Origin of the sequence: Brucella thiophenivorans, assembly GCF_002252445.1 — a bacterium.
GTDB lineage: Bacteria > Pseudomonadota > Alphaproteobacteria > Rhizobiales > Rhizobiaceae > Brucella > Brucella thiophenivorans.
Map to the genome: position 1 here is coordinate 401972 of NZ_NNRJ01000015.1, position 57171 is coordinate 459142.

A 57171-nucleotide genomic window follows, 5' to 3' on the forward strand; every position below is an offset into this window, starting at 1 on the left:
GATGGCGAGCAGCGAAAGAACTTCTTCCGTCTTCTGCCGGTCGATGCCGCTGCCTTTGACTGCGGTGACGCGATTGAAATGCAAAGTGGTGCGGCGACGCTGATATTGCGGCTTGCGGAACAGTTTGGGCTTCGACTCTTCCCACGCGAAGCGATTGGCTGTGAGAACGAAGCGCTTATCTGCTGCCAGATATTGCAAGTCTGATACTTTCAAAACTGCATCTTGAAGATGGGCGGATAAGACCTGCAAATCTTCTTCATCCAGTGCCACAAGCTTCAACATTTCCATATCTGTTATTGTTCCCTGCTATTTTCAGATGACGCGTCAGCAACTTTACATGCCAGAACAAAAAAATCGACAGGCTTTTCAGCCTGTTGATTAATAAGTACGAAATGAAAGAAAAGCCGGAATGCGTTTGGCAAATCCGGCTTTTAGATTTTAACCGCTGATGCGCTCGACATTGGCTCCGCAACGCGAGAGCTTTTCTTCCAGACGCTCAAAACCGCGATCAAGGTGATAAACGCGATTAACGATGGTTTCGCCTTCGGCAGCAAGGCCCGCGATGACCAACGAAACGGATGCACGCAGATCGGTTGCCATGACCTGCGCACCTTTGAGGCGCTCTACGCCTTCAACGGTTGCAGTCTGGCCGGACAGCGAAATCTTCGCACCAAGACGTGCCAGTTCCTGCACATGCATGAAGCGATTTTCGAAAATCGTTTCAGTGATATGCGATGTGCCTTTGGCCATCGTCATCAGGCCCATGAACTGTGCCTGAAGATCGGTTGGGAAACCGGGGAATGGATCGGTGGTAACATCAACCGGGTGAATGCCGTGTCCATTACGAACAACACGCAGGCCGCTATTGGTTTCGGTGATTTCTGCACCGGCCTGACGCAGCGTGTCGAGTGCTGCGGTCAACTGGCTTGCTTCCGCACCTTCGAGCAGAACATCGCCGCCGGTCATCGCAACAACCATCGCATAAGTGCCGGTTTCGATACGGTCAGGGATAACGCGAACGCGTGCGCCTGAGAGACTTGTCACACCCTGAATATGGATTGTATCGGTGCCCGCACCGGTGATTTTTGCACCCATGGCGTTCAGGCAGTCGGCAAGATTGACCACTTCCGGTTCGCGCGCTGGGTTCTCGATAATGGTTTCGCCATTGGCAAGCACCGCTGCCATCAGCATCACATGCGTGGCGCCAACCGAAACTTTCGGGAAGCGATAGCGCGTGCCGACGAGACCGCCTTTAGGTGCGCGTGCTTTGGCATAGCCGTTTTCAATGTCGATCTGGGCGCCAAGTGCCTGAAGGCACTCAAGCAGCAAATCAACCGGACGCGTGCCGATTGCGCAGCCGCCTGGCAGCGATACGGTGGCTTCACCCATACGCGCCAGAAGCGGTCCTATCACCCAGAAGCTCGCGCGCATCTTGGAAACCAGCTCATACGGAGCAACGGTATCGACAATCGTACGGGCCGTGAAATGAATGGTGCGCGAATAAGCACCATTCTGATGTTCCCGGCGGCCATTCACTGAATAATCAACGCCGTGATTACCCAAAATACGGATCAACTGCTCAACATCGGCGAGATGCGGCACGTTTTCCAGCGTCAGCGTATCGTCGGTGAGAAGCGAGGCAATCATCAAAGGCAGCGCTGCATTTTTCGCGCCTGAGATAGGAATAACGCCGTTTAGCTTGTTGCCGCCGACGATTTTGATGCGATCCATACTTGTTTCACCTTCTGGGCCGAAGCCATTGCCCGGTATTCGAGTTTTGCAAATTCCGCGGCCTTGATGCCTGCGACGTTGCATTATGAAATGACTGTCCTTGCGGCGAAATTACGTCGATCACGAATCATAGTCGTTCAACAACGCCATCAAGAATTGAACTGTGCTTTTAACGCAGCCGCTCCTTATCTTCAAGGAAGGCTTTGCAACATGCTTATCTGCTTAAAAAGCCTTATGAAACACGTAGGACGCGCTCCCAAAATCCCTTACTTTTAATCATTTTTCTCTTTGCCGGCTGTGATCCCGTCATCGCGTTCATCGGCATCGCCTGCACGTCGTGAGCGCGACTGCACTTTGCGCCGCATGAGATTCGCACGCAATTGTTCTGCACGCCGCTTTTCACGAGGATCGGGCTGGTTCTGTTTGTCGTTTTCGATCGTTTTTTCGCTCATGACTTCTTTGTACTACGGTAAAAAGCCCACGAAAAGCGGGTTTCGTCTTGTATGTCCAATGATTTCCACATTAAGTGAAAAGAAATGCAATTGCTTGCTTGCGGTTTGCGTAATGATGTGGCAGAAGTCCGCCGCGTTCAAGAGAATGCTGCGGTAGCTCAGTGGTAGAGCACTCCATTGGTAATGGAGAGGTCGAGAGTTCAATCCTCTCTCGCAGCACCATTCTATCTTCTTGAATTGGTGGAAATTCCTGAAAAATAAAGACTTTTGACGGCCTGCTGGTAAACAGAGGTGGTCCACATGAATTTTTATGCTTTTTCTTTAAAAGTACCTAAAGACTGGAACCTATTATTTCCAGGCAACTCGCTCTCGTTGATTTTGAAAGAGAAGGCTAGGGGCAAGATTGTCGTTTGGTCGGTCAACGAGAAACCCAAATCCAAAACGATAGGGGGGGCGTGGTTAGCCTCTCCGGCTACGAAAAATCTGCACAAACTAAGGTCTGTAATAGGGGAGCCGACGCTGCTTTATCAAATTTCTGGTAAGCTGGAGTTGTTGCCACCGGCTATTAATGGCCGGTGGCCGTGATTTATCAGCGGCGTCTGAGAATGAGAAAGTAAATCAGGATAACTGCGACAAGTGGGACGCCAAAAAGCCACATAACACCAGCTGTAAGCATAATGATCTCCTTGTTAATCAATAACAAAACGGGCTCTATGCTGTTTTGTTCCGCAGGTTGAGATCATTTTGAATGCCAGGCAGAGTTTTCAATCGTTATGACAACTGATGAAAATCCAAAATTCAATGAAGCTGGCGGGCCGAAGCCGAAAAAACTCAGAACTACACCTACGCTATAGCCCTCTATTAAGGCGTGATGCAAAGGATAAGCGGGGGGCGAGATGCGACCTTGCATTTTCGCGAGGGTCAAAGCCCCCAGCTTGTCTTTACGAAGGACGTTGCAGCAAAAATTCCTCCAGTTTCGCGAGCGTTGAACTCAACCCGACGAGATGATCCTCTTGTGCGATGCCTTCCGGCACATCCCGCGCAATGATCGAGACTTCAGTCGCATCGCCGACGGGACGTAGATGCGTCGTCATCATCATCGTCCCGGAATACGCGGGATCGTCGGATTGAAAAGCAATAGCCTCGGTCACTTCGCGATGCGGATCGAGGCGGACGAAGCGACTTTCGAATATATCCGAGCCGTCACCGGACTTACCCGGCTGGTCGAGATTGTCATAGCGAAGCGCCATGCGAAACCGCCCGCCTTCGCGGCGATCTAGTTCCAGCACCTCCGCCGCCATGCCGTCCGGCGCCCGCCACAATACCATAGCTTCGGGATGGACGAGGGCGGCATAGACCACATCGGCCGGAGCCTCGACAAGGCGAAGAGCGCTGTCCACTCTGTCGGGACGTGCATCGTAGCGGGCAAAGATGCCGCCCGTCTTCAACGTGCGGGCTTCCAGCAGTTTCAGATTCTGGCCTCTGCCCGACTTGAACAGCGGCGAGCCACGGCCAAGGGTCAACGGGGCCAGACAGATTCGGCATTCGTCCACCAGACCGTGCATCAGCAGCGTGTCCAGCAGGTCGGCGCTGCCAAACACATAGATGTTCTTGCCGGCCGTCGCCTTCTCTCGCCGCACGAAACTTACGACATCGGTATCCATGACCGCTGCATTGCGCCATGTCGTCTCTTCCACGCGGCGCGATGCGACCCGCTTGGGCATGCCGTTCATGGCTTCGGCTATGGCGCCGCTGGCCCTTTCCCAGTGGTCCTTCATGCCGTCATAGGTCTTTCGACCGAAAAGAAGCATGTCCATGTCTGCGAGCTGATCGAGCGAGATGGCTTCGAGCTCGTCCCCCCACACCGACTGATGGAAATCGAGATCCCAAGGTCGCGAACCTTGGAAGTGACCGTCGAGGCTCATCAGGTTCCAGGCAATCAGCTTGCGCATTCCATCCTCCGACTGGCTGCATATTGCAACTGGGAGCCTGACTTAACTGATTGCATAATGCAAGCAAACGATAAAGGCATGCGAATGCGCGAACAGAAGTCAGGCTGTCCCATCAACCAGGCGATGGAGGTCGTCGGCGACCGGTGGAGCCTCATCATCCTGCGCGACATGATGTTCGGCGGACATCGGCACTACCGGGCCCTGCTGGAAAACTCGCTCGAAGGGATCGCCTCCAACATTCTTGCCGCCCGCCTCAGGCGGCTGGTCGAACTGAGGCTGGTGACGCGCAACGACGATGGTCACCACAAGCAGAAGGTTCGTTACAGCATGACGGAGAAGGCCATTGAACTCCTTCCCGTCGTGGTGGCGGTCGGCGCTTGGGGCCGGAAATTCTGCCAGACGACGCCTGAACTGGCCATTCGTGCCCGGCTTTTGGAAGAAGGTGGCCCGGAGATGTGGGCAGCCTTCATGGATGAACTCCGGGATGTCCATTTGGGTCAGGAAAGACAGGGAGAGACGACGGCCGTCATTGCCGCATTGACCGATGCCTATAAGGCGACTGTCGAGAAAAGCAGCCACCCCGGCTGAAGCCCTCTGAACGTCACCCTCAGCGCTCATCCGCATCGGGGTATAGCGTAGAATCGGCGGCTTATTATCTCATCCGGTGGGATGCGGTGATCGGCGGCAGTATCGCGGTATAGAGGGCAACCGGCGGTGTTTGGCGGAGAGAGCGGGATTCGAACCCGCGATACGGTTCCCCGTATACACACTTTCCAGGCGTGCGCCTTCAACCACTCGGCCACCTCTCCGTCTGTTTTGCTGTCTTGAAATCCGTAAATACGGTAAGAACTCCTGCAAAGACGACACCGCTTAAATTCAGGCTTTGGTTAATTGCCAAAAGCAGATGCTGCGGCGGGCAATATAGCCAGAATACGCATATGTTCAACTGCTATTTGCCAGTTTTTGCGTTAAATTCCATTCGGCTGTGTGCAAACCGTTAGAAATACATTAAGTCATTGTTTTTTAATGATATGTTTTTTCACGAAATTATATTCCAGCCGACATTATGTCCAAAATTGGGGCTATGATACCATCCAGTGGGTAATCATGCAGAGATTGACTGACATAGAGCGTACAATTTTGCATGATGTTTTTGGATGAAATCGAAGGCAGAGAATCGTGTTCAGTTTTGTTTTTCGTTGTTTCTCGGTTGTGTTTTTGGCGCTGGCCGTCATTTTCGCTATTCTGGATGGTGCACGCTCAGTTGGAGCTTCAGAATTTGTCACGAAGCCACTTCTGGATATTTGGGCGCGTGGCGCACCGGAGTCCTTGGGGGATGTAGAAACGTTCGCGACGCACTATATAGGGACGACAGCTTGGGACAGGGCCTTTGTTCCTATGCTTGAGCAACCGGGTTGGCTCGTGTTCGGCGTTCTCGCACTTCTGTTTTATCTGGCTGGTTATCGTCGCAAAAAGCCTTATGGCAGTTTTAGTGCGCGTTAGTTCCCTTGCTCAGTTGTGTGTGGCTCGCATATTTGTGCTCTTCAGGAGGTGTTCAATGAGTTTCCTAGACAGCTATCGAAAGAAGGTTGAAATGCCGTCGCAGCAAGCGGCTTTGCCGGGTCGCAGCGATCCGCTGCCAACTGCATCTAAGCATTTCGTTTCAGGCTATTCGCTGAAAGGTCCATGGCCGGAAGGTTTTAAACAGATCATGTTCGGCATGGGCTGCTTCTGGGGCGCTGAGCGGCTTTTCTGGCAGGTGCCGGGTGTTTATGTGACTGCTGTGGGGTATGCGGGCGGGATCACGCCCAATCCGACCTATGAAGAAACCTGCACGGGTCTCACAGGGCATGCCGAGGTGGTGTTGGTCGTTTATGATCCGAAGGTTGTTAGTCTTGATGAATTGCTGACGCTCTTCTGGGAAGAGCATGATCCGACACAGGGTATGCGACAGGGCAATGATATAGGCACAACCTATCGTTCGGTGATTTATACATTTGATGCTGCGGATCGTGAAGCGGTTGAAAAGAGCAGGGATGCTTATCAGGCGGCACTGGCGTCGCGTGGTCTGGGTCCGGTCACGACGGAAATTGCTGATGCTCCGGCGTTTTATTACGCGGAAGATTATCACCAGCAGTATCTGGCCAAGAATCCGCATGGCTATTGCGGTTTGCGCGGAACAGGTGTGAGCTGCCCAATACCGGTGGCATCATAAGAAGCAAAAAATCGCGCGGTTAGCCCCGCGCGATTTTCTTATTTAAGATCAGCATGCCTTCATTCTCGCCGGTCAGTTCTTCAAAATCACCCCATGCCATTTTGCGGTAAAGATCAGGCTTGTAGGTGTAGAGATAAGCCTCGCTATAACCGAGATCATGAGCAGCCGTTTCAATCGCTGTCATGAGCGCTGTCGCAATGCCCCGCCCACGAAACTCTGGAGCAACCAACACACTCGCAACCCATGGTTTGAGATGTGGGTGGCTGTCGAGGTCGCTGTGAATCAGAAGAACAAAGCCTGCCAACTCACCATTCCAAAGCGCGGCACGCGCTGCCTGACCATCACTTGAATGGATAATATCCTGTAAGGCTGAGGCGACTTCTTCTTCAGTTGCGCCCGCTGCCTGTCCCCATTCGGCGTGGTTCCATTTTGCGCAAATTACTGCGAGATCTTTTCGATGTTCGAGAGTGATAATTTCAATCATTGTATTACCAGTGCGGTGGCTTCGTGATGGGAATTTCGGGTGCGGTTTGCCCTTCCAGCGTCAGAAAACGATCTGTCAGGGCCGAATGTTTTTTGTCGAGACGGTCTATCGTTTTCCATTGCTCCGCAATGACGGCAGAAAGCTCTTCAATCGTCTGTTCCTGTTGAGCAACCCGGATTTCAAGTTCTGTTAGGCGGGCTTCGGTAGACATGGGCGATGTTCCATACCAGTTGATATTGAAAAGACAAAAAATCCGCGTTGGCTGCTCAATACCGATTATCGAGTGGCCAATACGCGGATTACTATATTGCTTATCGTAAGGTTTGAAACTTACTTCGTGCCGTACATGCGGTCGCCAGCATCGCCGAGGCCCGGAATGATGTAGCCTTTATCATCAATGCGCTCATCGATCGAAGCTGTGAAAACATCTACATCCGGGTGGGCGCTCGTGAAGCGCTCAATACCTTCAGGTGCTGCGAGCAGGCAGAGGAATTTGATATTGGTTGCGCCGCGTTCCTTGAGCTTGTCGATTGCAGCAATAGCGGAATGGCCGGTGGCAAGCATCGGATCGACCACAATGATGAGGCGATTGACGATGTCTTCCGGCGCCTTGAAGTAATATTCGATGGGCTGCAGCGTATCGTGATCGCGATAAAGGCCGATATGCGCCACGCGTGCTGCGGGAACCAGATCCAGCATGCCTTCAAGAAGACCGTTACCTGCGCGCAGGATAGAAGCGAAAACCAGCTTCTTTCCTTCCAGCGTTGGCGCTTCCATCGGCATCATCGGCGTTTCGATATGCATGGTGGTCAGTTCAAGATCACGTGTCACTTCATAGCAAAGCAGCAGCGATATTTCTTTCAGCAAACGCCGGAAGCTGGCGGTTGATGTTTCGCGCTTGCGCATGATGGTAAGCTTGTGCTGGACAAGCGGATGGCTGACGACAATAACGCCCATGTTCTTTCCACTTTTCTTGTTATCTTTTTTGACTTTAACGGCGGATGGTGCCGGAGAAAACAAATGATGCGCGAGGCGCACAGTTTTCTATGTCTTTGACCATTTTAGACAGTTTCGCAAGTCTGGTGGATTGAATTTGCCACGTGAATCTCATCTGAGATCACAAAAGGGGTATCGGCCTGCGGTCTGTGCTTGTATCGTCCAGCACAAGCTTTATATGCATCAGGCAAACGGAAAACGGAGATCGGCTTCGTTTCGCACATGAACCGGCAGGATAGTTATGAGCCAGCAAAACGGCAATGCGCACCGCGTGGGCGCACAAGGTGGCATGGAACATTCATTCGGCTTCAAATCGGTCGATGAAGATGTCAAGCAAGGGCTGGTCAACGACGTTTTCCATAAGGTTGCGAAGCGCTACGATGTGATGAACGATGTCATGTCTGCTGGTATGCACCGCGTCTGGAAAGATGCGATGATCGCCTGGCTGGCACCTTCCAAACGTCCCGGCTACACATCGCTCGATGTTGCTGGCGGAACGGGAGACATTGCTTTCCGTATCGTTGAAGCGTCAGGCCGTCAGGCACATGTAACAATTCTCGACATTAACGGCTCAATGCTGGGCGTTGGTCGCGAGCGGGCGATCAAGAAGGGCCTTGCCGATAATCTCGAATTCGTCGAAGCCAGTGCGGAAGAGCTGCCCTTCGAAGATGCAAGCTTCGATGCCTACACGATTTCATTTGGCATCCGTAACGTGCCGCATATCGATATGGCGCTTTCAGAAGCCTATCGCGTGTTAAAGCCCGGCGGCCGTTTTATGTGCCTCGAATTTTCCGAAGTCGAAATGCCATTGCTGGATAAGATTTACGACCAGTGGTCATTTCAGGCAATCCCGCGCATCGGCAAGATGATTACGGGTGATGCCGATTCCTACAGCTATCTGGTAGAATCCATTCGCAAATTTCCAAAGCAGGAAGACTTTGCTCGTATGATCCGCAACGCTGGTTTTGAGCGGGTCAGTTATCGCAATTTCACCGGCGGAATTGCCGCACTTCATTCCGGCTGGAAGCTTTGAGACTGACATGAGCAATATTTCTGCGGCGCTGAGGTTGATGCGTGCTGGCTGGATCATGGCGCGCGAAGGCGTGTTGAGTTCACTGCCGGTTGATGATGATGCCGGTTTGCCCGCATTGGGACACAAGGTTGCCAAGCTGCTCGCGCGTAAGCGTGTGAAAGATGCACCTCGTTCGGAGCGTATTTCGCGCGCGATGAATAAGCTTGGTCCATCCTATGTGAAGCTTGGCCAGTTTCTGGCAACCCGCCCCGATATTGTCGGCAATGATGTCGCTGCTGATCTTGAATTGTTGCAGGATCGGCTTGATTTTTTCCCACAGGCGGAAGCGGTTTCTGCCATTGAAGGTTCTCTGGGTCGCAAGATCGATGATCTTTATGTGAGCTTTGATGCGCCGATTGCGGCAGCATCGATGGCGCAGGTGCATCCGGCCCATGTGATGAAGGATGGAGCGCCGCACAAGGTCGCGGTCAAGGTTATCCGCCCGGGCGTGCGCCAGCGCTTTGCGCGCGATCTGGAAAGCTTTTTCATGGTTGCCCGTATGCAGGAGCGCCATGTTCCTTTCACGCGCCGTCTGCGTCCTGTCGAAATGGTGAAAACGCTGCATCAGACCACGCGCATCGAGATGGATTTGCGCCTTGAAGCGGCAGCGCTTTCCGAGATCGCAGAAAATATCAAGGATGATGCTGGTTTCCGCGTTCCAAATGTGGATTGGGAGCGCACAGGCCGCGATGTACTCACATTGGAGTGGATCGACGGCATCAAGATGTCTGACATCGATGGATTGCGTGCGGCCGGTCTTGATCTTAAAAAGCTTTCAGAAACGCTGATCCAGTCGTTTCTGCGCCATACGCTGCGCGATGGTTTTTTCCATGCTGATATGCATCCGGGTAATTTGTTTGTCGATCCGCAAGGCATGATAGTAGCTGTGGATTTCGGCATTACCGGGCGGCTCAACAAGCAGCAGCGGCGGTTTCTGGCTGAAATTCTTTACGGCTTCATTACCCGCGATTATATGCGGGTTGCGGAAGTGCACTTTGAAGCAGGTTATGTGCCGCACACGCATGATGTGGCGAGCTTTGCGCAGGCTATCCGCGCCATTGGCGAGCCTATCCATGGTCAGCCTGCCGAAACCATTTCTATGGCCAAGCTTCTGACACTTCTGTTTGAAGTGACCGAGCTTTTCGACATGGAAACACGGCCGGAGCTTCTGATGCTTCAGAAGACTATGGTTGTGGTGGAAGGCGTTTCGCGCACGCTCGATCCGCATTTCAATATGTGGAAAGCGGCAGAACCTGTCGTTGGTGATTGGATCAGAAAGAATCTTGGACCGCAGGGCATGTTGATCGATGCAAAAGATGGTGTCTATTCGCTGCTGCATTTGACCCGCAAAACGCCGGAACTTGTAGCACGCGTGGAGCGCCTATCTGTGGCGCTTGATGAGATGGCGGTCAATGGATTGCGCTTTGATGAAGCGACTGCTGAAGCCATTGGCCGTGCGGAAGCGCGGCATTCGCGCTGGGGTCGCATTGCGCAGATCGTGATTGCAATTTCATCGGCTGCGATTGCAATCAAGCTCTATATCGAGCTTTAATTCAACTGTTTGTTGATTAATCAATAAAAGAGTGATTTCATTGATTGCACCGATAATGATCTGGTGCAATCAAATGGCTAGTATTACAATTCGCAATCTTGATGATGCCGCAAAAGAGCGGCTGCGTGTGAGGGCCGCTCGCAACGGGCGCTCTATGGAAGAAGAAGCGCGGCTTCTGCTTGGCGGTTTGGACGAGGTAAAGCCTGTAAGTCAGGCTGCGCCGGTTGCTGGTTCACTGCGCGATATGCGCATTCTTCTGATTATCAGTGGCGGGATTGCGGCTTACAAAGCGCCTGATCTCATTCGTCGTCTCCGTGAACGTGGCGCGCATGTGCGTCCCTTGATGACGGCAGCAGCGCAGCAGTTTGTCACAGCCCTGACCATCGGTGCGGTGTCAGCCGATCATGTTTACACTGATCTTTTCTCACGCCAGGACGAGCAGGATGTCGGGCATATCCGCCTTGCGCGTGATGCTGATCTGATTGTCGTGGCACCAGCCACCGCAGGCCTGATGGCAAAAATTGCAAACGGCATTGCAGATGATCTGGCAAGTGCTGTGTTGCTTGCGCGCAAAGTTCCGGTGCTACTTGCGCCCGCTATGAACCCCGCCATGTGGGACAATCCAGCAACGAAGCGCAATCGACTGACTTTGCAAAATGACGGTGTTCACTTTATAGGCCCCGAAAAAGGCGAGATGGCAGAAAGTGGCGAGGCGGGTTTGGGCCGCATGAGCGAGCCATTGGCAATTGTTGCTGCCGTTGAAAATCTGCTGGTCTCGCACGCAAGACCACTTTCAGGCAAGGTCATCGTCATGACGTCCGGGCCGACCCATGAGCCGATTGATCCGGTGCGCTATATCGCCAATCGCTCGTCGGGCAAGCAGGGGCATGCAATCGCTGCCGCACTGGCAAAGCTCGGCGCTAAAGTGCATCTGGTTTCAGGGCCTGTTACGATCCCAGACCCGCAAGGCGTAAACGTTATCCATGTTGAAACGGCGCGCGAGATGCAGGCCGCAGTCGAGCGTTATTTACCTGCCGATGCAGCAGTGATGGTCGCAGCCGTTGCCGATTGGCGCACGGCCAATGCTGCCGAGCAGAAAATCAAAAAGCAGCCGGGTGAGGGAGCACCAACGCTCAGTATGGTGGAAAATCCCGATATTTTGGCCGGCGTTGGCCACAGCGACAAGCGCCCACACCTTGTGGTGGGCTTTGCTGCCGAAACGCAGGACGTACTTGCCAATGCCGGGCGCAAGCTTGAAAAAAAGGGTGCGGACTGGATCGTCGCCAACGATGTTTCGGGTGATGTGATGGGCGGAGATCGCAACCGCGTGCGCATCTTAAGCCACGCCGGTATTGAAGAATGGCCGGAGATGAGCAAGGAACAGGTGGCGGAAAAGCTCGCGGAAAAGTTAGCGGTGACATTGCTGGATCTCAACAAAGCATAGGTAGTCTTCATTAAACATACGAACACTGAGTTGGAGTTTTAAAGGGCTGTAATCTGTATCACACTCTTTCATCTTTATATTTGGCCCTTTTTTTGAAGAAGCCGGATAGCATTGGGGGTGATCAGATGAAGTATGCTGCTGTTCCGGCCTTCTGGCTCTTCTTACAAGTTGGCGCAATGGCCTCAACCCAGACACCTGATCAACTATATGGCCCGCTGTTTGAAGCGGTTCAAATGCAGCGGGTGTTTAAGGACTCGAAAAGCTTTGCCGATGCGATTCCACTGGATGACCCTGCAAAGATTGTCGCGCTTTATAATGTACAGTCCAAATTGCTGAACTTTGACCTGAAAGATTTTGTTTCAAAGTATTTCGCGCTCATGCCAGATGCACATATGACGTATGTGAGTGTTGCTGGCGAAAATGTTTGCACTCATATCGACAAGTTATGGGATGTGCTGCGACGTGAACCCAGTGCGGATAAAAAGTCTAGTTCCTTGCTCCCTTTGCGCTATCCTTATGTTGTGCCGGGTGGACGTTTCAGTGAGATCTACTATTGGGATAGCTATTTCACGATGCAGGGCCTGATTGCCAGCGGCAGAGTCGATCTGGCTCAATCACTGGTGCGTAATCTGGCTGATCTTGCCACACGTTACGGCCATGTCCCCAATGGCAATCGCAGCTATTATCTGAGCCGTTCGCAGCCACCATTTTTAGCCGCCATGGTTGAGCTGCTGGTATCGGTAAAGGGCAAAGCGCAATATAAAGATTATCTTGCCGCTCTTGAAGCGGAATATGCCTATTGGATGGAAGGTGCGGAAAATCTGCGTCCGGGAGAGACCGCCCGCAATGTCGTTAAGATGCCGGATGGTGCGGTGCTGAACAGGTATTGGGATGACAGGGATATGCCGCGTCAAGAATCCTATTTTGAAGATGTCATAACGGCGCAACGGTCAAAGCGTGCAGCGCAAGAAGTCTATCGCAACTTGCGTGCCGGTGCTGAAAGCGGTTGGGATTTTTCATCGCGTTGGCTTAAGGATCCTCAGGACTTATCCTCTATAAGAACTATGGACATTGTGCCTGTCGATCTCAATACCTTAATTTATCAGTTAGAAAAAACGCTTGAGACCACTTACGGGCTTGATGGAGCCAGCGTTAAGTCTGCTCGCATGCATGAACGAGCGAAAGCCCGACAAAAAGCCATAAACGATTATCTCTGGAATGACTTAGATGGTTTTTATGTCGATTACTGGCTTGATGAAGCACAGCAGTCCCGACAGTTGACCGCTGCAACCGTATACCCACTTTATTTCCGTCTTTCCACAACGCAGCAGGCTGATAAAATTGATGCGGCCGTCAGGGAAAAACTATTAAAAGAGCATGGCCTGTCGACGACGATGCTGCAAACCGGACAACAGTGGGATGCGCCTAATGCCTGGGCGCCTCTACAATGGCTCGCCGCGCAGGGCTTTGCTAAATATGGCCATGAGCAGCTTGCCAAGGATATTACGAAGCGTTGGTCTTCGGCAGTTATCGCCACCTATCAGGCGACGGGCAAACTCACTGAAAAATACAATGTAAATGCTGCAGGCAAGGAAAGTCAGGCGGGCGAATACCCGACACAGGACGGCTTCGGCTGGACCAACGGGGTCTTGCGCGCTTTTTTGGCGCAAGACCCGTCTCTAGCTGGTGATGAGCCTGCCTGTCTTAGCAAATTTAAGCTTTCTCGCGGACCTGATAATCCTTAATCGTGGCAAAGCGGATGGCCTTCCAGCGCTCGGCTTCATAGTTGAGCGAGAAGCCATTTTGCGCGAGGAACACCGGATCATTGTCGAGATCATGCGCAATATCTGCACGATGGGAGGCGATGAAACGATCAAGCTCTGCGGGTTCGTCTGCCGTAATCCAGCGGCAAATCGAGAAGCGCGACATTTCAAAGCCTACGGGCAGCGAATATTCGATTTTGAGACGTTCGGTCAGAACGTCGATCTGCAGCGCGCCGACCACGCCGACAATCGCCGGAGAACCATCGTCTGGTACAAACAACTGCACCACACCTTCTTCCGCCATCTGTTGCAATGCTTCACGCAGCTTCTTGGCTTTCATCGCATCGTCAAGACGAACACGACGCAGGATTTCGGGCGCAAAATTTGGTACACCACGGAACAGAATTTCTTCGCCCTCGGTCAGCGTATCGCCAATGCGGAGCGTTCCGTGGTTTGGAATGCCGACAACATCACCTGCAAAAGCTTCATCGGCGATCTGGCGTGAACGCGCAAAAAAGAACTGCGGCGCAGACAGGCTCATAGGCTTTCCGGTGCGAACCAGCTTTGCCTTCATGCCTCGCGAAAGCTTACCCGAGCAGACGCGTAGGAAGGCTATACGGTCGCGGTGGTTCGGGTCCATATTAGCCTGAATCTTGAACACGAAGCCGGTCATTTTTTCTTCGGTCGCGCCGACCATGCGGGTATCGGCCTTCTGGTCGCGTGGCGATGGGCCAAAATCGCAGAAGGCTTCAATCAGGTCACGAACGCCGTAATTCTTAAGCGCAGAGCCGAAATAAACCGGCGTCATATGGCCTTCCTGAAAGGATGCGAGGTCGAATGGACGGCAAACACCCTGCGCCAATTCGAGACTGTCGATCCACGCCTGACGCTCATTTTCCGGCAGCAGCTTGGCTGCTTCTTCCGGACCGCTGACTTTAGTTGGCTGCTCTTCGGCATCCTTCTGGCGCACAGTGTTGTTGCGCAGATCATAGGTGCCAGCAAAGCTTTTTCCCGAACCAATCGGCCATGTGATGGGTGCTGTATCGAGTGCCAGCTTTTCCTCAATCTCGTCGAGGATTTCGAGCGGGTCGCGGGCTTCTCGGTCCATCTTGTTGATGAAAGTCACGATTGGAATATCGCGCATGCGGCAGACTTCGAAGAGTTTGAGCGTGCGTGGCTCGATACCTTTGGCGGCATCGATGACCATGACGGCGCTATCGACCGCAGTCAGCGTGCGATAGGTATCGTCCGCGAAGTCTTCGTGGCCCGGCGTGTCGAGCAGGTTGAAGATGCAATCTTTGTATTCAAACGTCATCACCGAAGTGACCACTGAGATGCCGCGATCGCGTTCGATATTCATCCAGTCAGAACGCGTCTGAATGCGATCTTTCTTGGCCTTCACTTCACCGGCAAGCTGGATAGCACCGCCGAAAAGCAGCAGCTTTTCGGTGAGCGTAGTTTTACCGGCATCCGGGTGCGCGATAATCGCGAAGGTACGGCGCTTTGAAACAGGATGGTCTTGAGCGGACATATAAAGAAACTCGTAATTGCGAAGTGATGGGCTGCGCAAAACACGCGCCGCGAAGATCTTGCGCTGCATCTAGCAGTCATTGGCTAAAAGGTCGAGTTGAAATGAAAAAGCGGCGTGATGCACGCCGCTTTTCAAGATTTATAACTTAGATGTTAGCGCTTGATACCAAGGCCAAATGCGATAAACGCCCACCCCTGAAAGATCAGATCAATAGCAAGGAACAGGCCAAGAATGAACAGGCTGTTGACCGGCCACTGGAATGCAATGACGAGACCGGCCAGTGCTGTGACAAGACCGGCAGCCACGATCCAGCCCCAACCGGCGGCTGGTCGGGATTTGAAGCCAAGCCAGATACGGAACAGCCCCGCGCCAAGAAGAGCTGCTGCAAGAAGGAAAGTCAGAACGCCTGCCGCCAAAATTGGATTGACGAAAGCAACGATACCGGCTGCTGCATAAAGCAGACCGCTCAAAAGCCAGAAAAAGAAGCTGCCCCATGTTTTCACACCGAATGCGTGGATAATTTCAATCACCCCCGCAACCAGCATCATGATGCCGACATAGTAGACCGAAACGACTGTCGCCAGAACAAGATTGCCAAAGGCGATGCCGCCAAGAATAATCAGTGCGACGCCAAGAGCGACGAACCAGCCCCATTTATGGGAGATTTCTGTTGGCAGGTTTGCCGGATTGAAATTACTTTGCGTTGTTGCCATGAGATGTCCCTCTGATTTCAAGTCCCGGAGCTAATATAAAGTAAATCGGTGTTTTGACCAGAGAGATGAAAAGAGATTGAGTTGATCGGCAGTTAGATTATATCTCTTGGCTGTTGCGTTGGTTTTTTTGGGGTAAGGTCGGTTCATGTTTGATATTCTTTCGCACTATTGGCCGCATATCCTCGCAGCATTATCTATTATCCTGGGAGCAATCGCAGCCATCCATGCAACCATGACCAAAGACGAGGTGCGCACAGCACTTGGCTGGGTCGGCGTGATTGTGCTTTCGCCAATCGTGGGAGCGGTGGTTTATGGTCTCGCTGGTGTTAACCGGATCAGACGCAACACGCTTAGTCATCAGCGCGAAAATCTCGGCAATATAGCGCTCTATCATCTGTCTCATTTCGACACGACCAATGATCGGGTGCGCGCAGCCTTTGGCCGACAGTTTGGCGCGATGAAAATCCTTGGCGACACTGTCAGCCTTTATGATTTTACCAGCGGCAACAATATCCAAATGCTGCAAACGGGCGACGAAGCCTATGATCAAATGCTGGAAGCCATTGGCAAGGCCGAGCGCAGCATCATGCTCGAAACTTATATTTTTGATCGTGACGCGATTGGCCAGCAATTTGCCGATGCTTTGGAAAATGCGATCAAACGTGGCGTTGAAGTCCGTGTGCTGGTCGATGCTGTGGGCGCGCGTTATTCTATTCCAAGCATTGTCGGTCTGCTCAAGGAAAAAGGTATTGCTGTCGATGTGTTCAACGGCAATATCATCATGGGACTGCGGCTGCCTTATGCAAACCTGCGCACCCACCGAAAAATCCTGATCATCGACGGCAAGCTTGCCTTTACCGGCGGAATGAATATCCGCGGCGCTTTTGTAAAAGCAATTGCTGGCGATGCGGTTGCATTCGACACGCATTTTCGCGTCGAAGGTCCGGCAATTGCCGATCTGTTTCATGTGGCATCCGAGGACTGGCGCTTTGCAACGGGCGAGTTGCTGACGGGTGACGCGTGGAGCATTGCGGCACCCAAAGACCCGCCCGGAACGGGCAAGTTGATCCGCGTTGTGGGTTCGGGACCGGACAAGAATATCGAAACCAATCATCGCATGATGATGGGCGCGTTTTCGGTGGCGCAGGAGCATATCTTGATCATGTCGCCTTATCTTTTGCCGGATCGCGAATTGATCAGTGCGCTGGTCACAGCCGCACGACGCGGCGTATCAGTCGATGTGGTTGTACCGGGCGTCAATAATCTCAAGCTGGTGGATCGCGCCATGCGTGCGCAGTTCGATCAGTTGTTAAAAGGCGGTTGCCGCATCTGGCGCGCAGGCGGGGCTTTCAATCACTCCAAGCTAATGACCATCGATGGTGCATGGTCCTATGTCGGTTCATCCAATCTTGATGCGCGTTCGCTTCGGCTGAACTTCGAAATCGACATGGAAATTCTTGATCGGGACGTCGCACTTCAGGTCGAGGAACGCATCGGCAAGGTGATTGAAACCAGCCGTGAAGTGAACCTCACTCGTCTTAAAAACCGCCCATTCTACGAGCGGCTGATTGATCGGATTATCTGGCTGGGCTCTCCGTACCTTTAGAGCATTTCTGGATTAGATTGAATCCTTGGAAATGCTCTATCTATTGGTTTTCACGCGCATCCTTTTCCGAAAACCGTTTCACACCTTTCGGGATGCGCTCTAGCCAACTGAACTTGAGTTGCTGGTCAGCAGCGACGGATTAACTTGTTCCAGAAGCTGTGCGGCAGTTTTGAGATCAAGATGCGCCTTGATCGGCAGATGATCGGACGCCATGCGTGCAAGCGGCGTGTTGTGCACCTCCACAGCCGTCACCAGATTATGCGGTGTGCCAAGCACCCGATCCAGTGCAAAGACCGGAAAGCGGGACGGAAAGCTCGGTACGGCGGTCGCAACATGATCGAACATCGGCATGAGCGACGCGAGCGACGAGCGCTTGCCAATACGCCATTCATTAAGATCGCCAATCAAAAGCGTTGGCAACGTGTCGGCTTCCTGCAAGGCGGACAGAATGCTTTCGGCCTGTTGTTCGCGGGAACGCTTCAAAAGCCCAAAATGAGCTGCGATCACCCGCAACGGGCCAGATGCAAATTGCAGATCGGCAACGAGTGCACCGCGTGGCTCTACCCCCGGCAATGAAAGTTGGCGGACATTGCGTACTACGCCTTCGCGAAACAGCAGCACATTGCCGTGCCAGCCATGGCCTTTGGGCATGGTTGCGGTGATCGGCACCGGCACGAGGCCGTGGCGCTTTTCGAGCAGGCCAAGATCAAGCAGACCGGAACGCTCACCAAAACGCTTGTCTGCTTCCTGCAATGCAATCACATCGGCATCGATTTCACTGATCACATCGGCGGTACGCTGCGGATCAAAAACCTTATCGACGCCAATGCATTTATGCACATTATAGGACGCGATGGTGATGTCACCTTCAGCGATATTGGCATGAAGCGGTCGGTAGCCGGGCCGGTTACGAATCGCGGTCAGTATTTTCTTGGAGATGCGACCTGGGCTTTTTTTCTTCTGCACCCTTTTCCTGCCTCGTTGGTTGCCGGTGTTCGATGAATGCATATAAATAGGGCATTTTGCAGTTTGAACAGTGTTTACGCTCTATCTTGTTATGAAACGGATGATGCGATCTGTCAGGCCGGTGTATGGCGGTTTAATCAGGTCAGTTGATGCTGGCCTATATTTAGTTAGAATCGGAATGGCTTTTGAGAATGTCAGAAAGCCATCATGGCCGTGATAATGTCCCATGCCGCTATGCCCGACACCGCCAAAAGGCAGATCACCACAGGCGAAATGATAAAGCGTGTCATTGATGCAGACGCCGCCGGCAACCACATGAGCGAGTATGGTTTCGATTTCAGCCGTGTTGTCGCTGAAACAATAAAGCGCCAGCGGACGCTCATGTTTCAACACAATTTCAATGGCTTCATCCGTTGAGCGATAACTTATGATTGGTAGCAGTGGGCCGAAAATTTCCTCATTCATAATTGCGCTGTCTGGCGTTGGCTCAAGAATGACTGCGAGTGCCATTAATCGTGCATGGCTTTGTGGGGGCGATGCCTCCATGAGGGGAATCACGGCTTCACTTTTATCTTTGGCATTATCAAGCAGCCCTGAAAGACGCGCATATTGCATGTCATTGATAATCGTTGTTCGGTCATTAGCGGCGGAATTCCCCGAATAGCGCTTTCGCGTTTCTTCACGCAACAACCCCACAAATTCATCGCGCCTGCTTTGATGGATCAGTACATAATCGGGTGCTATGCAGGTTTGGCCTGCATTGAAATATTTACCTGTGGCAATGGATGCGGCTGCGCGCTTGAGATTTGCGCTTTCACCAATGATGGCTGGCGATTTTCCACCAAGCTCTAATGTTACCGGCGTGAGATTTTCTGCCGCGGCCTTCATGATCTTGCGGCCAACGGCGGTTGATCCGGTGAAAAACAGACGATCGAAGGGCAGCGTTGAAAATGCTGCCGAAAGGCTGGCATCGCCAAGAATGACGGTGGCCCGATCATCCGGAAACACATCGGCAATCAGCTTGCGGAGGAACTCGGAAGTTTGCGGCGTGTGCTCGGAGGGCTTGAGAATGACGTGATTTCCGGCAGCAATGGCTGCCACAAGCGGAGCAAGTGCGAGATTGACCGGATAATTCCACGGCGAAATAATACCCACCACGCCAAGCGGCACAAAGCGAAGTTCTGCTTTGGCAGGCCAGAGCTTCCAGCCCGCCTTGCGGCGCTGCGGTTTCATCCAGCGCTTGAGATGATGCAGCGTGTCGTCAATCTCGGAGAAAACAACGCTTGCTTCACCCAGCAACGTTTCATGGATAGAGCGGTTGCCGAAATCTGCATTGATGGCCTGTGCCATTTCATCAAGCCGCTCGTGGAGAAGCTTGCGCAACAAACGCAGATCATCGACGCGCTGTTCATAGGCAGGTCGATGGTCGATCCAGCTTTGTCGCACGCGCTGAAAGGTGGTGTGTAGCTGAGGATCAGCGCTCATAGGCAAAGTTCTCTGTTGAGCGGGCAAAAAGGAATTGCGCGGCATAATAAGTGCCAAGAACCCAAAGTCCGGCAAGCGGAATGGGCGTGTGAAAACGATTAAAGGCAAGCAATGTGTCGCTCACCATAAAGAACAGCCCACCAGCCGCAGCAAGCCAAGCACTATAATGCCGAATGGTTTCGGGCGCGATTGAAATTGCACGACTGAAAGCCTGCGCTGCCATAATGCCAATTGCGCTCGCATAAATCACAACCGGAATTTTCATCGCATTTGGCACGCTTGACCACAGGCCGGCAATGATAGCAATTGCGAGGACGGCAAACACCACGAAAACAATTTTGTTTTCTGCAAAGTGCGTCTTGCTGCACAGCGCATAAGTATAAATGCAATGGGTGATAAGAAAGCAGATCAACCCGGCAAGAAAATAATCGCCGGGAAGCATAAGAAAAAAATCACCAGCTGCGGCAACTGCCAGACCAATGGCAATCGCAAAGCCATAGGTCTTTGAGATCAGGCGAGGGGCATTGAGGATTGCGCAAAGCAGAAGCAATGTGGCTGCAGGCTTGGTGAGATAATGCAGATAGCGCCAGAAGCTACTATCGCCATTCTGGCTCAACAAGCTGCTTAAAACAGCACAGATCGCACATATCAGAAAAAGCCGGTAAAACACGCCTTGTCGTCCAAAATCCATGAGACTTTTGTGGCGCATTCTCTCTCCCCCTTTTGCGTCATCCCAGGCTAATTTGACTATTGTTCTATATGCCTTTGCTCGTCTGCCTTCTCGGTTTTCCGACGGCGTTTGCGACCGATCCGTTCTGCGCGCGTCGATAGCTCTGCATTGCCTTCCAGATCAGATTGCATAATGAGCTCATGTTGTTTCAGCCAACGGATCATTGCGCCGAATTCAAGATCATAGGCGGGCTGGTTCATTGGAGCTGTTCCTCAAATCAGGTTTTGCAGGCGAAGGATGCGCGGAGTTGATGCGTGTGGCAAGGCCCAAAGCTTTGCGGGGCGCTTAAGGATGATTGGTTAACTTCTTATTAACCATTCGCTATCACTATAGCACCATAACTGTTGCGGTGACTGCGGATGTACCAGCACTGTCAACAGCGCGAAAAGGCCGGGAAATCCCGGCCTTTTTCATTTTCCGCTGGATAAATTTTCGGCAACAAAAAAGCCCGCTTTCACGGGCTTTTTGGGGTGCTTCTGGACCTTGGTAGTGGTCTGAAGACTTGGAAATGGTGCCCAGAAGAGGACTCGAACCTCCACGCCCTTGCGAGCGCCAGCACCTGAAGCTGGTGCGTCTACCAATTCCGCCATCTGGGCGACGAGGATCGATCTAAGGGGTGGGCCCGCCTCTGTCAATCATGATTTCGCACTTCAATCAGCTTTTTTTCACATCGCTGTAATTCACGCTGAAAAAGACCATAAAATGAAGATCGGGCGTGGGGCATTCAAGCCGCCGCGCCCGAAAAATTATTATGCAGAAAGCACTTCCTTGGAAGCGACAGTCGAATCGGCATTAAGCTTGTAGATAATTGGAACGCCGGTGTTGAGTTCCTGCTTAAGAATCTCTTCCGGTGTCAGGCCATCAAGCGCCATGATCAGTGCGCGCAGTGAATTGCCGTGCGCTGCAACGAGAACAGTTTCGCCACGCAGAACATGTGGCTGGATGGTGTGAAGATAATAAGGCCAGACGCGTGCGCCGGTGTCCTTCAGGCTTTCGCCTCCTGGAGGAGGGACGTCGTATGAACGGCGCCAGATATGAACCTGTTCTTCCCCCCATTTGGCGCGCGCATCGTCTTTGTTGAGACCGGAAAGATCACCATAATCGCGTTCATTGAGTGCCTGATCGCGGATGGTTTCAAGGTCTGACTGGCCGAGTTCATCCAGAATATGCTGACACGTCACCTGCGCGCGCGACAGCACTGAAGTGTAGGCGAGGTCAAACTTAAGACCGGCAGCCTTCAAACGCTGGCCAGCCGCTTTGGCTTCAGCATGGCCCTGCTCGGTCAAGCCCGGATCGCGCCAGCCGGTGAAGAGGTTCTTAAGGTTCCATTCGCTTTGGCCATGGCGGACCAGGACGAGGGTACGAGACATCGCAGCACTCCGTTGAGATAAAAGATCAGTTAGTCGTTGAGCCCAAGAACATCGAGCATGGAATAAAGGCCGGGCTTTTTGCCGTGCGCCCAAAGCGCCGCCTTCACGGCTCCACGCGCAAAAATAGTGCGGTCTTGCGCATGATGGGAAAGGGTAATGCGTTCGCCTTCACCTGCGAGGATTACCGAGTGATCACCGATGACTGATCCTCCGCGCAAAGTTGCAAAGCCGATTGTGCCTTCTTCACGCGGACCAGTATGACCATCACGTACACGCACGCTTTTCTCAGCAAGATTGATCGAACGTCCCTCGGCTGCGGCTTCGCCCAAAAGAAGCGCTGTTCCTGACGGAGCATCGACCTTATGCTTGTGGTGCATTTCGAGCACTTCGATGTCGAAATCTTCGGGGCCGAGCGCCTGTGCGGCTTTCTTGATAAGGCCCGACAGCAAGTTAACGCCGAGGCTCATATTCCCGGATTTGACGATTGTTGCATGGCGTGCTGCGGCGCTCAGCTTTTCTTCCTCTTCGAAAGAAAGACCTGTGGTGCCGATGATATGAACGATACGTGCCTGTGCCGCGAGAGCCGCATAATTGAGTGTTGCCGACGGGGTGGTGAAATCGAGAACGCCATGCGCTTTTGCAAAAAGCGGCAACGGATCATCACTCATAGCCACACCGAGATTACCAACACCCGCAACTTCGCCGGCATCCTTGCCGAGAAATGGCGAACCCGCACGCACAATTGCGCCCGTCAAATGTGCCCCTTCAATTGCGTGAATGGCACGGATAAGAGTCTGCCCCATGCGACCGCTTGCGCCCACAACAACAAGGTTCATTTCAGAAGTCTCAGTCATTGGTCTTTTTCTCCGCACCCGCATTGCCGATAAGATTGTCATTTCTGCCGCCCTGAAGCTCATAGAAACGGGCATAGACTCCGTTTGGTATTTGAATCAGATCATCATGGCGACCTTCTTCGATCACGTGGCCTGCTTCCATCACAACAATGCGGTCGGCATTGACGACGGTGGAAAGACGATGTGCAATCACGATAGTCGTGCGATTTTTCATGACATGATGAAGCGCCTGCTGAACACGCTTTTCCGACTCGTTATCGAGCGCGGATGTCGCCTCATCAAGCAGAAGCACAGGCGCATCGCGAACAATGGCACGGGCAATCGAGACGCGCTGGCGCTGGCCGCCTGAAAGTGTCACACCGTTTTCACCAACAGGAGTATCGTACCCCTGCGGCTGCTGCAAAATAAACTCATGTGCATTGGCAAGCTTTGCCGCTTCAACGATTTCTTCCTGTGTCGCACCAGGGCGACCATAGCGGATATTATCGGCAATCGAGCCTTCAAACAGATAAGGCTGCTGCGAAACATACGCCACCGAATGGCGCAGCGAGTGCTTTGTCACCTTGGAAATATCCTGTGCGTCGAATAGGATTTTACCATCGGTGACATCGTAAAAACGCTGCACGAGATTGATGAGGGTGGATTTACCCGCTCCCGATGCGCCGACAATTGCGGTTGTCTGGCCTGCTTTGGCGGTGAAGCTCACGCCGTACAGAACGGGTGCGACATCGCTGTAAGCAAAATGGACGTTCTGGAAATCAATCTCGCCTTTACCGGGCTTTAGAGGCAGGGCATCCGGCGCATCACCCTGATTGGGCTCAATATCTAGCACTTCATAGATCATGCGGGCATTCACCAGCGCACGCTCAAGGCCGACTTGCAAACGTGCAAGACGTCGTGCCGGGTCATAGGCCAGTAGCAAGGCGGTGATGAAAGCAAACATCGAGCCGGGGGGCTGCTGATTGAGGATCGCATTATAGCCGCTATAGGCAAGCACACCGGCAATGGCAAAACCTGCCAGAATTTCGGCAATGGGCGTGGTGCGTTCGGATACGCGGGCAATCTTATTACTGCGGTTTTCTGCCTGATCAATGAGAACGCTGATCTTGCCGCGCAACTGATCTTCCATCGTGAAGGCTTTCACAATGGCAACACCCTGCACGGTTTCCTGCATGGCTCCCAGAAGATGGGAGTTGAGATGAACGAGATCGCGGGTCACAGTACGGATGCGGCGCGAAATATAAGCAACCGCCAGAACGAGTGGCGGGCCAATGAGGAAAACCACAGTCGACATGAACGGATCGGTATAAAACATCATGCCGATGAGACCGATAAGCGCTACGAAATCGCGCGCAATCGAGGTGATCGTCATGTTGAGAAGATCGCGTATGCCGTTCACATTCTGGTTGATCTGTGCTGCAAGATGGCCCGATCGCGTATCATTATAAAAATCGAGACCAAGCTTGAGTAGATGATCGAAGATGCGCTTCTGATAGCGCGCAACGAGATTATTGCCGATCTTGGCAAGCTCGACGGCCTGAACATAACTTGAAAGTCCGCGCAGCACGAAAATGCCTAAGATCGCGCCGCAGATCACCCAGATAAGACCGATTTTCTGCTCATAGAAAATCTTGTCGATCATCGGCTTCATCATATAGGCCAGCGCGCCATTGGAAGCGCCGACGATGAGAGAAGCGGCAATCGCGATCGCATAGCTTGCCTTATACTGGCTCGCATTCTCCGACATCATGCGACGAATGACGCGCGTGGCTTCGCTCGGATCGATCTTCTTCTTTTTCTTCTTGCGTAAGCTCAAGGGCAAAGTGCTTTTTATCTGTCAGCCGCTGGCTGTCGTTGATCATGCATTTTCGCGTGTCTGTTTGGACAGGAAACGACAAAGGCTGCAATGGAATATTTCATTGCAGCCGCTTCTATAGCCTTATCTTTGTCGCTTGACCATGCCCGAGAGCGCTAACTGGCTTAGGCTTTGCGCCAGCGTCGGCCATGGGTGGAAACTTCAAAGCGGGTTGGCGTGCGGGCAAATGCCGAAAGTCCGCTGAGCGCTGCAAGAGGATGCACGACGACGCGAACGGGAATCTCACGCATGAAATGCGTATGCGGGGCCTTGTCTTCAAAGGCTCTACGGAACGATCCAGCCTGTAGCGCTGACAATATGCGCTGCGGAATACCACCCGAAAGATAAACGCCGCCATGCGCTTTGAAAATAAGCGCGAGATCGCCTGCAATGCGCCCCAGATAGGTAACAAAAAGCTCAAGCGTTTCGACAGCCTGCGCGTTGCTGCCGTCAAGCCCTGCGGCGGTAATATCAGGCGGCGTGTCGAAAACCGGTGTTACTTTGTCTGCTGCACAGATTGCGAGGTAGAGATTGCGCAGACCGCGTCCGCACAGGATCTGCTCTGCTGCGACACGTCCTTCGATGGTTTCGATATGTGGAAAGACCTGATAATCGCGCTCGCTGCGCGGTCCAATATCAATGTGACCGCCTTCGCCGGGAACCGGAACCCACGCTTTAGATGTGCGCACCAGACCTGCAACGCCAAGCCCTGTGCCGGGTCCCAGCACCACGCGGGTGGCAATGACTTCTTCTTCGCTACCGCCGATTTGATGCAGATATTCTTTTTCAATCGAAACGACAGCAAGGGCCTGAGCTTCGAAATCATTGAGGACGGTTACGTCTTCAAATCCGAGATTTGCGATGAGGTTTTTGGGACGAACAACCCAGTCACAATTGGTCAGATCAATCTCGTCACCATCAACAGGACCGGCAACGGCCAGAATAGCAGAGCGCGGGCGGATGGACGTATGATGGAGAACGGTCTGTTCGATTGCATCGTCAATCGTTGCATAATCAGCCGTTTGCACGACCGGAAACTCTTTTGGTTCTGAATGAGAATCAATAAGCAGCGCAAAGCGTGCATTGGTGCCACCAATATCGCCGACAAGGACGGGGAAATTAAAACTCTGGTCAGCGTTGATCATGGTTTGCCTTGCTGCTTCGCTTATTCTTATTGTTTGCGGGATTAATCAATCCAAGACGCGCACCAGCTTTTCAGCCGTCGCGGGATTGAGCGCCATCGGAATGTCATAGACGCTGCCAAGGCGCGTCAGGGCTTTGACATCTACATCATGCGGTAGGGGTGAGAGTGGATCGATAAAGAAAAAGAGTGATTGTACCGTGCCTTCTGCAATCATCGCGCCGATCTGCTGATCGCCGCCGAGTGGACCGCTTTTCACACGATGAATATTGAGCGTCGGACAGGCTTCCTGAATAAGTCCGCCTGTCGTGCCGGTGGCAACAATATCATAATTCGACAATGCCGCTTCATGTGCTCGCGCAAAAGCCACCATCTCGTCTTTTTTCAGATCATGAGCGATCAATGCAATGCGCAGACGTTCTGTCATGAGTTTGATAACCTTGTCATGAACTCTCTAAATCGGTTTAAACCTATAGCGAAGCCATAGGTCAGTGGAAAGTGGGTTTTCTCATTTATCAGACGTGCTGCTATTTTGCTCCATATATCACATCAGCGATTGAATCCGGCGATGGACCGTTGAGCACCGCAGCACAGGCCTTTGGCAAGTCGGAGACCATGACCGGCTTTGGCTTCTTAGGCGGCTCTTTGGATGGCTTTGCTGGCTTCCACGGTTCGTCGGTAAACCACCATGCGAGCGACTTATCGCAGCCGTCGCCGCCGGTAACTTTCGGCTGTGGTGTGCAATCTGGCGATCCGGGCTGGCAATGCAGTCTTACATGGAAATGGTAGAAATGCCCCCAGTAAGGACGCACCTTACCAAGCCAGCTGCGGTCTCCTGTTACAGTGTCGCAAAGCTGCTTCTTGATGCCGGGATGCACGAAAATACGCTCAACTTCCGGGTAGCTGGCCGCATGTTTGATCAGCGCTGTGCGCGCTGGCGTCCATTTCTTTGGATCGACATCAAGTGAATCGTTTTTCAGCATCGAGACAGCTGAAACACTTTCGCGCTCGGCGTCTGTGAAGCGCTTTTTTGGCATGGGGGTCAGCCAGATGTCGGCATCAAGCCCGACCTGATGCGAGGCATGGCCGGTTAGCATTGGACCGCCGCGCGGCTGCGAAATATCGCCAACCAGCAGCCCCGGCCAGCCGTCTTTTGCAGCATCGCGGGAAAGCTTTTCTAAGAGCCCGATTGTGCGCGGATGCCCCCAGTTGCGATTGCGGGAAAGCCGCATCACCTGCCAGTTGGGACCATCAATAGGGAGCGCAACACCACCGGAAAGACAACCCTTGGCGTAAAAGCCAATCGATTGCGGCTGTTGTGCGAGAACAGGAAGCTGCTTGCCTCCAAAGGCTTGTTTGGCAGGCATATCCTGAGCCAGCGCGCGCGGAACAAGGTCCGGGGCAATCATGGTTGCAACGCAGGCTGCAAGCATAAGACGTGACCAGAATTTCGAAGTGGATTTCTTATCCATCGGGCCGTTTCCCAAAAAGCCTATGCTCGAATCATTCGAGCTAATGAGAAGAATTATGCTTTGCGTTCGCTCAAACGGCAATCAGCGCCAAGTTTTCTCATGCCACATGGCGGAAAAGGCTGCTTGATAATCCGGATAGAGGAACGTGTAGCCAAGGTCTTTTATGCGACGGTTTGAGACGCGTTTGTTCTCGCCGTAAAAGGATCGCGCCATTGGGTTCATGTCAGCTTCTACGAAGGGAACTTCCGGCGGTGGAGCAACGCCCATCAAACTTGCTGCATAGGTTACGACATCCTGCGGCGGAGCTGGTTCATTATCGGTGATGTTGAAAGCGCCGCCAGTATTTGTACCGGCAAGGAAGCGCAGACTTCCCGCAATGTCCTCGACATGGATGCGGTTGAAGACCTGATCTTCCTTGATGATGCGGCGTGCTGTGCCGCGCTCAAGATTGATGAAAGCATTGCGGCCCGGACCATAAATTCCCGACAGGCGCAAAAGAGCGACCGGCGTTCCATGGCGCTCGCTCAAAGCGGTCCATGCGTTCTCGGCTTCAACGCGCTCCAGCGAGCGGCGGGATACGGGCGCGCATTCAGCAGTCTCGTCAATCCAGTTGCCATCATGATTGCCATAGACGCCGACGGTGGAGAGATAACCAATCCAACGAATGGTGTTTCCGGGACGGCGAAGCGCCTCTTCGACGATTGCAAGCGATGGATCGCCGCTTTCGCGTGGCGAAATCGAGATAACCACATGCGTTGAATTTGCGAGGCGGTCGATGAGTTCAGGTGTCGTCGTTTCACCATCGAAAATGATCGGCGCAATGCCTGCTTTTTCCAGCTTTGGAAAATTTTGTTCATCGCGGGTAGTGCCATCAATGCGCTCTGCCTCTCCGGTCATCAGGCGTGAAAAAGCCTGTGCAGAATAACCGGCTCCAAACAGAAAAATGCGCATTTTAGTGTTCCTCCAAAGCGCATCCCGAAAAGTGTGAACGGTTTTCGGAAAAGATGCGCGTTAAACCAAATGATTATAGCGCCGATCCGATAAAATCAGATCGAAATGGGCTCTAATACCCATTCTTCACGCACCGTATCATCCTCTTCCGCTGAGGCCAGACGGTTTTTTAGAATTTTGAAATGTTCTTCCTCCGCGAGTTGCTTGAATGCCCAGACAGCCGCTCCGCGCACCACCGCGGCGGGATCTTCGAGCAGGCTTTCCACCTGCGGCACCAGCGTCTGGTCTTCCGAATTACCTGTTGCGATCAATACATTGCGCAGAAAGCGGTCGCGTCCGATCCGCTTGACGGGCGAGCCGGAAAACAACGTGCGGAAGCTCGCATCATCAAGCGCAAGAAAATCTGCAAGTTTTGGCGCCTTGAGATCATCGCGCGCTTTCAGCTTTATCTCGCTGGTCGCTTGCGCAAACTTGTTCCACGGACAGACTGAAAGGCAATCGTCGCAACCATAGATGCGGTTGCCCATGGCTTTGCGAAACTCGTGCGGGATCGGGCCCTTGTTCTCAATTGTGAGATAAGAAATGCAACGTCCCGCATCGATTCGATAAGGCGAGGGGAAAGCTTTTGTCGGGCAGGCATCGAGACATGCACGGCAGGAGCCGCAATGATCGCGATCCGGTTCATCCGGCGGAATTTCAGCCGTGGTGAAGATCGAGCCTAAGAACAGCCATGAGCCGAGTTCGCGGCTGACCAGATTGGTATGTTTGCCCTGCCAGCCAAGCCCTGCGGCCTGCGCCAGCGGCTTTTCCATCACGGGAGCCGTATCGACAAAAACCTTGACGTCTTGCCCCGCGCGCGCGGCAAAGCGGCTTGCCACATGCTTGAGCTTGCCCTTGATAATGTCGTGATAATCGCGGTTCTGTGCATAGACCGAGATTGCCGCGCGGTCTTTATGTTTGAGAATTTCGAGCGGATTGCTGTCCGGGCCGTAATTCATGGCAAGTACCATGATTGACCGGACTTCCGGCCATAAAACGCTCGGATTGCCGCGGCGTTCTTCGGTTTCTTCCATCCAGAGCATATCGGCATGATGGCCGTCAGCAATGTATTGTCGCAGCCGCTGGGGCGCTTGCGGGATGGAATCAGGACCAGTGAAAGCCACGACATCGAAGCCGACAGCTTTCGCTTCTTCGATCAGAAAGCGCTTGAGTTTGAGCGCTTTTTCCGCAGCTTTATTATTGTCAGAAATCGAGGTCGCCATAATGAGCCACTGGAGCCAGTCCGCGCACACGATCAGCCAGGAGCGGACGGAAAGCAGGACGTGATTTCATGCGAGCATACCAGTCACGCGCAGCTTTTGTCTCGCCCCATTCGATTTCGCCGAGATAGTCGAGAACGGAAATAGATGCCGCCGCTGCCATATCCGCATAACTCGGATGACCACCGGCAAGCCAGTCGCGCGTTGCCGCAAGCCAGTCAATATAGCGCATATGCTGGCGAATATTGGTGCGTGCGGCACGAATGGCGGTTGAATCGGGCGCACTGCCACCCATTTCGTCGGCCATTTGAAGCTTGAAAACGCGTTCACGGGCGATATGACGCGTCACTTCATTTTCGAGCTTGAGCAAAAACCAGTCGACCAGACGGCGCACTTCGGCGCGCTCCATCGGGCTTTCTGGCAGAAGACGACGACTGCGCTTCAAGGCACCGCGCGTTTCATCGAGATATTCTGCAATGACGGTTGCGCCAACAACCGGCAGGTCACGTTCGGCCAACAGCACAGGGAGAGTGGCAGCCGGGTTGAGCGCAAGAAATTCCTTGCGGCGCGACCATGGACGTTCCTCGATCATTTCCGCTTCAACATCGTACTCGCCGAGAATAAGCCGCACATAGCGCGAGCCTGAAGACATAGGATGATGAAAAAGCGTAAGCATAATCGACGCGGTACTCTCGACTAAAAAAGCTCTGATTTAATTCCGGTAAGGAACTGTGGCTGGCATTTGCACCGGCAGCAGGTTATTTCTGCTATCGGGCGATTCAAGCCACCTCAACGGAATGTTTAGGTTGTAGGTGCTAAGCTTGGATGAGACAAGCAATCGCTGGAGGCACTAATTGTAGCACTTTCATGCTTAACAGCTCGTCAAGATGCGCCATTTTTATCCTGCCACCTTCTAAGGTACTGACTTCATGGAAATTTATAATCTTCTGGAAGCCGCTTTTCTCGGTCTGGTCGAAGGTTTGACGGAATTCATCCCCGTTTCGTCGACAGGCCATTTGCTGCTGATCGGCCATTTTCTAGGCTTTGAATCCAACGGCAAGACCTTTGAGGTGCTTATTCAGCTGGGTGCAATCCTCGCGATCTTGACGGTTTACTCGTCAAAACTCATTAAAATTCTGACCGATTTTCCGCGTGATGCCCGGACGCGGCGATTTGTTTTCGGTATTCTGTTGGCATTTCTCCCCGCCGCCGTGATTGGCGCAATGGCGCATGGCTTTATCAAAAGCGTGTTGTTTGAAACCCCGATGCTGGTTTGCGTTATGCTGATCCTTGGTGGCTTCATTCTGCTCTGGGTCGATCAGCTCGATCTTAAGCCGCGCTATAATAATGTGATGGATTATCCATTGCCGATTTGCCTGGCGATTGGCTTTGTGCAGTGTCTTGCAATGATCCCCGGCGTATCGCGTTCAGGCTCGACGATTGTTGGCGCACTTTTGCTCGGAGCTGACAAGCGCTCTGCGGCAGAGTTTTCGTTCTTCCTCGCCATGCCAACTATGGCCGGTGCTTTCACCTATGATCTTTATAAAAGCCATAGCTCGCTGTCGATGAATGACACAGCGCTGATCGTTGTCGGCTTTATCATGGCGTTCATCTCGGGCGTGTTTGTTGTGAAGCATTTGCTTGATTATGTTTCGCGCCATGGTTTCAAGCTGTTTGCATGGTGGCGACTGATCGTTGGCTCACTTGGAATGGCCGCCCTTCTGATTTGGGGGTGAGACGCGGTCCGCATAGCGGACAAAAGGCCAACGATTTGGCTTTTTGAGCGACGAACGCCCGGAGCCATAGCGAAGGGCAGGGCTATTTCGCACAAAAGAAAAGGGGCCTTTCGGCCCCTTTATTCATTTATATTTTCGTCTCAAGCAAATCCGGTCTTGGTGTACTGACCTGCAACGCGGTAGCGCCAGAGATAGGCTGGAAGAACGGCATCAACGGCTTCCGGCTTGATGCCTATGCCCTGCAATGTACGGCCTTCTTTGACGGCCTGATCCGACACAACATTGTCGGACTTGAGCAAAGTTACCTGATCATTGGTGAGCAGTGGATTTGGCAGCAGACCGAGAACCGACGCCTGAATGCGTGCAACCCAGAAAGGAATGGACAAGATAATGCGCTTGCGTGCGATGACGCTCAGCGTATCTTTCATCCAATGCTTGAATGGCTGTACGTCTGGTCCGCCCAGTTCATAAACTGTGCCTGCTGTCAGATTGCCATCGACTGCGCGTGCAACGGCTTCGGCAACATCGCCGACATAAACCGGCTGGAGCTTGGTTTCGCCGCCACCTATAACCGGCAAGAACGGCGAAAAGCGAGCCATATTAGCAAAGCGGTTGAAGAATTGGTCTTCGTGACCAAAAATGATCGACGGACGCAGAATGACCGTATCGGGCAGGACCGAAAGTACGGCCTTTTCGCCTTCCGCTTTCGTGCGGGCGTAGTCGGATGCGGAGTTGGCATCGGCTGCGAGCGACGAAAGATGCGTGAGCTTAAGGCCTGCTGCCTTGGTGGCTTCGGCAACGTTCTTTGCACCCAGCACCTGAACAGAATTGAAACGTTGCTTGCCGCCTTCTGCAAGAATGCCAACCAGGTTGATGACGTGATCGGCACCCATGATCGCGCGCTCGACCGATCCGCGATGACGAACATTGGCCTGAACCATCTGGATCTGGCCGACATTGCCGATCGGTGCCATGTAATAAGCGATTTCTGGCTTGCGCACGGCAACGCGCACCCGATAGCCGCGCTTGGTGAGGCTTGCTACGACCGCGCGTCCAACAAAGCCAGAGCCGCCAAAAACGGTGACCAGTTTCGGCTTGTTGTGAACTTCGTTTGGTTCGGTCTTCATCCTGAACTCCTGCATGAAAGCCTGATTATGACGTTGCGCATGATGATTGCGGCATGTTTTCTGGCGCTGATTTATCGCCTTTTGGCAACAACGCAAAGGGGACTTGTTGTCACGACTGCGACAAAGGCCGCTTTTCCCGTATTAAACACGCAATACCGCTTTGAGATTTCGCGGCTTACTGGTAAATCGCGCGCATGAGCACACCACTTGACCATATTCGCAATTTTTCGATCGTCGCCCATATCGACCACGGCAAATCGACGCTGGCCGACCGCCTCATTCAATTGACGGGCGGGCTGGACACGCGTGAGATGAAGGACCAGGTCCTCGACTCGATGGATATCGAGCGCGAGCGCGGTATCACCATCAAAGCCCAGACCGTTCGTCTTAACTATAAGGCGAAGAACGGCGAGGACTATGTGCTGAACCTTATCGACACCCCCGGACACGTTGACTTCGCCTATGAAGTCTCGCGTTCGCTGGCTGCATGCGAAGGGTCGCTCTTGGTGGTGGATGCTTCACAGGGCGTTGAAGCGCAGACACTGGCCAATGTCTATCAGGCCATCGACAACAATCACGATATTGTTGTGGTGCTGAACAAGGTTGATCTTCCGGCAGCCGAGCCTGAGCGCGTTCAGAACCAGATCGAAGAAGTGATCGGCATTGACGCGAGCAAGGCCGTGATGATCTCGGCCAAAACCGGCCTTGGTATCCCTGATGTGCTGGAAGCGATTGTTGAGCAGCTGCCGCCTCCAAAAGAGGGCGACCGCACTGCGCCGCTGAAAGCCATGCTGGTCGACAGCTGGTATGATAGTTATTTGGGCGTTATTGTTCTGGTCCGCGTGATTGATGGCGTGCTGAAAAAAGGCCAGACCATCCGCATGATGGGTACAGGCGCGAAATATCCAGTTGAACGCACTGGCGTGTTTACGCCGAAGATGGTTCAGATGGATGAACTCGGACCGGGTGAACTCGGCTTTATTACAGCGTCTATTAAAGAAGTCGCTGATACGCGCGTTGGTGATACCATCACCGAAGATCGTCGCCCGACGGAAAAGCCTTTGACGGGCTTTAAGCCTGCGCAGCCAGTTGTGTTCTGCGGACTGTTTCCGGTTGATGCGGCGGACTTTGAAGATCTGCGCGCAGCCATGGGCAAGCTGCGCCTCAATGATGCGTCGTTCTCCTTTGAAATGGAGACGTCGGCTGCACTTGGTTTCGGTTTCCGCTGCGGCTTCTTGGGGCTTCTGCATCTTGAAATCATTCAGGAACGTCTTGAGCGCGAGTTTGATCTCGATCTCATCACGACAGCGCCTTCGGTTGTCTATCGCCTGAACATGCAGGACGGCTCGCAGAAAGAGCTGCACAACCCGGCTGATATGCCGGATGTTGTGAAGATCGAAGCGATTGAAGAGCCGTGGATTCGCGCCACCATCATGACGCCAGATGATTATCTCGGCGCGATCATGAAGCTCTGTCAGGAGCGTCGCGGCCTCCAGATTGATCTGACCTATGTTGGCCCGCGTGCGATGATCACCTATGATCTGCCGCTCAACGAAGTCGTTTTCGATTTCTATGATCGTCTGAAGTCGATCTCGAAGGGCTATGCATCGTTCGACTATAACCTCTCGGACTACCGTGAGGGCGATCTGGTCAAGATGTCAATCCTCGTGAACGAAGAGCCAGTTGACGCGCTTTCGATGCTGGTTCACCGTTCTGCTGCTGAAAAGCGTGGCCGTGTGCTTTGCGAAAAGCTCAAAGAGCTGATCCCGCAGCATATGTTCAAGATCCCGATTCAGGCGGCAATCGGCGGCCGTATCGTGGCGCGCGAAACCATTTCGGCGCTGCGTAAGGACGTGACGGCCAAGTGCTATGGCGGCGATATTTCGCGTAAACGCAAACTTCTGGACAAGCAGAAGGAAGGTAAAAAGCGCATGCGCCAGTTCGGCAAGGTCGAAATTCCACAAGAGGCCTTCATTCAGGCGCTCAAGATGGGTGATGATTAAGAAATATAAAGAGGTGCCTTGAGCACCTCTTTTTTGTTTAGGTTTTGAAACTGCAGAAAACGGAAATGATGTTTGATGAGTAACGCGCCCCGCATCTCCATCACATACTGCACGCAATGCAACTGGATGCTGCGGGCGGCGTGGCTCGCACAGGAGCTATTGCAGACATTCGGGCAGGACGTTGCAGAAGTGGCGCTGCGGCCCTCAACGGGTGGCGTGTTTGAAATCCGCATTCACATGCCCGATGGCAACGAAGAGTTTATCTGGGAGCGTAAGCGTGACGGCGGTTTCCCTGAAGCCAAAGTGTTGAAGCAGCGCGTGCGTGATCTTGTATGGCCTGAGCGTGATCTTGGTCATGCCGATAAACAAGCAAAGCCTGAATAAGACAAAGCCCGCAAATTGCGGGTTTTTGTTGATCTGGGTTCCCGTCGAAATGTCTCATAGCTGATTATGCAACACCTGTTTGTTGCGCACATCCACCGGCACAAGCGCGTGTGCGCTTTGTGCACAGACACCCAATAAATTGCTGCCAACGATAGTTGCGCTTGTCAGAAGCCATAAGAGTGTCTATTTCAAAATTGTAACGATATTACATTACCTTTACAACTAGGAGAGAATCGATATGTTAAAATTGCTTGCTTCGCTTGGCCTTTGCGCAGCTATGGTTGTTTCAGGTCCGGCCCTGGCAGAGACAAAGGAAAAATCGGTGTCCAGTCACAATCATTCGCATTCCCATGACCACGCCCACAAAGATGATAAGAATGTGTCCAATGGCTATTTTGAGGATAACCAGGTCAAAGATCGCAAGCTATCCGATTGGGAAGGTGATTGGCAGTCCGTCTATCCCTATTTGAAGGATGGTACGCTGGATGCCGTCTTTGCGCACAAGGCAGAGCATGGCGATAAGAGCGCTAAAGAGTACAGCGATTATTACGAAATCGGCTATCGAACAGATGTCGACCGTCTTGTCATCAAGGGTGACGAGGTCTCTTTCTATAAAGGCGATAAGGCTTCATCTGGCAAATATGCAAGCGATGGCTATGAGATTCTGACATATGCCAAGGGCAATCGCGGAGTTCGCTTTATCTTCAAAAAGGTTGAGGGCGATGGCTCTGCACCCGAATATATGCAGTTCAGCGATCATATCATCGCGCCTGAAAAGGCAGATCACTATCATCTTTATTGGGGCAATGATCGTGCGGCTCTGCTTAAAGAGGTCACGAACTGGCCGACCTACTATCCTTCATCAATGAATGGCAAAGATGTTGCTCATGAAATGATGCATCATTGATAATTTGATCTGCAAACAGCGGAATCTTTTCAAAGGGCCAAGGTGCGACAGCTGCCTTGGTCTTTCCTCTTATAGATATCATTACGCGTTCTGCATCCCTGTCGCAGGGTACGACATGAGTTTAACCGCAGAACGAGGTCTGCGAAAACAAGATCTAACGTATTGAAAAAAATGGCGCACCCGAAAGGATTCGAACCTCTGACCCCCAGATTCGTAGTCTGGTGCTCTATCCAGCTGAGCTACGGGTGCGTGCCTGTTTGCCGCGTTTGCTGCGGCGATGGGCGGTTGATAATCGGACAGATTGCTAAATGCAAGCACCTTCTTGGAAAAAAATGCGCTTATGTGAAGTTTTCTCGTCAATGCCCGGTTTTGTGGGCTTTTTTAGCCGTTCGTAAAATGGGGAAAACCTCCGTGAAGCGAAAATCATCTCACGTGTGGCCGTAGGAATCATTCGTCCAACAGGAATCACAGCGTGAAATGCTCTAACTATGCTGACTATTTTGCTTTTCGTTCCAATTCGGCAGGTCTGGCAGGCGAATCTCAAAATGTGCGCCGATGGGCCGATCTTCGCGCAGTTCAATCGTGCCGCCATGCGCTCGGGTAAGTTCCTGCGCAATCGCAAGGCCAAGACCTGTTCCGTCGCTGCGTGTGGAGCCTTTAAAGGCCGTGAAGAGGTGATCACGGGCTTTTTGTGGCAGGCCTGGACCTGTGTCTTCAACGCCGATGATCGCGGTGGTGCCGATGCGGCCTGCGGAAATGGTCAGACGTTTGACGGTTGCGACATCGCCGGTGTGATCGCGTTCCATCGCCTGTACTGAATTGCGGCAAAGATTACACAAAACCCGGAAGAGCTGTTCAGAATCGGCATTGAGTTCAAAATCATCTGCAACCAGATTCTCAAACTCGATCCCGCTGTCTTTGTTCAGATTGAGCGTTTCCTGAACATCGAGAATGATCGAGTGAAGCTGCACGCGACGTGGCGCAGGCGGCAGCTCCTGCGAACGACCATAAGCCATTACGCTTTCCGAATAGCTGATTGCCCGGCTGAGCGTGTGAATGAGCTTTGGCGCAAAACGCTTCACCATTGGGTCATCAATATCCGCCAGCCTGTCCGACATGAGTTGCGCCGAAGCCAGAATATTGCGCATGTCATGATTGATTTTAGAAACCGCAAGTCCAAGATCGGCAAGATGCTTCTGTTCTTTAAGCGTGCGTTGCAAATCGCTCTGAATATGTGCAATCTGCCGCTGGGCGACGCCAAATTCATCTTTGCGGTTTTCCGGCACCAGAATGAGTGTTGGATTGTCAGGTGCTGAGGCAAAATCAATCATATTGCGATGCATGAGCCGCACCGGGCGCAACAGCATTTCATGAATGATAAGATAGATAAGGCTCGCGGCAATCACTGATATGAGCAAAGAGATGATAGCCACATTGATCGCGTAGCTCAGCATTGCGTGACGCAATGGTGCGTCCGAGGTAACGATTTCGATGATGCGTCCAGGTGTATCTGATTGTGGGTTTGAATCATAAATACGCAATGTGCGATTGCCGCCATTGAATAACGTTCCGAAGGCATCCCAGATTGCGGCGGCTTCGCTGACATTGGCAAGATCAACAACCTGATCAATCCTATCCGGCATTTCGCTCATCGCCAGAAGATGCGATGCGCCTGCCTCACGAAAGGCAATAGCTTTTGTACCCGTCGCAAGCAGAACCTTATCCTGCACATCGCGCGGAATATCGATATTGCCGCTTGCGATGAGAACTTCGCTAACCGCCTCGACGGTATCAAGCCGCGAACTCATCCAGCGTACGCGCATATTGGCAATGGATGGAACGAAGATCAGAACTTCGGCAATTAGCACCGCAAGAGCGGTGAGAATAAGAAGTTTGCTCGAAAGCCTGTTGCGCCAGCGAAGGCGGGTAAATTGGGCAGGCGATGTATTGTCCTGTGGTGCAGTCTTGGCTGTTATGGGGGCGGCATTTGCGGCTGCATCAGTAACAGCCTTCCCGTTATCCATGGATTTTTCAACAGCCGTCATACGTTAAATCCAGATTGACAGGCTGTGAGGCATAATGCGCTCGTGCCCAATTTAGTATGCTCGTCATAATGCAATACGTATAAATCCTGCCTTTTATATATGGATGCGCAAGATAATTCCAACGGGCATTATCTATTTTGCGTGAAGCCTGATGGCAACGTTGTCTTTGATACGCATGTGCGTCCGAGACGACGCACGGTGCTTTAGCGCATGTCTCACAAAAGTGGGAACCGGTTTTAGGATAAAGACATGTGTTAAAATAAATGGATAGAGCGAGCGCGGTGGATATGATTAAGCGCGACACGCTCTAGCATTACCGAAATTTAACTCGACGCACTGAATCGCTGCGTGCAAAGTCGCAAATGGGAAAATCTGTGATGACGCAAGCGATGCACTTTTATGTGCAACCGGTTGGGTCGATCATCATTTTGATACTGTTTGCTGACATATTTTGCAGCCAACATGAATGTGCATATTTTATCAGAGGTTTGTCGCCGTGCTCGACAGAGCCTTTCCGGAGAGTTGAATGAAATCCTGGAAGCAGATTGTTCTGTGCCTGCTTATTATTGGTGCTGCCGGTGGTGGCTGGTATTTATACAAAAACAAAGGCTCTGCCACTCAGGAAACGTCCGGGCAGCAGACGCGTGGGCAGTCTTCGGGGCAGGCTGCACCTTTGGTCATCGTTGAAGCGGCAGGACAGGAAACCATCAACAATCGCCTGACCGCTATTGGCTCTGCGCGTGCGCTGAGCACTGTTTCAGTCACGCCTTTTTCCAGCGGCACGATGAACAAGCTTCTTGTGAAGGCCGGAGACACCGTAGAGGCTGGCGATGCAATTGCAGAACTTGACAATGAGACAGAAACGATCGCGGTCAACAAGGCGCAGATTGCGCTCAAAGATGCGCAAACGACCCGTGATCGCATAGCGCGGCTTCGGGCGACCAACACCGCAACGGTTGTGCAGGAAATTGAAGCTGATCTGGCGCTGGCAAATACCAATCTTGCTCTGCAGGATGCGCAGCTTGCTTTAAGCCGTCGCACCGTTCGTGCACCTATTTCGGGTGTTGTCGGCATTCTTCCGGTCAATGCCGGCAATTACATCACGGCGGATACGTCTATTGCGCGTATTGATGATCGTTCCAAGGTTTTGATCGACATATGGGTGCCGGAACGTTTTGCACCGCAGATCAAGGTTGGCCTGCCGGTCAGCGCGCAATCGACGGCTTTGCCCGGCGTCAACTATAGTGGCGTCATTAATGCCGTGGATAACACGCTTGATGAAGCAAGCCGCACTTTGCATGTACGCGCTGAAATCGACAATGATCAGGACCGTTTGCGGGCCGGCATGTCGTTCTCGGTGACAGTTCTGTTTCCAGGCGATAGCTATCCATCGGTCGATCCGCTGGCAATCCAGTGGGGTGCCGATGGCTCTTATGTCTGGCGCGTGGATGACGGCAAGGCCGAGAAAGTGCCTGCGCGCATCGTGCAGCGCAATTCCACCAACATCCTTATCGACGGCCCGGTCAAACAGGGCGATATGATCGTGACACAAGGTGTGCAGAGTGTGCGCGACGATGCGCCCGTTCGGGTGCAGAGCGAACAGGGGACGGCACTGGCCGATCCCGCTAAAACCCGAACTGCAGGGTGAGGATAAAGCGTGAGCAATCCTAAATCGTCTTCGGGAAACACTGGCGGCTCGACAGCACTGTTCATTCGCCGCCCTGTCTTTGCCTTCGTCATCAATGTCCTGATTATCGTTGCGGGCCTGGCTGCCTTTTCGGGCGTCGACATTCGCGAATTGCCGGATGTGGATCGCCCGGTCGTTACGATCAGTACCGATTTCAGTGGCGCTTCGGCTGAAACCATCGATCGGCAATTGACGCAGGTTTTGGAAAACGCTGTGGCGCGTGTTTCGGGCGTGAAGTCGATTTCGTCGAGTTCATCCTTTGAACGCAGCCGCGTCACGGTCGAGTTCAACGATGGCGTTGATCTGAATGTCGCTGCAGCCGATATGCGCGATGCGATTTCGCGTGTGGCGAATAATCTGCCCGATGATGCCGATCCCTCGCGCATTATCAAGGCGGATTCCAACGCCGATGCGGTGATGCGCCTTGCGGTTACATCGGACACCATGTCCGTCGATGATATGACGGTTCTGGTTGAGGATGACATACAAGATGTGCTTTCCGCCGTACCCGGCGTGGCCGATGTGCAGATCAATGGCGACCGCGACAAGATTTTCCGTATCGACATTAATCAGGCGCGTCTGGCAAGCTATGGCCTAACGATTGCAGATATATCCAGCGCACTTTCATCAATGGGGCTTGACGCACCAGCGGGGTCTCTGCGCAGTTCCGATCAGTCGATTGTGGTGCGCGCTGCCGCCAATCTCGAAAAGCCTGAAGATTTCGAAAATGTCTACATCAAAGGACGCACGCAAATCCGCGATGTGGCAAGCGTGACCCTTGGGCCGGATATTGAAAGCTCATCCGTGCGCTCCAACGGCAAGACGGCAATCGGCCTTGGCATCGTGCGTCAAGCTCAGTCCAATACCTTGGATATTTCGCAAGGCGTCCGCGCAGCCGTTGATAATTTGCAAAAGACATTGCCACAGGGTGTTACGATCACGGTTACCAGTGATGATGCAAACTTCATCAATGGCGCTATTCATGAGGTTGAAATTGCGCTGATTGCCTCGGTGCTGATTGTTGTTGCTATCATCTTTCTGTTTTTATGGGATATACGCGCGACGCTTATTCCCGCTCTGGCGATTCCTGTGGCGCTGATTGGTACGGTCGCAGCTATTTATCTAACTGGCTTTTCCATCAATATCCTCACCCTTCTGGCGCTGGTGCTCGCAACGGGCCTTGTCGTGGACGATGCGATTGTTGTGCTTGAAAACATTGTGCGCCGACGCAATCAGGGCATGGGGCCGCGTGCGGCAGCAGTTCTTGGCACGCAGGAAGTGTTCTTCGCGGTTGTGGCGACCACACTCACGCTTGTTGCAGTTTTTGTGCCGATCTCCTTTTTGCCGGGGCAGGCGGGTGGCCTGTTCCGCGAATTTGGCTTTGTTCTTGCCATCGCGATTTTGCTGTCGTCCATTGTGGCACTCACACTCTGTCCGATGCTGGCATCACGGTTTCTGAAAGAAGGCAACGACGAAGCGGAAGGTGGTGGCCATGGCCCGCTCTTCATGCGTCGTATTGGTAGTGGGCTTGGAAATTTCTATCGCAAAAGCTTGCATGCCTGTCTTTCGGCGCCTTTCATTGTGGTGCTGGCAGCGGTGCTTTTTGCAGGTGCATCCTATGTTGGTTTCGGACAGCTCCGACAGGAACTGACGCCGACCGAAGATCGTGCATCGGCATTTTTGCGCGTTAATGGTCCACAGGGTATCAGTGTCGAGTTTCTTCAGTCGCAACTCAATCAGATCGAACAAGCCGTGCAGCCTTTGCGCGATAGCGGTGAAATTCTCACTACCTATTCGATTGCCGGTTCGGGCGGTTCTTCCAATAATGGCTTCATGGTGCTTACACTGGCCCCATGGAAGGAACGCAGTCGTTCGCAGCAGGAAATTCTGGCCGATGTTGAAGCACGCACGCGAGGCATAACAGGGGTGCGTATTTTCGCAGCTCAGCCCAACAGCCTTGGCATCCGCGGTGCCGGTAACGGCCTGCAATTTGCTATCGTCGGCAATGATTACGCCAAGCTCAGTCCTGCTGCCGATGCGGTCGTTGCGGCGCTTGAAAAAGATCCCCGTTTCCTGCAACCGCGCCTGTCGGTCGAACCGACACAGCCGCAGCTTTCTGTTGAGATCAATCGTGAACGCGCATCCGATCTTGGCATTGATATAACGGGTCTGGCCAACGCGGTTCAATCAGTTCTCGATGGCCGCAAGATTGGCTCGGTCTATGTGGGCGACAGAAGTTTCGATGTGAAACTTGTATCCACCACCAACCCGATCAACGACCCGACCGACCTTGAGAATGTCTTCCTCAAGACAAGCGATGGGCGTTATGTTCCCATGTCTTCGATCGCGACGGTTGTGGAAGAGGCGGTGCCGCCGCAGCTTAATCGCGAAGAGCGCCAGCGGTCGGTTGCTATAACAAGCAATCTGCGCAGCGATTTCGCTTTGGGTGATGCCTATGCCGCAGCACTCGAGATCGCAGCACCCCTGCTGCCGCCCGGCAGTCACATCATTCCGCTGGCGGAAGCTTCGACCATGAGCGAAACCTCGACAGGCATCGTGCTGGTGTTTGGCTTTGCCATCATCATCATTCTGCTGGTTTTGGCCGCACAGTTTGAAAGCTTTGTCAGCGCACTGATCGTTATGGCGACCGTTCCGTTGGGCCTTGGCTGCGCGGTGTTCGCGATGATTCTGACTGGGACTACGCTCAATGTCTATAGCCAGATCGGGCTTGTGCTATTGGTCGGCATCATGGCCAAGAACGGTATTCTGATTGTCGAGTTTGCCGATCAGCTGCGCGACAAGGGCATGAATGTTCGTGAAGCTATCGAAGAAGCCGCCAATATTCGCCTGCGTCCGGTCTGCATGACCATGATATGCTCGGTGCTGGGTGGCGTACCGCTGGTGCTGGCAAGTGGGGCGGGTGCTGAAGCGCGTGTGGCACTTGGCTGGGTGATTGTTGGTGGCTTGGGCCTCGCAACCATTGCTACGCTGTTTGTAACGCCGGTTGCCTATCTTCTTCTCGGACGCTTTACCAAGCCAAAGGTCGAGGAAGAAGCGCGGCTTGAGCGTGAACTCGTCAGAGCTATGGCCTTGGAAGAAAAGCTGAAATAAATAAAACCCGGAAGCTACGGCTTCCGGGTTTTTTCTTGTTCTACTTTTTTACAGCATCCGTGATTTTGGATGTCCATGCGCCTTCCGGCTTTTTGGTAATGACCGGATCGGAACCACCTCCAAGCAGCGTGTCGACTGTACGGTCGGCTGCCGCCACATCAAGTGTTCCATCCGAGCCATCGATAAGCTTGGCGATTTCCTTGATCATTCGCTCCTGAACTTCCTGCGTCTGTGCGCCGGAAGCATCGTTTTCCAAAATGATCTCGGCGGCTTCATCTGGATGTTCAGACGCGTATTGCCAGCCCTTCATTGATGCGTGGACAAAGCGAGCGAGCTTGTCGACCATCGCCGGGTCTTCAAGGCTCTTATCAAGAACGTAAAGCCCGTCTTCAAGTGTGGCGACGCCCTGTTCTTCATAAGGGAACACGACGAGTTGATCGGCAGGAAGACCGGCATCGATCACCTGCCAATATTCATTATAGGTCATGGTCGAAATACAATCGGCCTGCTTCTGGATCAGGGGATCGACGTTGAAGCCCTGCTTCAACACGGTCACGCCATCAGCGCCGCCCGTGGTTGGAATCTTGAGATGACTCATCCACGACAGGAACGGATATTCATTGCCCCCGAACCAGACGCCCAGCGTGCGGCCCTTAAAATCTTCCGGCTTGGTAATGCCAGTTTCCTTGCGGCACGTCAGCATCATGCCGGATTTCTTGAAAGGTTGTGCGATATTGACGAGCGGTACACCCTTTTCGCGCGTGGCAAGTGCGGACGGCATCCAGTCCACCACCACATCGGCACCACCGCCGGCAATCACCTGCGGAGGTGCTACGTCCGGTCCGCCCGGCTTGATTTCAACATCGAGATTTTCTTCTTCGTAGAAGCCTTTGTCCTTGGCGACATAATAACCGGCGAATTGGCCCTGCGTCACCCATTTGAGCTGCAAGGTCAGCTTGTCTGCTGACATTGCGGTGCTCGTCATGAGTGCGAGTGCAAGCCCGGCTGTTCCAAGGCATAGAGAAATTGCCTTCTTCATTTCAGTTCTCCTCTGGTTCTTTTTTATTGTGCGCATTTTGCCCGAAAACCGGTTCCCACTTTTCGGAATGCGTTTTGGTCCGCCTTATGATGGTAGATGCCAAATAGTCAGGCTCATGCCCTCCTGTATGAAGGGTGCCAGAATGTAATTTTGCGCTCGATCAGCGCAATCACCCCATAAGAGAGCGATCCCGCAAGAGCTGCCACAAAGATTTCGGCCCAGACCATATCCACATTCATACGGCCGATCTCAGCCGATATGCGGAAGCCCATGCCGACGATTGGCGTGCCGAAAAACTCGGCCACAATCGCGCCGATCAAGGCGAGTGTTGAATTGATTTTTAGCGCATTGAAGATGAAGGGCATGGCCGCAGGCAGACGGAGCTTGATCAGCGTTTGCCAGTAGTTGGAACCATAGCTCTGCATCAGATCGCGCTCCATTGAGCCGCTGGCGGCAAGCCCCGCAACCGTATTCACCAGCATCGGGAAGAAAGTCATGATGATCACAACGGCTGCTTTCGACTGCCAGTCAAAGCCAAACCACATCACCATGATGGGGGCCACGCCGACAATGGGGAGGGCAGCTGCAAGATTGCCGATTGGCAATAGGCCTTTGCGCAAAAAGGGTATGCGGTCGGCGATGATGGCGGTGATGAAGCCAAGCCCGCATCCCGCCACATAACCGATGATGACAGCCTTTAAGAATGTCTGCTGAAAATCTGCCCATAAGATCGGGATAGAACTTGTGATCCGCGCCCATATGGCAGATGGGGCAGGCAGAAGGACGGATGGAACTTCGAAAATCCGCACAGCCACTTCCCATAGCACCAGCATGGCAATGCCAAACAATGCGGGCACGGCAATATCGAACAGCCTTTGGCCGTGAGCATTGCGGATTTTAACGCTGGCCAGTCCCTGCACGACAAACCACGACACGGCAATCAGAGCGATGATGATAGCAATATTGATGATCATGATGCCGCCTTTTCCGGCTTGATTCCCATGCGTCGTTTGGCCATTGTCGCCGCAATGCCAACCAGCCCGACAAGGATGGAAGCCATGAAAGCTGCAAGCACCAGTGCCGCCCATATTTGCACGGTTTGCCCGTAATAGGAGCCGGCAAGCAGTCTCGCGCCAAGACCTGCAACAGCGCCTGTCGGCAATTCACCGACGATGGCACCCACAAGGCTGATGGCAACCGCAATCTGCATGGAGGTAAACAGAAACGGCATCGCTGCAGGCCAGCGCAGCTTCCAGAAAACTTGATTTTTCGATGCATTATAGGTGCGCATCAGATCAAGATGCATCATGTCAGGCGAGCGCAAACCCTTGACCATGCCAACCGCCACCGGAAAGAACGACAGATAGGTGGAAATGACAGCCTTGGGGAACAATCCTGAAATTCCAATCGCATTGAGCACCACAATAATCATCGGCGCGATGGCAAGAATGGGAATTGTTTGCGAAGTGATGATCCACGGCATCAAGCTTTTATCGAGCGTTGTCGAATGCACAATGCCCACTGCAAGCAGTACACCAAGCGCTGAGCCAAGCACAAAGCCAAGCAGTGTCGAGGACAGCGTCACCCAGCCGTGATAGACGAGGCTACGTTTTGAACTCGGCTTGACGACAAACACCGTTTTCCAGATTTCCTCAGCCACCTGATGCGGCGCGGGGAGGACTGGGCGGTCCTGAAACATCGTCTTGCCAACCAGCGTGGAGAAAGCTATTTCGGTCCCGGCGCGCTCCGCCTGATCACGCTCGAAAGATGCGTTCAGATAGACAGCAAATGCGTACCAGATCGCAAAAATCACTGCGAGGACGGTCGCAACCGGAATAAATTTGTCGCGAAAAAAGGCCGTCATCTGCGCCGCCTTTCATACGATTTCTGCCCCCGGATTTCACTCATGAATATGCCCCAGACGCAGGCCATCGCGCACGCGGTGAGCAATCTTGATAAAGGCTTCGGATTCGCGAATGTCCAGCGTTCGGTCAGGGCCAAGATCACAGTCGATGATTTCATGAATGCGGCCCGGACGCGGGCTCATGACCACGATTTTTGTTGAAAGAAACACTGCTTCCGGGATCGAATGGGTTACAAAGATCACGGTCTTTTGCGTTGCCGCCCAGAGTTTCAGAAGCTGTTCGTTGAGGTGATCACGAACAATCTCATCCAGTGCACCGAAAGGTTCGTCCATCAACAGCATATCCGGATCAAAAGACAATGCACGCGCAATGGATGCCCGCTGCTGCATACCGCCGGAAAGCTGCCATGGGAATTTTTTGCCAAAGCCGGTGAGATTCACGAGCGCGAGATTTTTTTCAATACAGGCTTTTCGCTCGGCTTTTGAATGGCCCATAATCTCAAGCGGCAGGCTGATATTGTCTTCAATCGTGCGCCACGGAAACAACGCCGCCGCCTGAAATACATAACCATAAGAGCGGTCAAGCCGCGCCTGTTCCGGTGTTTTGCCGTTTACCGTGACGGAGCCGGAAGTTGGCTGTTCAAGGTCAGCAACCACACGCATCAAAGTGGTTTTGCCGCAACCCGATGGCCCGATGAAGGAAACAAACTCGCCACGTTTAACCGCGAGGTTAATGTCGGACAGGGCATGAACCGGACCGTCATTGGTTTCAAAAACCAATGACAGATCCTTAATGTCGATGACTGTCTCTGCAGTCTTCAGGCCCCTTTCCGGGGCAACGCTGTTTTCTGAATTCATGCGCATTTCCCGAAATTGAGCCAGAGCCATGATTCAGACCCCTATCGGCATATGTTCGGCGCTGCGTTCCACCTTGCGCGGCGCAACGATTTCTTTCCATTGCGACAATGCCTTGTTGGCGGCACCATTTGGTTCGCGTTCAACAAAACGGCCATCGCCCGGCTGCGCGGTCACGTGCCCCTTGTCAAAAGCAAGGCGACCGCGCGAGAATGTCTGGACCGGCAGGCCCTTAAGTTCAAAACCTTCGAACACATTGTAATCAATGGAAGAATGCTGTGTTTTGGCCGAGACTGTTTTGGTGGCTTCGGGGTCCCAGATGATGACATCGGCATCAGCACCTGGCAGGATTGCGCCTTTCTGCGGATAAATATTGAGAATTTTTGCAATATTGGTCGAGGTCACAGCGACAAACTCGTTTGGCGTCAGACGACCAGTGCGCACACCCCGTGTCCAGAGCACCGGAAGCCGTTCTTCAAGTCCGCCAGTGCCGTTCGGGATTTTGGTGAAATTGCCAATGCCATTACGCTTCTGCTCGGACGTGAAGGCGCAATGATCGGTTGCAACACATTGCAGACTGCCTGCAGCTAAACCTGCCCAGAGACTATCCTGATTGACTTTGTCGCGGAATGGCGGCGACATCACGCGGCGCGCAGCATAATCCCAATCGCGATTGTGATATTCACTTTCATCGAGCGTCAAATGCTGGATCAGTGGCTCGCCATAAACCCGCATGCCTTTCTGGCGCGCGCGGCGGATTGCTTCATGGGCCTGCTCGCAGGATGTGTGCACCACATAAAGCGGCACACCGGCCTGATCGGCAATCATGATGGCGCGGTTGGTCGCTTCGCCTTCCACTTCCGGCGGGCGTGAATAGGCGTGCGCCTCCGGTCCGTCATTGCCAGCGGCCAACAGCTTTGCCTGCAATTGCGCAACGATATCGCCGTTTTCTGCATGAACGAGCGGCATGGCACCCAGTTCTGCGCAGCGCTGGAATGATGCGAACATTTCGTCATCATTGACCATCAACGCGCCCTTATAGGCCATGAAGTGCTTGAAAGTATTGATGCCGCGCTTCACCACTTCTGGCATTTCGTTAAACGCGCGTTCGCTCCAGCCCGTAATCGCCATGTGGAATGAATAATCGGTGCGCGCCTTGCCTGCCTTCTGGAACCATTCCTGCAACGCGTCGAGCAGATTGCCTTCCGGTCCGGGCAGCACGAAGTCGACAACCATCGTGGTGCCGCCAGCAAGGGCGGCTGCGGTGCCGGTATCGAAATCATCGGATGAATAGGTGCCCATGAACGGCATTTGCAAATGCGTATGCGGATCGATGCCGCCGGGCATGATGTAGCAGCCTGAAGCGTCAATGGTTTCATCGCCGGTCAGATTATCACCTACGGCAACAATCTTCTCGCCTTCGATGAGAACGTCGGCTTTAAAGGTGCGGTCGGCAGTGATGACTGTGCCGCCCTTGATCACTTTACTGGCCCCAGAACTTACCATGTTCGCGTTCCCCTTTTTGGTTTTGTTTCGAACATTAAGCAGTATTGGATGGAACGAATGCTAACTCACAATTTCAGCAGTCTCCAATACGGCATGAAGAAGCACATCAGCGCCAGCCGATGCCCACTCCTTTGAAATTTCCTCGTCTTCATTATGGCTCAGCCCATCAACGCATGGGCACATGACCATGGCCGTGGGCGCGACGCGATTGATCCAGCAGGCATCGTGACCAGCACCGGAAACAATGTCGCGATGGCTGTAACCCAGCCGCTCGGCTGCATTGCGAATAGCCGTCACGCAGCCTTCGTCAAAAGTGACGGGATCAAAGTGGCCTGCCACTTCAATTTCAATGCCGATGCCAAGGTCTGCTGCGATTTTTGGCGCTTCCGTTTCAAAGCGCGTTTTCATGGTATCGAGTGTCTTTTGGTCCGGCGAGCGGAAATCGACGGTGAAAACGATCTGACCGGGAAGCACATTGCGCGAGTTTGGCGAGACTTCAATATGGCCCACGCCGCCCACCGCATCTGGTTGGTGCGCCATGGCGATCTCGTTGACCAGTTGCAGCAGTTTGCCGAGACCAAGGCTTGCATTTTTGCGCATCTTCATCGGCGTTGAGCCGGTATGTGCTTCCTTGCCGGTCAATGTCACCTGAAGCCACCAAAGGCCCTGACCATGGGTGACAACGCCAATATCCTTGTTTTCGATTTCAAGGATTGGCCCCTGTTCAATATGCAGTTCGAACATGGAATGGATCTTGCGCTTGCCGACCGGCTCGTCGCCTTTCCAGCCGATGCGTTCCAGCTCATCGCCGAATTGGTTGCCCTTGGCATCGGTTCGTTGATAAGCCCAGTCCTGCTCAAGCTCACCGGCAAAAACACCGGATGCGAGCATGGCTGGCGCAAAACGCGTGCCTTCTTCATTGGTCCAGTTGACCACGACAAGCGGACGTTTGGTCTTAATGCTCATGTCGTTAAGCGTGCGTATGACTTCAAGTCCGCCGAGCACACCAAGAACACCATCATATCTGCCGCCGGTGGGCTGTGTGTCGAGATGGCTGCCCATATAGACCGGATCAGCATCGGCATCTTCGCCGGGGCGCAAAAAGAACATGTTGCCCATGGTGTCAACAGACATGGAAAGACCAGCCTGCGCACACCATTTCTGGAAAAGCTGACGGCCTTCGCCGTCCTCATCGGTCAAAGTCTGGCGATTATTGCCACCGCGAATACCCGGGCCGATCTCGGCCATGTCCATCAGGCTGTCCCACAGCCTGTCGCCATTAACCTTGAGATTACTGGAGAGCACCATACGCTCTGCCTCCACATTTCAAGCATGCATCACACACAGCATTGTTGTCTGCGCTTTGCATGTTATGTTGTTCCCGTGACCCGGCTCTTTGGCCTCAATGTTGTTGCAGCGATTGCAAAAACTTGACTAGTTGGTCAAAATGCAGGCTAGAAGAGCCTTGGACAACGGTCAAGCGGTTTTACAAAATTCTGCCCTGCATAAAGGTGCTAAATGGTCACAGACGCAACTTCCCCCACGGATCAGTCTGTCACTGAAAAGACAGAAGGCGCGACCCGTATTCAGGGCATCAACCGCAGGCTCATTCTGGATGCAGCTTTGGACGTCTTTTCCGCTTATGGCTTTCGCGGTTCGACAGTCGATCAGATTGCTGAAAAAGCAGGTATGTCGAAGCCAAACCTGCTTTATTATTTTCCGCGCAAGCAGAACATCTATGTAACGGTTCTCGAAGAAACACTGACAGAATGGCTTGGCCCATTTGAAAGCATCAATCCTGAAGGTGATCCGCTTGAGGAACTGCGCCGCTACATAGCGCTCAAGCTTGAAATTTCAGCGAAAAGACCAGAAGCTTCGCGCTTGTTCGCCAATGAAATTCTGCATGGCGCACCGGCGATTACCGATTTTCTCAAAGGCCATTTGAAAGATCTGGTCGATGATAAGGCGGCGGTTATTCACCGTTGGATTGAAGAAAAGCGCATTGCGCCGATTGATCCGTATAATCTCATTTTCACCATTTGGGCGGTGACACAGCATTATTCTGACTTTTCGGTTCAGGTGGCTGCAATTATGGGAAAGCGCACCGAAGAACCAGATTTTTATGAACAGACAGCGCGTTCAATTTCGGCAATCATTCTTGACGGTGTACGTGTTCGTGACGATGTTGCGGCATCATGACAACGATTCGTATTGCAGCAGCTATTATCCGCGATGAAGCGGGCCGTTTCCTTCTTGTTCGCAAGCGCGGTAGCGAGATATTCTTTCAGCCTGGCGGCAAAATCGACGCCGGTGAAGAGCCGCAGACCGCTCTCATTCGCGAGATTGAGGAAGAGCTTGGTATTCTCATTGATGAGAGCCAACTGCGCTATGCTGCAAAAATGTCAGCGCCGGCTGCCAATGAAACGGATTCAATCGTTGAAGCAGAGCTTTTTCATCTTAGCCTTAAGGAAGGGCAGGTGCCTGCTGCTTCCAGCGAGATTGAAGAAGTGATTTGGGTTAAGGCGGGTGATCAGGCTCGGCCTGTAGCCCTGCTTTCGCTAGACATACAGGCACGTTTTTCGGGCGCAGTTTAAGCGGTCTCTACGCGATTTCCGTCACCATCGAATAAATGAAGCTGTTGCGGCGGGAAGCTCACCTGAATAGTGCCTTCTGACCGCAGCGCATCGCGCTCCAGCGTGAAAATCTTAAACGGCAGTCCGTGCACGCTCAAATGAAGAATAATGCCAAAGCCTGTGGGTTCGACAAGATCGACACTGGCAGCAATACCTGCCTCGTTTTCAATTTGCACATGTTCGGGCCGAATACCAAGCGTGGCGCGTGCGCCGTCCTGAAGCTGCATTGGTTGCAGCAGTTTAAGCACCATACCATCGGTCAGTTTCAGGCGCGGCTCACCATCCTGCTCTAGATAGGTGACGTCAAGAAAGTTCATTCCCGGTGAGCCGATAAAACCAGCCACAAACAGGTTGGCCGGAGTGTCATAGAGTTCAAGCGGTGAGCCGACCTGTTGCACCACACCGCCATGCATGGCGACGATACGATCAGCGAGCGTCATGGCTTCGATTTGGTCGTGCGTGACGTAGATCGAAGTGGCTTTCAGTTCTGCGTGAAGTTTCTTAATTTCTGCGCGCATCTGCTCACGCAGTCTGGCATCGAGATTGGAAAGTGGCTCATCGAACAGAAAGGCCTTGGGCTGGCGTACAATCGCACGGCCCATGGCAACGCGCTGACGCTGACCACCAGAAAGCGCTTTTGGGCGTCGTTCCAGCAAGGGCTCAAGGCCGAGTTTTGTGGCCGTTGATTTGATGGCGCTTGCGATCTTTTCTTTCGGCGTTTTGCGCAGCCGCATGCTGTAGCTCATATTGTCGGCGACACTCATATGCGGGTAGAGCGCATAGGACTGAAACACCATCGCAATGTCGCGGTCTTTAGGTGCCAGTTCATTGACGCGTTTGCCGCTGATTTGCACCTGACCAGAAGTGATGTCTTCAAGGCCAGCAATCATGCGCAGAAGCGTAGACTTACCACAGCCCGAAGGGCCAACCAGCACGATGAATTCCCCGTCTTTGATCTCAAGATCAACGCCGTGCAGAACAGCATGTTCGCCGTAGCTTTTGCGGACTGACTGAATATCAATGGAAGCCATAGGGAGTATCCTTTCAGAGCATTTCTTGTTTAAGGTAAATCGTTAGAAATGCTCTAACTATTTGTTTTAAAGCATATCTTTATCCCAAAATCGGTTCGAATTTTTGGGAGACATGCTAGCCTTTGACCGCACCAGCCGTGAGACCCTGCACGAGGTATCGTTGAATGAGGAAGAAGAAGAGACAGGCCGGGATCAGCGCGAGTACGCCCGCCGCCATCATCTGTCCGAAATCGACCGAGAATTTTGAGACGAAGCTCAAAAGCCCGACCGGGAAAGTTGCCGCATCATTGCCGGAAATCAGCATCAGTGCGAACAGAAGCTCGCTCCACGCTGCGGTGAAAACGAAGCCAAGCGTAGCGGCAATGCCGGGCAGAGTGAGCGGCAGGATGATCTGGCGAAACGCCATGAATTGCGTCGCACCGTCGATCTTTGCGGCTTCTTCGAGGTCTTTCGGAATGCCATCAAAGAACGACTGCATTAAGAAGGTTGCGAAAGGCACATTGAACGCCGAATAAACGATGATGAGGCCGATCAGGCTATTTGTGAGGCCGAGCGGTGCCATAATCTTGTAGATAGGCGCAATCAGCATCACGAGCGGAAACATCTGTGTGAGCAGCATCAGCGCCACGATCCAGTATTTGGCGCGGAAGTTGAAACGTGACAGCGCATAACCGGAAAGTGACGCCAGCAGCGTAACGATGATTGCGGTTGAGCCGGACACGATCAGGCTGTTGCGGAAAAACAGCGGAAACGAGCTGTTATTCAACACATGGCTAAAGTGATCAAACGTCGTGCGTGACGGCCACATTCGGACGCCTTCGCTGTAAAGCAGGTCATTGGGCGTGACGGAAACTTTGACCAGCCAGAAGATAGGAAACAGCGCGAACAAGACGAACAGCAGAATAGCTATGCGATGTGCGCCGACAAGGAGGAACTTGCGGTTTGTCATGGCCTCAATCCTTGTTCAGAAGCGTCTGGCGCAACAGCACGATGAGCATCGAATAGACCATCAGCAACACGAGCAGCACCATCGCAATGGCAGACGCGTAGCCAAAATCGAGCCGCTTGAAAGCCTGCGTGAAGATATAGCTTGCGACGATCTGCGTGCGATCAGCTGGGCCACCGCCCGTCATCACGACGATCAGATCGGCACTGTTGGCAATCCATACGGTGCGCAACAAAATGGTAATGGCCATGGTGGGCGCAAGATAAGGCAGCGTGATCGAAAGGAAGCGCTGCGCCGGGCCTGCGCCATCGATGCTTGCTGCTTCGTAAAGGTCGCGTGGGATGGCCTGCAAAGCTGCGAGCATGGTGATCGCAAAGAACGGAATACCCCACCAAACACCCGCTGTGATGATGCCCCACATGGCAAGATTGGGATCGGACAGGATATTGTCAGGCGCACTCAATAGTCCGATGGCGTGCAGCCAATGAGGAAGTGGACCGATAACCGGATTAAACAGCCAGGCCCAGTTAAGACCGGTCAGAAATGTTGGCACTGCCCATGGCAGGAAGATCAGCGCTTGCGCCAGACCGCGACCCGCAAACGGCTTGTCGAGCAGCAATGCCAGAATAAGTCCAAATACGAATTGCAGCAGAACCGAACAGCCAGTCCACCAAAGTGTGTTTTTCAGCGAGCGGTAAAACGCCTGATCGGTTGCAAGTTCCCGAAAATGCTCAAGTCCGACGAAACCGCCCGAGAAAGGATTGAGCAATTGAATGTCGCGAAAGGCATAAGACACGCCAAGGATCAGTGGAACCAGCATGATCGCGCCAATTAATATAAGTGCGGGAGCGCTGTAAAGATAGGGTTCGGAGGCGTGTGCAAGACGCTGCAAAAAGCTGCGCTGGTCCTGCCTTGGTACTTCGCTTGGCACCGGGGCCTTGATGGAAGCGGTGTCGTTCATCATTTTTCCCTTCGCGGGGATTGCATGAAGAGGATGAGCAGGCGCGAAGATTCCGCGCCTGCGATGTTTATGCTGCTTACTGTTTGGAAAGGTGCTTCTGCTGTGCCTTGGTCAGATATTCTGCCCATTGTTCGGCCAGCTCATCAGGCGTGATGTCGCCCAGAAGCGCTTCTTGCGACGTCTTGATGACGAGCGAATCCTTGAAGAAGGCAAATTCTTCAAGATAAGTCGGCATCACGGTTGGAACGACGTTTTTGTCAGCCAGCTCATCGAACCAGCCTTTAAACTGTTCGCCGCTATAAAACGGATCATTCTGTGCGGATTTAAGGACCGGCAAAGCCCCAGTGCGCTTGTTCCATTCGATGTTGCCTTCCGGTCCCTCAAGCATCGAAATCAGCTTCCAGGAGAGGTCCTTGTTCTGGCTTCCACTCATCATCGACCATCCGGCAAAGCCAATGGTCGGGAAGGTCTTGCCATCCGGGCCCTTTGGCATGATGGCCACGCCAAAATCTTCAGGCTTCATGCGCTCGGCAATGGCGATCAGGGCGTCCGGGTCCTGATTGAGGAAGGCGCAGGTGCCGCTATAGAAACCCGCGACGGTTTCGTTGAAACCCCAGTTGACGCTGTCCTTTGGAGCAAGGCCGTTCTTGTAAAGATCGACCATCCAGGTAATACCCTTTTTCCAGCCTTCGCCGTTCATAGTCGAGGTGCCGTCTTCATTGAAGAACTTATTGTTACCTGCCATGGATGCGGCAAAAATCACCCAGCCATTGAGTCCACCCGGACCGCCGCGCATGCAGTAGCCGGACTTGCCAGGCAATGCAGAAATCTTTTTGGAGGCTTCGACAAATTCATCCATCGTCTTTGGCGGTTCGGAGACACCAGCTTCGGCCAACAATTTCTTGTTGTAGAACATGGCGTTCAGGTAAAAGCCGTAAGGCAGCGTATAGGCGGTGTTCTTGACGCTGCGACCAAGCTCAAGCGCACGCTCGGTCAGGTCCGGCGTGGTTTCCCACTTCTCGAGATATGGCTCAAGGCTCTCCAGCATGCCATTATTGGCATAGAGCGACACCCACGTGTCCGGCATTTCCATGACGTCAGGAATTTCACCTGCCGATACCATGGTTGCGAATTTCTGGAAGGATTCTCCCCATGGCAGCGAGATGATTTCCACCTTGGTGCCCGGATTGGCAGCTTCAAACTTTGCAACAATTGATTCAAGCGTCTTGGTGCGCTCCGGGCTGGTGATAACTTCGACAAGCTTCAATGTTGTATCGGCAAGTGCTGTACCACTCATCAGCATGGTGGCGAGTGCGGCGACGATTAGTTTCTTCATTTCCGTTCCCCTTTTTTATCCTCACGACGGTTTATTTCATGCGATTGACTGAGCGAGCGCTCCTTCAATGTCTCTCCACAGCGCTTCGGTTCCTTCCAATCCGACATGCAGGCGCACCGAGCGTGCATCAATGCCGAATGTGTGAGCGGAATTTGGCTGTGCCTTTTGCTGCAACACCACTTCGCCTGGCACGATCAGGCTTTCATGTCCGCCCCAGCTCACGCCAAGTTTGAACAGGTTGAGATGGTTGCAGAATTCGCGAATATTCACGCCTTCACGGAAGATGACAGAGAACAAGCCGGACGTGCCGGTCAGCCCTGCCGGTAGGCGATTGGCGAGTGCTGGATGGCAGACAGTTTCCACCACATCGAGCGCCTGAAGACGCTTTGCTATTTCGAGCGCTGAAGCTTCGTGCGTCTTCATGCGGATTGGCAGCGTCCGCAGTCCACGAATAAGCAGCCACGCATCAAATGGTGAAAGTTTGCCGCCGAAATATGGATAAGTTTCTGCGCGAATGGCATTGATCAGCGCTTTCGAGCCGGTCACAACGCCAGCCACAACATCGCTATGGCCTCCGAGATATTTCGACGCCGAATGCACCACAAGATCAACGCCAAGCGACAGCGGACGCTGGAAGATCGGGCTGGCCCAGCTATTGTCGATGATGCTCAGAACGCCGTGTTGCTTGGCGATTTTGGCCAGTGCGCCGACATCATGAGCTTCCATGACCCAGCTTGTCGGGCTTTCCATATAGAACATTTTCGCGCCGGGCAGGGCTTTTGCGACTGCTTCTTCGTCACGTCCGTCGACATAATCGACCTGCACCTGCATGCGTTTCAGGATGGTGCCAAAAAGCCGGAACGCATCCGGGTAGACATGGCGTACCGCAACAATGCGATCACCTGGATTGACGAAAGCCAATACGCTTGATGAGATTGCGGCCATACCGCTGGCAAAACCCAGTGCATCTTCGCCGCCCTCAAGCTTCGCCAGCATTTCTTCAAATGCGCGCACGGTCGGGTTGAGTCCACGCGTATAGATTGGGCGAATTTTTTCGCCGCGATACGAGGCGACCATGTCGTCATAGTTTGGGAAGGTAAAAAGCGAGGTTTGCACGATGGGTGGAACCACGGCGTCGTATGCATTGCTTTCATCATGAGCAACCGTAAGTGCTGCAAAATCCAGCGGATCCATCCCGTCGGTCATTTGGACATTTCCTTGATGTCTTCCTCAACAATGTCGAGGATTTTCAGTGTTTCAAGCCGCGCGGTTTCAGGGTTCTGAGCCACGATGGCGTTGAAGAGCGTGCGGTGGAACGGAAAGGTCCGCCGCGCGAAATCGACCCGCTCAAACGGATGATCCCAGAAGTGCAGAAAGGCTTCGCGCATCTGTTCGAGCAATTGTCTGAAAAGCGGGTTATGGGTCGCATCATAAATGGCGAGATGAAAGGCTAGATCTTCGGGGCCTGACGTGCCTTCAGCGATGTGAACGCGCTCCATCTCGTTGAGATTGCGTTCGATAATCGCAAGGTCATCTTCGGTGCGTTTGCGTGCGGCAACCATGCTGGCTTCCGCCTCAATTCCGCGACGTACTTCGAGCGATTGCAGCAAAGCATCGCGCAACTGTGCGGGATCGAATGAGAGCGGCATGTGGATTGTCGCAGCCGAAATCGGCTTCAGCAGATAAGTGCCGCTGCCCTTGCGCGCTTCAATCACACCCAATGCCTGAAAATGACGGATTGCCTCGCGAATGGTGGAGCGACCGACAGCGAGTGCTGTCATCAATTCACGTTCTGCGGGGAGGCGGTCACCGGCTTGAAGCTGCGCTGTCGCGATGTAATTGGCGAGCGCGTCGGTTACCTGCCTGGCGCGATCCATCGGCGGTAATGGCGCTATTTGCAGCAGCCTGCTATCTTTCATCCTGCCTCCATTTCACAGATTGGCTCAGAGATCAGCCGATAGTCTAACCCGGAGTCTGGCCCAGAATCTCAGCGCGCAATCAGGCCAGAACCGGTTCCCTTGTTAGTTTTAAATTGGTCTGACATCATAGTAATATCGACAGGAAATCGACGTTGTCAAGCAGGTGCTGGTGAAGGGTTTTATGATGGGTAGATCGGGAATTCTCTTTTATCTTATTGATATAAAATGAATATTCTCTCTAATTCTCGGTCGTAGTATTCCAGCGAATGATCTATTCGCGCATGAATAAGCTCTTTTGCATGTGCATGCTTTTCCCATTGCGCTTGCGCAAACTTGCTCTTATCAATCGGCGGAAGAGGTCGCGCATCCCGAAAAGTGAGAAGCAATTTTTGGATATGAGGCGCTGAAAAGAGGAGTGCGGCGCGTCAAGCGCTGTCGTTGGGGAGATATCCATGCAATTCAAAGCATCCGAGAGGCGCATACTGGG

The 57171-nt window shown here is 52.9% G+C and carries 55 protein-coding genes and 4 tRNA genes (2 of these 59 only partly in view); 20 read left to right on the forward strand and 39 right to left on the reverse strand.

Going from position 1 to position 57171, the window contains the following annotated elements:
- The 3 genes from CEV31_RS06860 to CEV31_RS06870 form a co-directional block, all read right to left on the reverse strand.
- On the reverse strand, positions 1-288 hold the 5' portion of the coding sequence (locus tag CEV31_RS06860) for a DUF2948 family protein (RefSeq protein ID WP_094506278.1). The gene continues 153 nt to the left of window position 1, outside the view; the window shows 288 of its 441 coding nt (coding positions 1-288); the start codon lies at positions 286-288; its stop codon lies off the left edge, out of view.
- A gap of 150 nt (positions 289-438) precedes the next feature.
- Positions 439-1731: a UDP-N-acetylglucosamine 1-carboxyvinyltransferase gene (gene murA / locus CEV31_RS06865; RefSeq protein WP_094506559.1), complete on the reverse strand. Its 1293-nt coding sequence runs from the start codon at positions 1729-1731 to the stop codon at positions 439-441.
- A gap of 272 nt (positions 1732-2003) precedes the next feature.
- On the reverse strand, positions 2004-2183 hold the full coding sequence (locus CEV31_RS06870; RefSeq protein ID WP_094506279.1) for a hypothetical protein: 180 nt from the start codon (positions 2181-2183) through the stop codon (positions 2004-2006).
- 147 nt (positions 2184-2330) lie between these two features.
- Here CEV31_RS06870 and CEV31_RS06875 point away from each other — a divergent pair.
- Both CEV31_RS06875 and CEV31_RS06880 read left to right on the forward strand, forming a co-directional pair.
- Positions 2331-2405: transfer RNA gene (locus tag CEV31_RS06875), tRNA-Thr, on the forward strand.
- Between the two features lie 78 nt (positions 2406-2483).
- Positions 2484-2768, forward strand: coding sequence for a hypothetical protein (locus CEV31_RS06880; protein ID WP_094506280.1), 285 nt, complete (start codon positions 2484-2486; stop codon positions 2766-2768).
- A 356-nt stretch (positions 2769-3124) separates the two neighbouring features.
- Here CEV31_RS06880 and CEV31_RS21275 read toward each other — a convergent pair whose 3' ends face one another.
- Entirely contained in the window at positions 3125-4135 is a 1011-nt protein-coding gene (locus tag CEV31_RS21275) for a dihydrofolate reductase family protein (RefSeq protein WP_235818045.1), read from the reverse strand.
- An 84-nt stretch (positions 4136-4219) separates the two neighbouring features.
- On the opposite strand from CEV31_RS21275, the gene CEV31_RS06895 reads away from it, so the two are divergent.
- A complete protein-coding gene (locus tag CEV31_RS06895; RefSeq protein ID WP_094506561.1) occupies positions 4220-4723 on the forward strand; it encodes a winged helix-turn-helix transcriptional regulator in 504 nt (167 codons plus the stop codon).
- 131 nt (positions 4724-4854) lie between these two features.
- Here the strand turns inward: CEV31_RS06895 and CEV31_RS06900 are convergent.
- Positions 4855-4944 (reverse strand) — tRNA-Ser (locus tag CEV31_RS06900).
- A gap of 370 nt (positions 4945-5314) precedes the next feature.
- On the opposite strand from CEV31_RS06900, the gene CEV31_RS06905 reads away from it, so the two are divergent.
- Positions 5315-5638 (forward strand): hypothetical protein, encoded by a 324-nt coding sequence (locus CEV31_RS06905; protein ID WP_094506281.1) that lies wholly within the window; start codon positions 5315-5317, stop codon positions 5636-5638.
- 55 nt (positions 5639-5693) lie between these two features.
- Positions 5694-6350: a peptide-methionine (S)-S-oxide reductase MsrA gene (gene msrA / locus CEV31_RS06910; protein WP_094506282.1), complete on the forward strand. Its 657-nt coding sequence runs from the start codon at positions 5694-5696 to the stop codon at positions 6348-6350.
- A 19-nt stretch (positions 6351-6369) separates the two neighbouring features.
- Here the strand turns inward: msrA and CEV31_RS06915 are convergent, their stop codons facing one another.
- The 3 genes from CEV31_RS06915 to upp all read right to left on the reverse strand — a co-directional run bounded on the left by CEV31_RS06915 (position 6370) and on the right by upp (position 7791).
- On the reverse strand, positions 6370-6834 hold the full coding sequence (locus CEV31_RS06915; RefSeq protein ID WP_094506283.1) for a GNAT family N-acetyltransferase: 465 nt from the start codon (positions 6832-6834) through the stop codon (positions 6370-6372).
- Positions 6835-6838: 4 nt separating this feature from the next.
- The gene (locus CEV31_RS06920; RefSeq protein WP_094506284.1) at positions 6839-7045 is read right to left on the reverse strand and encodes a SlyX family protein; all 207 of its coding nucleotides are present in this window, start codon (positions 7043-7045) and stop codon (positions 6839-6841) included.
- 119 nt (positions 7046-7164) lie between these two features.
- The gene (gene upp / locus CEV31_RS06925; RefSeq protein ID WP_094506562.1) at positions 7165-7791 is read right to left on the reverse strand and encodes a uracil phosphoribosyltransferase; all 627 of its coding nucleotides are present in this window, start codon (positions 7789-7791) and stop codon (positions 7165-7167) included.
- 280 nt (positions 7792-8071) lie between these two features.
- On the opposite strand from upp, the gene ubiE reads away from it, so the two are divergent.
- The 4 genes from ubiE to treA all read left to right on the forward strand — a co-directional run bounded on the left by ubiE (position 8072) and on the right by treA (position 13643).
- Entirely contained in the window at positions 8072-8863 is a 792-nt protein-coding gene (gene ubiE / locus CEV31_RS06930) for a bifunctional demethylmenaquinone methyltransferase/2-methoxy-6-polyprenyl-1,4-benzoquinol methylase UbiE (protein ID WP_094506285.1), read from the forward strand.
- 7 nt (positions 8864-8870) lie between these two features.
- Entirely contained in the window at positions 8871-10454 is a 1584-nt protein-coding gene (ubiB, locus tag CEV31_RS06935) for a 2-polyprenylphenol 6-hydroxylase (RefSeq protein ID WP_094506286.1), read from the forward strand.
- Positions 10455-10527: 73 nt separating this feature from the next.
- Positions 10528-11898 (forward strand): bifunctional phosphopantothenoylcysteine decarboxylase/phosphopantothenate--cysteine ligase CoaBC, encoded by a 1371-nt coding sequence (gene coaBC / locus CEV31_RS06940; protein WP_094506287.1) that lies wholly within the window; start codon positions 10528-10530, stop codon positions 11896-11898.
- A 125-nt stretch (positions 11899-12023) separates the two neighbouring features.
- Positions 12024-13643 (forward strand): alpha,alpha-trehalase TreA, encoded by a 1620-nt coding sequence (gene treA / locus CEV31_RS06945; protein WP_143850909.1) that lies wholly within the window; start codon positions 12024-12026, stop codon positions 13641-13643.
- On the opposite strand, the gene CEV31_RS06950 is transcribed toward treA, so the two are convergent.
- Both CEV31_RS06950 and CEV31_RS06955 read right to left on the reverse strand, forming a co-directional pair.
- Positions 13612-15192, reverse strand: coding sequence for a peptide chain release factor 3 (locus CEV31_RS06950; RefSeq protein ID WP_094506563.1), 1581 nt, complete (start codon positions 15190-15192; stop codon positions 13612-13614). The two genes, treA and CEV31_RS06950, sit on opposite strands and share 32 nt — an antisense overlap.
- 152 nt (positions 15193-15344) lie before the next feature.
- Positions 15345-15905, reverse strand: a complete 561-nt coding sequence (locus CEV31_RS06955) for an HdeD family acid-resistance protein (RefSeq protein ID WP_094506289.1) — start codon at positions 15903-15905, stop codon at positions 15345-15347.
- A gap of 145 nt (positions 15906-16050) precedes the next feature.
- Between CEV31_RS06955 and cls the strand changes: the two genes are divergently transcribed.
- The gene (cls, locus tag CEV31_RS06960) at positions 16051-17511 is read left to right on the forward strand and encodes a cardiolipin synthase (RefSeq protein ID WP_094506290.1); all 1461 of its coding nucleotides are present in this window, start codon (positions 16051-16053) and stop codon (positions 17509-17511) included.
- Between the two features lie 99 nt (positions 17512-17610).
- On the opposite strand, the gene CEV31_RS06965 is transcribed toward cls, so the two are convergent.
- From CEV31_RS06965 to CEV31_RS07030, 14 genes are all read right to left on the reverse strand, one after another.
- Positions 17611-18477 carry an endonuclease/exonuclease/phosphatase family protein gene (locus tag CEV31_RS06965; protein WP_094506291.1) on the reverse strand — a complete coding sequence of 289 codons (867 nt, stop codon included), beginning with the start codon at positions 18475-18477 and terminating at the stop codon, positions 17611-17613.
- A gap of 81 nt (positions 18478-18558) precedes the next feature.
- Positions 18559-19962 (reverse strand): coniferyl aldehyde dehydrogenase, encoded by a 1404-nt coding sequence (locus CEV31_RS06970; protein ID WP_094506292.1) that lies wholly within the window; start codon positions 19960-19962, stop codon positions 18559-18561.
- The gene (locus tag CEV31_RS06975; protein ID WP_094506293.1) at positions 19952-20671 is read right to left on the reverse strand and encodes a lysoplasmalogenase; all 720 of its coding nucleotides are present in this window, start codon (positions 20669-20671) and stop codon (positions 19952-19954) included. Before CEV31_RS06975 ends, CEV31_RS06970 begins: the two co-directional genes overlap by 11 nt.
- 38 nt (positions 20672-20709) lie before the next feature.
- Entirely contained in the window at positions 20710-20892 is a 183-nt protein-coding gene (locus tag CEV31_RS06980; RefSeq protein ID WP_094506294.1) for a hypothetical protein, read from the reverse strand.
- Between the two features lie 309 nt (positions 20893-21201).
- Positions 21202-21288 (reverse strand) — tRNA-Leu (locus CEV31_RS06985).
- A 153-nt stretch (positions 21289-21441) separates the two neighbouring features.
- Positions 21442-22062, reverse strand: coding sequence for a 2,3-bisphosphoglycerate-dependent phosphoglycerate mutase (locus CEV31_RS06990; protein ID WP_094506295.1), 621 nt, complete (start codon positions 22060-22062; stop codon positions 21442-21444).
- A gap of 29 nt (positions 22063-22091) precedes the next feature.
- Positions 22092-22916 (reverse strand): 4-hydroxy-tetrahydrodipicolinate reductase, encoded by an 825-nt coding sequence (gene dapB, locus CEV31_RS06995; protein ID WP_235818046.1) that lies wholly within the window; start codon positions 22914-22916, stop codon positions 22092-22094.
- Entirely contained in the window at positions 22909-24732 is a 1824-nt protein-coding gene (locus CEV31_RS07000) for an ABC transporter ATP-binding protein (RefSeq protein WP_094506296.1), read from the reverse strand. The genes dapB and CEV31_RS07000 overlap by 8 nt, the downstream gene beginning before the upstream one ends.
- A gap of 164 nt (positions 24733-24896) precedes the next feature.
- On the reverse strand, positions 24897-25916 hold the full coding sequence (locus tag CEV31_RS07005) for a glucokinase (RefSeq protein WP_094506297.1): 1020 nt from the start codon (positions 25914-25916) through the stop codon (positions 24897-24899).
- 45 nt (positions 25917-25961) lie between these two features.
- Positions 25962-26339 (reverse strand): methylglyoxal synthase, encoded by a 378-nt coding sequence (locus tag CEV31_RS07010; RefSeq protein ID WP_094506298.1) that lies wholly within the window; start codon positions 26337-26339, stop codon positions 25962-25964.
- Between the two features lie 100 nt (positions 26340-26439).
- Positions 26440-27384 carry a penicillin-insensitive murein endopeptidase gene (gene mepA, locus CEV31_RS07015; protein ID WP_094506299.1) on the reverse strand — a complete coding sequence of 315 codons (945 nt, stop codon included), beginning with the start codon at positions 27382-27384 and terminating at the stop codon, positions 26440-26442.
- Between the two features lie 81 nt (positions 27385-27465).
- Positions 27466-28335, reverse strand: a complete 870-nt coding sequence (locus CEV31_RS07020; RefSeq protein ID WP_094506300.1) for an SDR family oxidoreductase — start codon at positions 28333-28335, stop codon at positions 27466-27468.
- Between the two features lie 95 nt (positions 28336-28430).
- Complete coding sequence (gene queG, locus CEV31_RS07025) at positions 28431-29597, reverse strand: tRNA epoxyqueuosine(34) reductase QueG (protein WP_094506301.1); 1167 nt, start codon at positions 29595-29597, stop codon at positions 28431-28433.
- Entirely contained in the window at positions 29578-30270 is a 693-nt protein-coding gene (locus CEV31_RS07030) for a glutathione S-transferase family protein (protein WP_094506302.1), read from the reverse strand. Before CEV31_RS07030 ends, queG begins: the two co-directional genes overlap by 20 nt.
- 253 nt (positions 30271-30523) lie before the next feature.
- Here CEV31_RS07030 and CEV31_RS07035 point away from each other — a divergent pair, with 253 nt between their 5' ends.
- Positions 30524-31330: an undecaprenyl-diphosphate phosphatase gene (locus CEV31_RS07035; RefSeq protein WP_094506303.1), complete on the forward strand. Its 807-nt coding sequence runs from the start codon at positions 30524-30526 to the stop codon at positions 31328-31330.
- A 140-nt stretch (positions 31331-31470) separates the two neighbouring features.
- Here the strand turns inward: CEV31_RS07035 and CEV31_RS07040 are convergent, their stop codons facing one another.
- Positions 31471-32457: a complex I NDUFA9 subunit family protein gene (locus CEV31_RS07040; protein ID WP_094506304.1), complete on the reverse strand. Its 987-nt coding sequence runs from the start codon at positions 32455-32457 to the stop codon at positions 31471-31473.
- A 27-nt stretch (positions 32458-32484) separates the two neighbouring features.
- Here CEV31_RS07040 and CEV31_RS21055 point away from each other — a divergent pair, with 27 nt between their 5' ends.
- From CEV31_RS21055 to CEV31_RS07055, 4 genes are all read left to right on the forward strand, one after another.
- Entirely contained in the window at positions 32485-32655 is a 171-nt protein-coding gene (locus tag CEV31_RS21055; protein ID WP_169717309.1) for a hypothetical protein, read from the forward strand.
- Positions 32652-34460, forward strand: coding sequence for a translation elongation factor 4 (gene lepA, locus CEV31_RS07045; RefSeq protein WP_094506305.1), 1809 nt, complete (start codon positions 32652-32654; stop codon positions 34458-34460). The genes CEV31_RS21055 and lepA overlap by 4 nt, the downstream gene beginning before the upstream one ends.
- A gap of 75 nt (positions 34461-34535) precedes the next feature.
- Positions 34536-34844 (forward strand): SelT/SelW/SelH family protein, encoded by a 309-nt coding sequence (locus CEV31_RS07050; RefSeq protein WP_094506306.1) that lies wholly within the window; start codon positions 34536-34538, stop codon positions 34842-34844.
- Positions 34845-35082: 238 nt separating this feature from the next.
- A complete protein-coding gene (locus tag CEV31_RS07055) occupies positions 35083-35751 on the forward strand; it encodes a metal-binding protein ZinT (RefSeq protein WP_094506307.1) in 669 nt (222 codons plus the stop codon).
- Between the two features lie 172 nt (positions 35752-35923).
- On the opposite strand, the gene CEV31_RS07060 is transcribed toward CEV31_RS07055, so the two are convergent.
- Both CEV31_RS07060 and CEV31_RS07065 read right to left on the reverse strand, forming a co-directional pair.
- Positions 35924-36000 (reverse strand) — tRNA-Arg (locus CEV31_RS07060).
- 233 nt (positions 36001-36233) lie between these two features.
- Positions 36234-37796: a sensor histidine kinase gene (locus CEV31_RS07065; protein WP_094506308.1), complete on the reverse strand. Its 1563-nt coding sequence runs from the start codon at positions 37794-37796 to the stop codon at positions 36234-36236.
- A 526-nt stretch (positions 37797-38322) separates the two neighbouring features.
- Here CEV31_RS07065 and CEV31_RS07070 point away from each other — a divergent pair.
- Both CEV31_RS07070 and CEV31_RS07075 read left to right on the forward strand, forming a co-directional pair.
- A complete protein-coding gene (locus CEV31_RS07070) occupies positions 38323-39444 on the forward strand; it encodes an efflux RND transporter periplasmic adaptor subunit (protein ID WP_094506309.1) in 1122 nt (373 codons plus the stop codon).
- A 9-nt stretch (positions 39445-39453) separates the two neighbouring features.
- Positions 39454-42594 (forward strand): efflux RND transporter permease subunit, encoded by a 3141-nt coding sequence (locus tag CEV31_RS07075; RefSeq protein ID WP_094506310.1) that lies wholly within the window; start codon positions 39454-39456, stop codon positions 42592-42594.
- Positions 42595-42634: 40 nt separating this feature from the next.
- Here the strand turns inward: CEV31_RS07075 and CEV31_RS07080 are convergent, their stop codons facing one another.
- The 6 genes from CEV31_RS07080 to CEV31_RS07105 form a co-directional block, all read right to left on the reverse strand.
- On the reverse strand, positions 42635-43633 hold the full coding sequence (locus tag CEV31_RS07080; RefSeq protein WP_094506311.1) for an ABC transporter substrate-binding protein: 999 nt from the start codon (positions 43631-43633) through the stop codon (positions 42635-42637).
- Positions 43634-43746: 113 nt separating this feature from the next.
- Positions 43747-44607: an ABC transporter permease gene (locus CEV31_RS07085; protein ID WP_094506312.1), complete on the reverse strand. Its 861-nt coding sequence runs from the start codon at positions 44605-44607 to the stop codon at positions 43747-43749.
- Entirely contained in the window at positions 44604-45497 is an 894-nt protein-coding gene (locus CEV31_RS07090; RefSeq protein WP_094506313.1) for an ABC transporter permease, read from the reverse strand. Before CEV31_RS07090 ends, CEV31_RS07085 begins: the two co-directional genes overlap by 4 nt.
- Positions 45498-45533: 36 nt before the next feature.
- On the reverse strand, positions 45534-46355 hold the full coding sequence (locus CEV31_RS07095) for an ABC transporter ATP-binding protein (protein ID WP_094506565.1): 822 nt from the start codon (positions 46353-46355) through the stop codon (positions 45534-45536).
- Between the two features lie 33 nt (positions 46356-46388).
- On the reverse strand, positions 46389-47858 hold the full coding sequence (gene hydA / locus CEV31_RS07100) for a dihydropyrimidinase (protein WP_094506314.1): 1470 nt from the start codon (positions 47856-47858) through the stop codon (positions 46389-46391).
- Between the two features lie 60 nt (positions 47859-47918).
- Positions 47919-49166: a Zn-dependent hydrolase gene (locus tag CEV31_RS07105; RefSeq protein WP_094506315.1), complete on the reverse strand. Its 1248-nt coding sequence runs from the start codon at positions 49164-49166 to the stop codon at positions 47919-47921.
- Between the two features lie 210 nt (positions 49167-49376).
- Here CEV31_RS07105 and CEV31_RS07110 point away from each other — a divergent pair, with 210 nt between their 5' ends.
- Positions 49377-50057: a TetR family transcriptional regulator C-terminal domain-containing protein gene (locus CEV31_RS07110; RefSeq protein ID WP_094506316.1), complete on the forward strand. Its 681-nt coding sequence runs from the start codon at positions 49377-49379 to the stop codon at positions 50055-50057.
- On the forward strand, positions 50054-50452 hold the full coding sequence (locus tag CEV31_RS07115) for an NUDIX hydrolase (RefSeq protein WP_094506317.1): 399 nt from the start codon (positions 50054-50056) through the stop codon (positions 50450-50452). The genes CEV31_RS07110 and CEV31_RS07115 overlap by 4 nt, the downstream gene beginning before the upstream one ends.
- Here the strand turns inward: CEV31_RS07115 and CEV31_RS07120 are convergent.
- From CEV31_RS07120 to CEV31_RS07145, 6 genes are all read right to left on the reverse strand, one after another.
- Positions 50449-51522: an ABC transporter ATP-binding protein gene (locus CEV31_RS07120; protein ID WP_094506318.1), complete on the reverse strand. Its 1074-nt coding sequence runs from the start codon at positions 51520-51522 to the stop codon at positions 50449-50451. The two genes, CEV31_RS07115 and CEV31_RS07120, sit on opposite strands and share 4 nt — an antisense overlap.
- A gap of 115 nt (positions 51523-51637) precedes the next feature.
- The gene (locus CEV31_RS07125; RefSeq protein WP_094506319.1) at positions 51638-52471 is read right to left on the reverse strand and encodes a carbohydrate ABC transporter permease; all 834 of its coding nucleotides are present in this window, start codon (positions 52469-52471) and stop codon (positions 51638-51640) included.
- A gap of 4 nt (positions 52472-52475) precedes the next feature.
- Complete coding sequence (locus tag CEV31_RS07130; RefSeq protein WP_094506566.1) at positions 52476-53429, reverse strand: carbohydrate ABC transporter permease; 954 nt, start codon at positions 53427-53429, stop codon at positions 52476-52478.
- A 76-nt stretch (positions 53430-53505) separates the two neighbouring features.
- A complete protein-coding gene (locus CEV31_RS07135) occupies positions 53506-54765 on the reverse strand; it encodes an ABC transporter substrate-binding protein (RefSeq protein ID WP_094506320.1) in 1260 nt (419 codons plus the stop codon).
- 36 nt (positions 54766-54801) lie between these two features.
- Complete coding sequence (locus CEV31_RS07140; protein ID WP_094506321.1) at positions 54802-55971, reverse strand: PLP-dependent transferase; 1170 nt, start codon at positions 55969-55971, stop codon at positions 54802-54804.
- Complete coding sequence (locus CEV31_RS07145) at positions 55968-56684, reverse strand: FadR/GntR family transcriptional regulator (RefSeq protein WP_094506322.1); 717 nt, start codon at positions 56682-56684, stop codon at positions 55968-55970. Before CEV31_RS07145 ends, CEV31_RS07140 begins: the two co-directional genes overlap by 4 nt.
- 452 nt (positions 56685-57136) lie before the next feature.
- On the opposite strand from CEV31_RS07145, the gene CEV31_RS07155 reads away from it, so the two are divergent.
- Positions 57137-57171, forward strand: partial view of an aldo/keto reductase gene (locus CEV31_RS07155; protein WP_094506323.1) — the 5' portion only. Its footprint extends 994 nt past the window's final position; the window shows 35 of its 1029 coding nt (coding positions 1-35); it begins with the start codon at positions 57137-57139; its stop codon lies beyond the right edge, outside the window.

Coding starts and splice junctions, on each gene's coding strand:
- murA (WP_094506559.1), bottom strand. CDS start 1,731: ATGGATCGCATCAAAATCGTCGGCGGCAACAAGCTAAACGGCGTTATT.
- CEV31_RS06870 (WP_094506279.1), bottom strand. CDS start 2,183: ATGAGCGAAAAAACGATCGAAAACGACAAACAGAACCAGCCCGATCCT.
- CEV31_RS06880 (WP_094506280.1), top strand. CDS start 2,484: ATGAATTTTTATGCTTTTTCTTTAAAAGTACCTAAAGACTGGAACCTA.
- CEV31_RS21275 (WP_235818045.1), bottom strand. CDS start 4,135: ATGCGCAAGCTGATTGCCTGGAACCTGATGAGCCTCGACGGTCACTTC.
- CEV31_RS06895 (WP_094506561.1), top strand. CDS start 4,220: ATGCGCGAACAGAAGTCAGGCTGTCCCATCAACCAGGCGATGGAGGTC.
- msrA (WP_094506282.1), top strand. CDS start 5,694: ATGAGTTTCCTAGACAGCTATCGAAAGAAGGTTGAAATGCCGTCGCAG.
- CEV31_RS06915 (WP_094506283.1), bottom strand. CDS start 6,834: ATGATTGAAATTATCACTCTCGAACATCGAAAAGATCTCGCAGTAATT.
- CEV31_RS06920 (WP_094506284.1), bottom strand. CDS start 7,045: ATGTCTACCGAAGCCCGCCTAACAGAACTTGAAATCCGGGTTGCTCAA.
- upp (WP_094506562.1), bottom strand. CDS start 7,791: ATGGGCGTTATTGTCGTCAGCCATCCGCTTGTCCAGCACAAGCTTACC.
- ubiE (WP_094506285.1), top strand. CDS start 8,072: ATGAGCCAGCAAAACGGCAATGCGCACCGCGTGGGCGCACAAGGTGGC.
- ubiB (WP_094506286.1), top strand. CDS start 8,871: ATGAGCAATATTTCTGCGGCGCTGAGGTTGATGCGTGCTGGCTGGATC.
- coaBC (WP_094506287.1), top strand. CDS start 10,528: ATGGCTAGTATTACAATTCGCAATCTTGATGATGCCGCAAAAGAGCGG.
- treA (WP_143850909.1), top strand. CDS start 12,024: ATGAAGTATGCTGCTGTTCCGGCCTTCTGGCTCTTCTTACAAGTTGGC.
- CEV31_RS06950 (WP_094506563.1), bottom strand. CDS start 15,192: ATGTCCGCTCAAGACCATCCTGTTTCAAAGCGCCGTACCTTCGCGATT.
- CEV31_RS06955 (WP_094506289.1), bottom strand. CDS start 15,905: ATGGCAACAACGCAAAGTAATTTCAATCCGGCAAACCTGCCAACAGAA.
- cls (WP_094506290.1), top strand. CDS start 16,051: ATGTTTGATATTCTTTCGCACTATTGGCCGCATATCCTCGCAGCATTA.
- CEV31_RS06970 (WP_094506292.1), bottom strand. CDS start 19,962: ATGAGCGCTGATCCTCAGCTACACACCACCTTTCAGCGCGTGCGACAA.
- CEV31_RS06975 (WP_094506293.1), bottom strand. CDS start 20,671: ATGCGCCACAAAAGTCTCATGGATTTTGGACGACAAGGCGTGTTTTAC.
- CEV31_RS06980 (WP_094506294.1), bottom strand. CDS start 20,892: ATGAACCAGCCCGCCTATGATCTTGAATTCGGCGCAATGATCCGTTGG.
- CEV31_RS06990 (WP_094506295.1), bottom strand. CDS start 22,062: ATGTCTCGTACCCTCGTCCTGGTCCGCCATGGCCAAAGCGAATGGAAC.
- dapB (WP_235818046.1), bottom strand. CDS start 22,916: ATGACTGAGACTTCTGAAATGAACCTTGTTGTTGTGGGCGCAAGCGGT.
- CEV31_RS07005 (WP_094506297.1), bottom strand. CDS start 25,916: ATGATCAACGCTGACCAGAGTTTTAATTTCCCCGTCCTTGTCGGCGAT.
- CEV31_RS07010 (WP_094506298.1), bottom strand. CDS start 26,339: ATGACAGAACGTCTGCGCATTGCATTGATCGCTCATGATCTGAAAAAA.
- mepA (WP_094506299.1), bottom strand. CDS start 27,384: ATGGATAAGAAATCCACTTCGAAATTCTGGTCACGTCTTATGCTTGCA.
- CEV31_RS07020 (WP_094506300.1), bottom strand. CDS start 28,335: ATGCGCATTTTTCTGTTTGGAGCCGGTTATTCTGCACAGGCTTTTTCA.
- queG (WP_094506301.1), bottom strand. CDS start 29,597: ATGGCGACCTCGATTTCTGACAATAATAAAGCTGCGGAAAAAGCGCTC.
- CEV31_RS07030 (WP_094506302.1), bottom strand. CDS start 30,270: ATGCTTACGCTTTTTCATCATCCTATGTCTTCAGGCTCGCGCTATGTG.
- CEV31_RS07035 (WP_094506303.1), top strand. CDS start 30,524: ATGGAAATTTATAATCTTCTGGAAGCCGCTTTTCTCGGTCTGGTCGAA.
- CEV31_RS07040 (WP_094506304.1), bottom strand. CDS start 32,457: ATGAAGACCGAACCAAACGAAGTTCACAACAAGCCGAAACTGGTCACC.
- CEV31_RS21055 (WP_169717309.1), top strand. CDS start 32,485: ATGACGTTGCGCATGATGATTGCGGCATGTTTTCTGGCGCTGATTTAT.
- lepA (WP_094506305.1), top strand. CDS start 32,652: ATGAGCACACCACTTGACCATATTCGCAATTTTTCGATCGTCGCCCAT.
- CEV31_RS07050 (WP_094506306.1), top strand. CDS start 34,536: ATGAGTAACGCGCCCCGCATCTCCATCACATACTGCACGCAATGCAAC.
- CEV31_RS07055 (WP_094506307.1), top strand. CDS start 35,083: ATGTTAAAATTGCTTGCTTCGCTTGGCCTTTGCGCAGCTATGGTTGTT.
- CEV31_RS07065 (WP_094506308.1), bottom strand. CDS start 37,796: ATGACGGCTGTTGAAAAATCCATGGATAACGGGAAGGCTGTTACTGAT.
- CEV31_RS07070 (WP_094506309.1), top strand. CDS start 38,323: ATGAAATCCTGGAAGCAGATTGTTCTGTGCCTGCTTATTATTGGTGCT.
- CEV31_RS07080 (WP_094506311.1), bottom strand. CDS start 43,633: ATGAAGAAGGCAATTTCTCTATGCCTTGGAACAGCCGGGCTTGCACTC.
- CEV31_RS07085 (WP_094506312.1), bottom strand. CDS start 44,607: ATGATCATCAATATTGCTATCATCATCGCTCTGATTGCCGTGTCGTGG.
- CEV31_RS07090 (WP_094506313.1), bottom strand. CDS start 45,497: ATGACGGCCTTTTTTCGCGACAAATTTATTCCGGTTGCGACCGTCCTC.
- CEV31_RS07095 (WP_094506565.1), bottom strand. CDS start 46,355: ATGAATTCAGAAAACAGCGTTGCCCCGGAAAGGGGCCTGAAGACTGCA.
- hydA (WP_094506314.1), bottom strand. CDS start 47,858: ATGGTAAGTTCTGGGGCCAGTAAAGTGATCAAGGGCGGCACAGTCATC.
- CEV31_RS07105 (WP_094506315.1), bottom strand. CDS start 49,166: ATGGTGCTCTCCAGTAATCTCAAGGTTAATGGCGACAGGCTGTGGGAC.
- CEV31_RS07110 (WP_094506316.1), top strand. CDS start 49,377: ATGGTCACAGACGCAACTTCCCCCACGGATCAGTCTGTCACTGAAAAG.
- CEV31_RS07115 (WP_094506317.1), top strand. CDS start 50,054: ATGACAACGATTCGTATTGCAGCAGCTATTATCCGCGATGAAGCGGGC.
- CEV31_RS07120 (WP_094506318.1), bottom strand. CDS start 51,522: ATGGCTTCCATTGATATTCAGTCAGTCCGCAAAAGCTACGGCGAACAT.
- CEV31_RS07125 (WP_094506319.1), bottom strand. CDS start 52,471: ATGACAAACCGCAAGTTCCTCCTTGTCGGCGCACATCGCATAGCTATT.
- CEV31_RS07130 (WP_094506566.1), bottom strand. CDS start 53,429: ATGAACGACACCGCTTCCATCAAGGCCCCGGTGCCAAGCGAAGTACCA.
- CEV31_RS07135 (WP_094506320.1), bottom strand. CDS start 54,765: ATGAAGAAACTAATCGTCGCCGCACTCGCCACCATGCTGATGAGTGGT.
- CEV31_RS07140 (WP_094506321.1), bottom strand. CDS start 55,971: ATGACCGACGGGATGGATCCGCTGGATTTTGCAGCACTTACGGTTGCT.
- CEV31_RS07145 (WP_094506322.1), bottom strand. CDS start 56,684: ATGAAAGATAGCAGGCTGCTGCAAATAGCGCCATTACCGCCGATGGAT.